The organism is Streptomyces sp. NPDC005533, from assembly GCF_042871845.1.
In the GTDB taxonomy this organism is placed as follows: domain Bacteria; phylum Actinomycetota; class Actinomycetes; order Streptomycetales; family Streptomycetaceae; genus Streptomyces.
The window spans coordinates 1-56,030 of the sequence record NZ_JBIAJH010000021.1 but is presented as its reverse complement, the minus strand read 5'-3'; the positions used below and the strand labels follow the sequence as shown (position 1 = coordinate 56,030).

The window sequence follows — 56,030 nt, the reverse complement described above, 5'->3', positions numbered from 1 at the left end:
CCCATGAAGGTGCCCTCTTGGCTCGGGGTGACCTCGAAGACGTTGGTGTGGCCCGGGATGACGTCCTGCTTGAACAGGAAGGGGACCACCCAGAAGGAGTGGATGACGTCGTTGGACGACAGGATGAAGCGGACCTTCTCGCCCTTGGGCAGGACGAGGGTCGGGCCCGGGTTGCCCGTCTGGGGGTTCCGGTCGCCCGGGACGCCCTTCTCGTAGACGCCCTCGGCGCCCGCCGGGAAGTCCTTCGTGAAGCGGTCCGGGATCGTGGCGAGCTCCTTGGGAACCTCGCCCGCCTTCGGGCTCGCCGGGTCGCCGTCGACGTTCTCGACGTAGTTGAAGCCCCAGCTCCACTGGAAGCCGATCACGTTGATCGTGTGCGCCGGCTTGGAGAGGGCGAGCAGCTTCGACTCGTCACGCGCGGTGAAGTAGAAGAGCACCGAGACGATGATGAGCGGGACCACGGTGTACAGCGCCTCGATGGGCATGTTGTACCGGGTCTGCGGGGGGACCTCCACCTTCGTCCGGCTGCGCCGGTGGAAGATGACGCTCCAGATGATCAGGCCCCAGACCAGGATGCCCGTGACGAGCGCGGCCGCCCAGGATCCCTGCCACAGGGAGAGGATGCGCGGCGCCTCCTCGGTTACCGGAGTCGGCATTCCGAGGCGGGGGAAGTCTTTCCATGTATACGAGCAACCAGTGGCGGTCGCCAGGACCACGCCCGCAGTCAGCGCCTGCAGCAGCTTCCGCCGCATCGGGCGCCGCGGCGAGCGGTCGGAGCCGTAGGGACTCACGTAGCGCCTTCCCGAGAGTCTCGGCCCGCGCGGCCGGCCGCGGCCGTGTTCGGGTCGGTCGCCGGCCCTGACGCAGGCAGGGGTTTGGATGTTTATGCGGACCAAACCCTACTGGACGCTATTTGGGGTCGCGCGGGGAGGGTGCCCAACGCGCCGCTACAGCCCCCGAAGGGATGGATCCGCCGTCCGGGGGACGGTGCGAATGGCCCTGAATGGCGGGCTCCGGGGCACAACTGACGCCCCCTGACCTCGAACGCTCCCGGAGTCACCACCTTGCCTTACGGTGGCCGGATGCCGTACTTCGACAGCGCGTCCGCCGCCCCCCTGCACCCCGTGGCCCGGCAGGCGTTGCAGGCCTCCCTGGACGAGGGCTGGGCCGATCCGGCCAGGCTGTACCGGGAGGGCAGGCGCGCCCGGCTGTTGCTGGACGCGGCGCGGGAGGCCGCGGCGGAGGCGGTGGGATGTCGCCCCGACGAGCTCGTGTTCACTCCTTCGGGAACGCACGCGGTTCACACGGGAGTGGCGGGGGCCCTCGCGGGGCGCCGGCGCGTCGGGGGCCATCTGGTCGTGTCGGCGGTCGAACACAGTTCTGTCCTGCACGCGGCGGCGGCGCACGAGGCGCACGGCGGGACGCTGACCGAGGTCCCGGTGGACCGGTACGGCGCGGTGACCGCGGCCGGCTACGCGGACGCGCTCCTCCCGACGACCGCCCTCGCCTGCCTCCAGTCGGCCAATCACGAGGTGGGCACGGTCCAGCCGGTGGCGGAGGTGGCCGAGGTCTGCGCGGCGGCCGGGGTGCCGCTGCTGGTGGACGCGGCGCAGTCGCTGGGCTGGGGCCCGGTGGAGGGTGGCTGGTCGGTGCTGGCCGCGAGCGCCCACAAATGGGGCGGCCCGCCCGGGGTCGGCCTGCTGGCGGTCCGCAAGGGGGTCCGGTTCGCCCCCCAACACCCCTCGGACGAGCGGGAGTCGGGGCGCTCCCCCGGGTACGCGAACCTCCCCGCGATCGTGGCGGCGGCGGCGTCGCTGCGGGCCGTACGGGCCGAAGCCGACGCGGAGGCGGCCCGGCTGCGGATCCTGGTGGACCGCGTCCGGCGGCGGGTGGTGCGGCTGGTCCCGGACGTGGAGGTGGTCGGCGACGCGGAGCGGAGGCTGCCGCACCTGGTCACCTTCTCCTGCCTGTACGTCGACGGGGAGAGCCTGCTGCACGAGCTGGACCGGGCGGGCTTCTCCGTGTCCTCGGGCTCCTCGTGCACGAGCTCCACGCTGACCCCCAGTCACGTGCTGCGGGCGATGGGCGTGCTCTCGGAGGGGAACGTACGGGTGTCCCTGCCGCCGGGGACCACGGCGGAGGAGGTCAACGCGTTCCTGGAGGTGCTGCCGGGTGCGGTGGCGGGCGTACGGGAGCGGCTCGGCGTCTCGCACCCCCCGGCGGTGGAGCCGGAGGCGGACACCCTGGAGCTCGACGCGCTCGGCCTGCGGTGCCCGCAGCCGGTGATCGAACTGGCCCGGGCCATTTTCCGGGTACCGGTGGGCGGCACGGTCACGGTCGTCTCCGACGACGAGGTGGCCCGGCTGGACATCCCGGCGTGGTGCGCGATGCGGGGCCACGCCTACCTGGGCGAGGCCCCCCGCCCCACCGGCACGGCCTACACGGTCCGCCGCCTGACCTGACCCGGGCTCCGCCCGGACCCGCGCATCGAGCGCCGACGAGGCCGTGGGGCGGCGGCGGAGCCCCGGCAGCGGCGCCGCGCACGGGCTCGGCGCCGCCGGGCGGGTCAGGCCAGGTGGGCGGGTCAGGCCAGGTGGGCGCGGACCTCGGTCGCGGCCTCTTCGCCGTAGGCCTTCGTGAAGCGCTCCATGAAGTGGGCGCGGGCCAGCGTGTACTCCTGGGTGCCGAGCGTCTCGATGACGAGGGTCGCGAGCATGCAGCCGACCTGCGCCGCCCGCTCCAGGCCCACGCCCCAGGCCAGCCCCGTCAGGAACCCGGCGCGGAACGCGTCTCCGACACCCGTCGGGTCGACCTTCGCGGTCTCCTCCGGGCAGCCGACCACGATCGGGGCCTCGCCGACCCGCTCGATCCTGACTCCGTTGGAGCCGAGCGTGGTGACGCGCGTGCCGACCTTGGCGAGGATCTCCGCGTCCGTCCAGCCCGACTTCGACTCGATGAGGCCCTTCTCGTACTCGTTCGAGAAGAGGAAGGTCGCGCCCTCCATCAGGGTGCGGATGTTGTCGCCGTCCATGCGGGCGATCTGCTGCGAGAAGTCGGCGGCGAAGGGGATCCCCCGCGTCCGGCACTCCTCCGTGTGGCGCAGCATCGCCTCGGGGTCGTCGGCGCCGATGAGGACCAGGTCCAGTCCGCCGACCCGGTCGGCCACGGACTTCAGCTCGATCAGGCGGGCCTCGCTCATCGCGCCCGTGTAGAAGGAGCCGATCTGGTTGTGGTCGGAGTCCGTGGTGCACACGAAGCGCGCGGTGTGCAGCACCTCGGAGATCCGGACGGACTCGGTGTCGACGCCGTGCCGGTCCAGCCAGGCGCGGTACTCGTCGAAGTCGGATCCGGCGGCTCCGACGAGGATCGGGCGGCTGCCGAGCTGCCCCATGCCGAAGCAGATGTTCGGGCCGACACCGCCCCGGCGCACGTCGAGGTTGTCGACGAGGAAGGAGAGGGAGACCGTGTGCAGCTGGTCGGCGACCAGCTGGTCGGCGAATCGGCCGGGGAAGGTCATGAGGTGGTCGGTGGCGATGGAGCCGGTGACTGCAATGCGCACGGCGTGGACGCTCCTGCTGAGGACGGCGGGGACAGTCAAAACTACCCGGTGAGCGACCCCAGGCCGAACCCCAGAAACTACCCCTTAGTAGCTCTTTCTTCGCGAGAGCCCCGATGTCTACGGTGCCTTCATGACCTATACCGATGGTTTCGGCTACGGCGAGTACAACGCGGACAAGCGCGGCACGGAAGCCCCCCGGCAGCCCGGCCTCACCCGGCTGCTCGGCGACTGCGCCCGGATGGCCCCGCACTGGGCGGTCCCGGCGGACCCCCGGCCGGCCCGGGTGGCCCCCTCGCAGATCCACGGGATCAGCGTCCCGCCGGCCTCGGCGCGGCTGATCGCCTCCACCGCGGCGTACGGGGACCAGTAGGGGGACGGGAACCGGTTTCGCCCCTGTTCCGTCACACCCGCATCAGACACTGCGGGACCGGAGAAGGAGCGATGCGGTGACCAGCGAAGAACCCGACACATCACGCGGCACACGACGGCGGCCGGCCTGGGCCGTCGGCTCGATCGCGGCCGCGGTCCTGCTCGCGGGAGGCGGCACCGCGTACTGGGCGTCCAGCGCCCACGGCGACGGCGGGCCGGGCCACCGTACGGGTGACAGCGCGGCGGCCGCGCCGCGCGACGCGGGAGATCCCTCGGGCCCGGGCATCGCGCCGGGCGAGCCCGATCCGTCCGGCGAGGGGGTCGTCTACCGAACCGACGTGCGACTCCCGGAGGGCCCGGCCTCCGCGCCGGCCTTCGCCGCCTCGGGCGAGGTCACCTCGGCGGAGGTGGCCCGGCTAGCCGCGGCCCTCGGCATCGCGGGCGAGCCGCGGCTCGCCGGGGACGTCTGGCTGTCCGGGGAGGCCGCCGACGGGTCCGGCCCCCGGCTCACGGTCAGCCGTACGGCCCCGGGGACGTGGAACTTCTCCCGCTTCCAGGCGCCGACCAACGGCACCGGGGACGACTGCGCCCGCGGCAAGGACACCTGCGGTCCGGCAGCCGTCCCGCGGGACGGCGCCGGCACGGTCCCGGGAGCGGGCCGACCCGAGGCGACGGCCAAGCCGGTGTCCGAGGAGGCCGCCAAGGCCGCCGCGGCCCCCGTACTGGCCGCCGCGGGGCAGGACGGGGCGAAGCTCGACGCCCGGCTCACCCAGGGTTCCGTGCGGGTGGTGAGCGCCGATCCGGTGGTCGGCGGGCTGCCCACGCAGGGCTGGTCCACGAAGGTCAGCGTGGCCGGCGACGGCACGGTCGCGGGCGGCAGCGGCGAGCTGAAGGCGCCGGTGCGGGCGGCCGAGCAGCCGGTGGTGGGGGCCGTGGAGGCGCTGGCCCGGCTGAACGCGAAGTCGGGCGGCCGGGAGGGCGCCGCCCCCGACCCCAGCGGCTGCGCCAGCGCGGTCCCGCTGGCACCGGACGCCCCGGTGGCGGCCACCGACACGGTGCCGTGCAACCCGGAGCCGCGGCCGATGAAGCCGCCGCGGACGGAGACGGTGCAGGGCGCGGTGCTCGGGCTGGCCCCGGGCACGGTGAACGGCGCGCGGGGCCTGGTCCCGGCCTGGCTCTTCGAGGTGGCGGGCCGCGGCGGCGCGCCCGCCCACACGGTGGCCCAGCCGGCCGGCGCCGAGCAGAGCACGCCCGCTCCGAAGGACGGTCGTACGGTGCCCGGGTTCTCGTACGCGCAGGCCGACCGGAAGCTGACCGTGAACTTCTGGGGCAGCGTGTGCAGCACCTACGCCCTGGAGGCGCGCGAGTCGGCCGAGTCGGTCCTGGTGAAGATCACGGACACCCCGAACAAGCCGGGTCAGGCGTGCATCATGCTCGCGCAGGAGATGTCCCTGACGGCCACGCTGGAGCAGCCGCTGGGTGACCGGAAGGTGCTCGACGCGACCACGGGCAAGCCGCTCCCCCGGCAATAGCCGTCAGGTCTGCGGGGCCACGGCGCTTCGGGCATACGGCGAGGGCCCGCCTCCGGTCGATGTGACCGGAGGCGGGCCCTCGTCGGACGTGCGGGGTTCAGGCTTAGCTGAACGAGTCGCCGCAGGCGCAGGAACCCGTGGCGTTCGGGTTGTCGATCGTGAAGCCCTGCTTCTCGATGGTGTCGACGAAGTCGATGGACGCGCCGTGGAGGTACGGAGAGCTCATCCGGTCCGTGACGACCTTCACACCGTCGAAGTCCTTCACGACGTCGCCGTCGAGGGAGCGCTCGTCGAAGAAGAGCTGGTAGCGCAGGCCGGAGCAGCCGCCGGGCTGGACGGCGACGCGGAGCGCCAGGTCATCGCGGCCTTCCTGCTCCAGGAGGGTCCTGACCTTTTCGGCGGCGGCGTCGGACAGGAGGATGCCGTCGCTCACGGTGGTCTTGTCGTCCTGTACGGACATCTGCATTCACTCCCGAAGTGGGCGGCTCCCCGCCGGAGACGGGGAAACGTCGGACTCTTGCCGTCGGTGGCAACGAGCGGGACCGCGGATTCATTCCGGGACCCGACGCTTGTTTCAGATATTCCATGCTCGCACACCGCGCGCGGGGCCGGGTCCGACGAATCGAGGGCTGATGCGTCACATTGACACTATCGGCATCGTCAAACTGACGTGAAGCGGTTATGATAGATAACGTCAAGTAGACGAGAAGTCGAAGCGATGATCCAGAAGTCCCTTGTCGCAGAACAGAAAGGGTGCGTGTCGTGACCACCGCCCAGCCGTTGGACGTCCAGCCGACGCCCCTTGCCCTGCTGCTGCTCGGCCGTGAGGCCGACCCCAAGAGCGAGCGCGGGGTGGAGTGCCCCGGCGACCTGCCCTCGCCCTCGGACCCGAACCTCGTGGAACGGGCCCGCGCGGCCAAGGAGAAGCTCGGGGACAAGGTCTTCATCCTCGGCCACCACTACCAGCGTGACGAGGTCATCGAGTTCGCGGACGTCACCGGCGACTCCTTCAAGCTGGCCAAGGACGCGGCCGCCAAGCCGGAGGCCGAGTACATCGTCTTCTGCGGCGTGCACTTCATGGCCGAGTCCGCGGACATCCTCACCTCGGACGACCAGAAGGTGGTCCTGCCGGACCTGGCCGCCGGCTGCTCGATGGCCGACATGGCCACCGCCGAGCAGGTCGCGGAGTGCTGGGACGTGCTGACCGAGGCCGGCGTCGCCGGTACGACGGTGCCCGTCTCGTACATGAACTCCTCCGCCGACATCAAGGCCTTCACGGGCAAGCACGGCGGCACGATCTGTACCTCGTCCAACGCGAAGAAGGCCCTGGAGTGGGCCTTCGAGCAGGGCGAGAAGGTGCTCTTCCTGCCGGACCAGCACCTGGGCCGCAACACCGCCGTCCGCGACATGGGCATGTCCCTGGACGACTGCGTGCTGTACAACCCGCACAAGCCGAACGGCGGCCTGACCGCCGAGCAGCTGCGCAACGCCAAGATGATCCTGTGGCGCGGGCACTGCTCGGTGCACGGGCGGTTCTCGGTCGACTCGGTCAACGATGTCCGCGCCCGCATCCCCGGCGTGAATGTCCTGGTCCACCCCGAGTGCAAGCACGAGGTCGTGGCGGCCGCGGACTACGTCGGCTCGACGGAGTACATCATCAAGGCGCTGGAGGCGGCCCCGGCCGGCTCCAAGTGGGCCATCGGCACCGAGCTGAACCTGGTCCGCCGCCTGGCGAATCGATTCGCCGCGGAGGACAAGGAGGTCGTCTTCCTCGACAAGACGGTCTGCTTCTGCTCGACGATGAACCGCATCGACCTCCCGCACCTGGTGTGGACCCTGGAGTCGCTGGCCGAGGGGACCCTCGTCAACCAGATCCAGGTCGACAAGGAGACGGAGAGCTTCGCGAAGCTCGCGCTGGAGCGGATGCTCGCGCTCCCGTAGCCGTCGCGCCGGAACGCCGAAGGGGCGCCCCCAGCCGGGGGCGCCCCTTCCGCGTTCCGTTCGGCGACCAGGCCGGCGACCAGGCGCGGGCCCCGGAGGGCCCGCGCCCGCCGTCAGACCTTCGCGGGCTCGCCGTCCGTCTCGTCCGCGGACTCCTGCGGGGTCGGGACCGCCGTCAGGCGCGCACGCTTCTTCTCGCGGCGGCGCTCCTTGCGGAGCTCGACCATCGTGTAGAGGGTCGGCACCAGGAGCAGGGTGAGCAGGGTCGAGCTGACCAGGCCGCCGATCACCACGACCGCGAGCGGCTGCGAGATGAAGCCGCCCTCGCCGGTGACGCCCAGCGCCATCGGGAGCAGCGCGAAGATCGTCGCCAGGGCCGTCATCAGGATCGGGCGCAGGCGGTGCCGGCCGCCCTCGACGACCGCCTCGACGACGCCCAGGCCCTGGGCGCGGTACTGGTTGACCAGGTCGATGAGGACGATCGCGTTGGTCACCACGATGCCGATGAGCATCAGCATGCCGATCATCGCCGGGACGCCCATCGGGGTGCCGGTGACGAGCAGCAGGCCGAGCGCGCCGGTCGCCGCGAACGGGATGGAGACCAGCAGGATCAGCGGCTGGACCAGCGAGCGGAAGGTCGCGACCAGCAGCATGAACACGATCGCGATGGCCGCGAGCATGGCCAGGGCGAGCGAGCCGAAGGCCTCGTCCTGGTCCTCGGAGACACCGCCGATGGAGGCGGTGGCGCCCTCCGGGAGGTCCAGGGCCTTGAGCTTCGTCTGGAGCTCGGCGCTGACCGCGCCCGTGTTGTCGCCCTGCGGCCTCGCGGTGATGGTCGCGGCGCGGGCGCCGTCGATCCGGGTCATCGCGACCGGGCCGGCGACCTCCTTGACCTCGGCGATGTCACCGAGCTTGAGGGGGCCGACGGGGAGCGCCTGCAGTTCGGCCAGGGTGGTGGCCGGCTGCGCGGACTTGATGACGATGTCCCGCTCGGTGTCGTCCAGTACGGCCTTGCCCGCCGGGTTGCCCCGTACGGCCTGCCCGACGAGTGCGCCGAGCGCGGCCTGGTTCAGGCCGGCTTCCGCCGCCTTGGGGGTGGCGGTCACGGAGATCCGGGGCACGGACTGGGACAGGTCGCTCTGCACGTCGGTGACGTCGTCCAGCTTCGCCACCTCGGCGCGGACCTGCTCGGCGGCCTTGGCGAGGACCTCGCCGTCACCGGCCTTGACGACCACGCTGAGGTTCTGGCTGCCGAAGGCGTCGCCCGCCGAGATGCGGGTGTCGCCGATGCCGTCGAGCGCGGCGAGCCGGTCCTCGATCTGCTTCTTCACGGCCTCCCCGTCACCCGCGTCCTTCAGCGAGACCTGGTACGAGGCCTGGTTGGAGCCCGTGCCGCCGCCGAAGGCCGCGAGGAAGCCGGAGGAGCCGACGGTGACCTGGTAGCTCCTGACGCCCTCGACCGAGGCCAGCACCTTCTCGATCTTGCGGCTCGCCTCGTCGGAGGCGGCCAGCGAGGTGCCGGGGGCGAGCTCCTGCTTGACCGTCAGGACGTCCTGCTCGCCCTGGTCGAAGAAGTTGGTCTTCAGCATCGGGGTCATCCCGAAGGTGCCGAGGAGGACGACCACGGCGATGGCCACACTGGTCAGGCGGCGCCGGGTGGCGAAGCCGAGGACCCGTACGTAGAACTTCTGCAGGCGGCTGCGCGCCTCCTTCTCCTCGGCCTCGCGCCGGGCCTCGGCCGCGCTCTCGGCGTCCCCCGCGGTGACGCCCTCGGGCGCGCTGAGGAACCAGTACGAGAGCACCGGCACGACCGTCAGGGAGACGAGCAGCGAGGCCAGCAGGGCCGCGGTGACGGTGAGCGAGAAGGAGCCGAAGAGCTCGCCGATCATGCCGCCGACGAGGCCGATCGGCAGGAAGACGGCGACGGTGGTGAGCGTGGAGGAGGTGACCGCGCCGGCGACCTCCTTGACTGCGGTGATGATGGCGGCCTCGCGCTCCTCGCCGTAGCCGAGGTGGCGCTTGATGTTCTCCAGGACCACGATCGAGTCGTCGACGACGCGGCCGATGGCGATGGTGAGGGCGCCCAGGGTCAGCATGTTGAGCGACAGGTCGCGGGTCCACAGCACGATGAGCGCGAGGACCACGGACAGCGGGATGGAGACCGCGGTGACCAGCGTCGAGCGCAGCGAGGCCAGGAACACCAGGATCACGATCACCGCGAAGAGCAGGCCGAGCAGGCCCTCGGTGGTGAGGCTGGAGATGGACTTGGCGACGGCCGGGCCCTGGTCGCTGACGACGGTCAGGTCCGCGCCGGCGCCGAGGGTGGAACGCAGCTCGGGGAGCTTGTCCTTGACGGCGTCGGAGATGGCGACGGCGCTGCCGTCCTTGTCCATGGTGAGGACGAGGGCGAGGCTCGGCTTGCCGTTGGTCCGGGTGAGGGAGTCGGCCTTGGCCGCCTCCTGCTTCACGGTGGCGACGTCGCCGAGGCGGACGGCGGGCTTGCCGGGGCCGGGGCTCAGGCGCAGCTCCTCCACCTGGGCGAGGGAGGTGTAGCCGGCGCCGACCCGGACGGTGCGGTTCTTGCCCGCCTCGTCGAAGGAGCCGGCGGGTACGGCCGCGCCGCCCGCCTGGAGGCCCTGCGCGAGCGCGGCGCCGTCGAGGCCGGCGGCCGCGAGCCGGGCCTCGTCGGGGGTGACGGTGACCTGGAGGTCCTGGACGCCGTCGACGGTGACCTGGCCGACGCCCTCGATGTCCGACAGGACGGGGACGACGGAACGTTCCAGCTGGTCGGCGAGCGCCTGCTGGTCCTTGTCGGAGGTGACGGCGAGGATGACGGTCGGGATGTCGTCGGTGGAACCGGCCACCACCTGGGGGTCCACCTCGGCGGGCAGCCGGACGCGGGCCCGGTTGACGGCCTGCTGGACGTCGGCGACGAGCTGCTTGGTGCCGCTGTCGCCGTAGTCGAAGGTGGCCATGATGAGGGCGTTGCCCTCGCTGGCGGTGGAGGTGATGCCGGTGATCCCGTCGACGCCCTTGAGCATGGCTTCGATCGGTTCGACGACCTGCTTCTCCACCACGTCGGGCGAGGCGCCCTGGTACGGCGCGAGCACGGACACCATCGGCAGTTCGATGGACGGCAGCAGCTGCTGCTTGAGCTGCGGGATGGCTATGGCGCCGAAGAGGAGCGCGACGATCGACACGAGGCCGACCAACGCCCTTTGGGCAAGGCTGAAGCGGGACAGCCACGACATGGTTGTGGGATCTCTCTGCAGTGACGAACGCGAGGGCACTCCCACCCTGTTCCATCCTCCGGGTGCGTTTCGTCGCTCGCAGGTGCCGTCCTTATGTGCGGCATACCGCGTCCGTAGTACGCCGCACTACTGCCGACTGCTCCCGCCCTCCTCCGCGCGGGGCCGGACCAGTCCCGATTCGTAGGCAATGACCACCAATTGCGCCCGATCGCGCGCGCCGAGCTTGGCCATGGCCCGGTTCACGTGGGTCTTGACGGTGAGCGGGCTGACCTCCAGCCGGCCGGCGATCCCGTCGTTGGACAGCCCCGCCGCGACGTGTACGAGGACCTCGCGCTCCCGGACGGTCAGCGCGGCGAGCCGCTGCGCGTGCATCCCGGCCGAGGCCCCGGCGGCGGCCGGGTCGGCGCCGCCGCCCTGGGCGAGGAAGGTGGCGATGAGCCCCTTGGTGGCGGCCGGGGACAGCAGCGCCTCACCGGCGGCGGCGATGCGGATGGCGCTCAGCAGTTCCTCGGGCTCGGCGCCCTTGCCGAGGAAGCCGGAGGCGCCGGCCCGCAGCGCGGAGACCACGTACTCGTCGACCTCGAAGGTCGTCAGCATCACCACGCGCACGGCGGCGAGTTCCGGGTCCGCGCTGATCATGCGGGTGGCGGCGAGGCCGTCGGTGCCGGGCATCCGGATGTCCATGAGGACGACGTCGGCGCGGGTGCGGCGGGCCAGTTCGAAGGCCTGCGCCCCGTCGGAGGCCTCGCCGACGACCTCCATGTCGGGTTCGGAGTCGACGAGCACCTTGAAGGCGCTGCGCAGCAGCGCCTGGTCGTCGGCGAGCAGCACCCGGATGGGCGCGGCGGCGGGCAGTTCCGTCGGCGTGTCGTCCACGGGGCGAGCGTACGCGGGCCGGCCCGGGCCGGGCGCACGGGTCCCGTCGGACCGGACGGCCGCCGGTGCCCGGCGCCGGCTCAGCCCAGGGCGAGGACGATCAGGGCGGTGGTCGCCGCGACCTCGGCCAGGGCGCCGAAGACGTCGCCGGTGACCCCGTCGAAGCGGCGTACGCAGCGGCGGAGCAGGAGCTGCGCGGCGAGCAGGGCCAGCAGGACCGCCGCCGCGTACCGGGCGGCGGCGGGCAGGCCCAGCGGAAGGGCGGCCGCCCCGGCCGCGGCGACGGCGAGGGCGGCGACCACGGCGGCGACGGGGCGCGGGACCACTTCGGCGACGGCGGCGCCGAGCCCGCCGGGGCGGGCGCCCGGGACGCCTTCGCGGCAGGCCAGGGTCATGGCGACGCGGGCCGTCACGGCGGCGACCACGGCGGCGAGGCCGCCGCGGATCCAGCTGTCGGCGTACGCCTCGGACAGGGCCGCCACCTGCACCAGCATCACGATGACCAGGGCCACGACGCCGAAGGGGCCGATGTCGGACTGCTTCATGATGCGCAGGGCCTCGTCGGCCGGTTTGGCGCTGCCCAGGCCGTCCGCCGTGTCGGCGAGCCCGTCGAGGTGCAGCCCCCGGGTCAGCGCGGCCGGTACGGCGACGGTGACGGCCGCGGCGAGCAGCGGGCCCCCGCCGAGGACCAGCAGGAGCACTCCGGGGACGGCCGCGAGCACGCCCACGACCAGCCCGGCGAGCGGGGCGCAGGCCATTCCGGTGCGGGCGGCGGGACGGTCCCAGCGGGTGATGCGGGCGGGCAGCACGGTGAGCGTGCCGAAGGCGAAGCGGAGGCCGTCGGGGAACGAGGCGCGTTCCGGGGGCGGCGTCAGGGGCGGGCCATCGAACGAATCTGTCATCGGCGGGAACGCTACCGCCTCGGCGCGAGCGGTAAATTACCCATTACGTGCCAAATAGGGAGTCCGTGGGATGGGTCACTGGTGGTATCGGAACATCGTCGAACCGGGGAAGCTCCCCCTCCTCCTCGCCCTGCTCTCCTTCGTGATGTCGTTCCTGGTCACCCGTGTGATCACCCGGATGATCCGGGCCGGCCGCGGCCCCTTCAAGAACGTCACCCCGGGCGGTCTGCACATCCACCACGTCGTCCCCGGCGTGATCCTTGTGATCATCGGCGGTTTCGGCGCGGTCGGCGCCGGCCGGTACGGCTTCGGCGGGGCGCTCTCGGCCGTGATCTTCGGGCTGGGTGCGGGCCTGGTCCTGGACGAGTTCGCGCTGATCCTGCACCTCGACGACGTCTACTGGAGCGAGCAGGGCCGCAAGAGCGTGGAGATCGTGGTCGTGACGGCGGCGGTGGTCGCCCTCGTGCTGGGCGGGTTCGTGCCCTTCGGGGTCAACGACCTGACCCCCGAGGAGCGTCAGAGCCGCGGGCTGGTCGCCATGAACGCGGCCTTCAACTTCTTCCTGGCCCTGATCGCCCTGTGGAAGGGCAAGGCGCGCACCGCGCTCTTCGGGGTGATCGTGCCCTTCGTGGCGCTGGTCGGGGCGATCCGGCTGGCCCGGCCCGGGTCCCCGTACGCGAAGAGGTTCTACGCGAACCGCCCGCGCGCCCGTGCCAAGGCCGGGCTGCGCGCCTTCCACCACGACCGGCGCTGGGCGCGGCCGCGCCGCAGGTTCGAGAACTTCATCGGCGGCACCCCCGACCCCGAGCGCAATGCCGTCTCCCTGGAGAAGCCGCCGCAGTGAGGGCGAACCCGCGACGGGCCCTCCCCCCGAGGGGAAGGGCCCGTCGTGACGTCCGGTGTCGGTGGGTGCGTGCGTCCGGCTGCCGTGCGGACTCAGCCCGGGATCAGGCCGTTGTCGCTGAGCATCTCCCTGACCTCGTCGAGGCTCGCGTCGGCGCCGGGCAGGATCAGCTCGGACGGCTCCAGCGCGTCGTCCGGGAGCGGCCGGCCCAGCCGCCGTACCGCTTCGAGCAGGGCGTCCAGCGTGCGCCGGAAGCCCTCCGAGTCGCCGCTCTCCATCTCCGCGAGCAGTTCGTCGTCCAGCTTGTTGAGCTCGGCGAAGTGGCTGTCGGCCAGCTCCACCTGACCTTCCCCCATGATGCGGACAATCATGACGGGCCCCGTCCTACTGCTTGTCGAACCGGTGCTGGGTCTGGGGGGACTGCTGGGCGCCGCCCTGGGCACCGCCCTCGATGGCCTGCTGCTGCGCGGACGGGCCGCCCGCCAGCTCGGCCTTCATGCGCTGGAGCTCCAGCTCCACGTCCGTACCGCCCGACAGGCGGTCCAGCTCGGCCTGGATGTCGTCCTTGGAGCCCAGCCCGCTCTGGTCGTCGAGCGCGCCGGAGGCCAGCAGCTCGTCGATCGCGCCGGCCCGGGCCTGCAGCTGGGCGGTCTTGTCCTCGGCCCGCTGGATGGCCAGGCCGACGTCGCTCATCTCCTCGGAGATGCCGGAGAAGGACTCGGCGATCCGGGTCTGCGCCTGGGCCGCGGTGTAGGTGGCCTTGATGGTCTCCTTCTTCGTCCGGAAGGCGTCCACCTTGGCCTGGAGCCGCTGGGCGGCGAGGGTCAGCTTCTCCTCCTCGCCCTGCAGGGTCTGGTGCTGCACCTCCAGGTCGCTGACCTGCTGCTGGAGCGAGGCGCGGCGGGACAGGGCCTCGCGGGCCAGGTCCTCGCGGCCGAGGGCGAGCGCCTTGCGGCCCTGGTCCTCCAGCTTGGCGGACTGCCCCTGGAGCTGGTTCAGCTGCAGCTCCAGGCGCTTGCGGGAGGTCGCCACGTCGGCGACTCCGCGGCGCACCTTCTGCAGCAGCTCCAGCTGCTTCTGGTACGAGTAGTCGAGGGTTTCGCGCGGGTCCTCGGCCCGGTCAAGGGCCTTGTTCGCCTTCGCGCGGAAGATCATCCCCATACGCTTCATGACACCGCTCATGGGCTTCGCGCGCCCCCTTCTAGACGGACTGTGCTCCAGGTCACCGACAGGTCCCACAGTACGGGCCCTGTCTCCATTACCGCACTGTTCGAGTACGGATGCGCTCCTCCTCCAGGACGACTACAGCCACGCCGTATCAGGCGTAAGGAGTAGGTGATCCCAGGAGAGGCGGACACCGCACACACCGTGCAAGGGGGAAGACGCCCGCCGTTGCCGGATCGTTCCCCGCCGGGGTGGGGCCCGTGCCCACGACCACGTAGGCTTGGGTTTTGTGTTTGGTAGCCGCTCCTCCAAGGAAGAGAAGGCCGCCGCCACCGACAAGGTGAGCGCCGACCTCTCGCAGCCCCGTGATCCGCAGGCCCCGAAGGGCCGCCCTACGCCGAAGCGTGCTGTGGCCCAGTCGCAGCGCAAGGCCGTGGTGGCCTCGACCGGCAACCGCAAGGAGGATGCCAAGCGAGCCCGTGAGCGCCGCCGCGCCGAGATGTCCCGGCAGCGCGAGGCGCTGGCCAGCGGCGACGAGCGTTACCTGCCCGCCCGGGACAAGGGTCCCGTCCGCAGGTACGTCCGCGACTTCGTGGACTCCCGCTTCTCCGTCGCCGAGATGTTCCTGCCCCTGGCCGTGGTCATCCTGGTGCTCAGCATGATCCGGCAGCCGACGATCCAGAACGTCGCCCTGCTGCTGTGGCTCGGCGTGATCGTCCTGATCATCGTCGACTCCATCGGCCTGCTGTTCCGCCTGCGCAAGGCGCTGAACGAGCGCTTCCCGGACGAGCCGCGCCGCGGCGCCGTCGCGTACGGCCTCATGCGCACCCTCCAGATGCGCCGGCTGCGCCTGCCGAAGCCGCAGGTCAAGCGCGGGGAACGGCCCTGAGCGGATTCTCCGAGGGCGCGCGGATCTGGCTCGAGGGCCTGGGCGGACTGCGTAACGCCGTCCGGCAGGAACTGGTGGGCCGGCAGGTCGACGAGCAGATCGCGCAGCGCTTCCCGGTCGGGCAGCGCCTGCGCGTCCTCGACGTGGGGATGGGCCAGGGCACCCAGGCGTTGCGGCTGGCCCGGGCCGGGCACAAGGTGACGGGTCTGGAGCAGGACCCCGGCATGCTGGCGGTCGCCCGTGCGGCACTGGCCGAGGAGCCCGCCGGGATCCGCGACCGGGTGCAGCTCATGGAGGGGGACGGGCGCGAGACCGGCGCCCACTTCCTGCCGGGCAGCTTCGACGTGGTGCTGTGCCACGGGGTGCTGATGTACGTGCCCGAGCCGGACGCCATGCTCGCCGGGCTGGCCCGGATGCTGGCCCCGGGCGGTCTGCTGTCCCTGCTGGTGCGCAACGGCGACGCGCTCGCCATGCGGCCCGGGCTGGACGGCGACTGGAAGGGCGCGCTGGACGCCTTCGACAGCACGGAGTACACGAACCGGCTGGGCCTGGACGTGCGCGCCGACAGGCTGGCCGGGCTGACGGCCACGCTGGCCGGGATCGGTGCTCCGCTGGGCGCCTGGTACGGCGTACGCGTCTTCACCGACGGCACCGAGGCGGGCGAGGTGCTGCCGCCGGACGAGGAACTGGAGCGGCTGCTCACCGCCGAGGACCGCGCGGGGCGGACCGACCCCTACCGCGGCGTGGCCGCGCTGCTGCACTTGTGCGGCGTGCGGGGCTGACCCCCGGCTGCGCGGGGTCACGGGGGCTGCGCCCCCGCGCCCCGCGCCTCAACCGTCGGCGAGGCTGAGGACCGCTACGCCTCCAGGGCCGAGCGCAGGCTCATCGTGTAGAGCTCGGTCCCGTTGTCGTCGGACAGCTTCACCTGCTCGGTGCCGCCGTCCAGCAGGTCCTTCCAGTACTCACCGATCCAGGACTCCGCGTCCCCCTGCGTGGTGAACTCCTCCGGTACCACCGACGGGCTCGTCTCGGTGCCGTCGGCCGTCTCGAACCGCCACGTCCACGCCATGTCCGCCTCCGTTGCTCGCACGCTTCCTGCCCTGAGTCTGCCCGCAGAGTAACCGGGCGCGCAGCAGTCTCGGGGACGCGGGAGGATCATCCTGTGGAACTCACTCTGCTCGGCACCGGCACCCCCGAGGGCCTGCCCCGTCCCGACTGCCCCTGTGCGGCCTGCGCGGTCTCCGTCGGCGCCTGGTCGCGCGCCGCCACGGCCGTACTGGTCGACGGGGCGCTCCTCCTCGACCTGACGCCCGGTGCCGTGCTGGCCGGCGCCCGGGCCGGACATCCGCTGGCCGGCGTACGGCAGGTCCTGCTGACCCACCCGCACGACGGACCCGCCGTGGAGCTGCCGCCCGGGCTGCCGGCCGCGGGGCGGGTCCCGGACGGGCGCGAGCTCGCGGTGATCTCCGGACACCGGGTGCGGGCGGTGCCGATGGACGCGCCGGGCACCGGGTACGAGGTGACGGGCCCGGACGGCGGCCGGCTGCTGTACCTGCCGCCCGGCGGGGCCCCGGCCGGGACGAACGACGTGACCGGGCAGCGCCCGTACGACGTGGTGCTCGCCGATGTGCCGGGGCGGCCCGAGGCCCTCGCCCGGCTGCGGGCGAGCGGGGCCGTCGGCCCGGCCACGGACGTGATCGCCGTCCACCTGGACCACGACGTCGCGCCGGGCCGGGAGCTGGAGCGCCGGTTGGCGGCGGCCGGGGCCCGGGCCGTGCCGGACGGGACGACCGTGACCGTCGGGGAGTACCGCCCGGTGCCGGACCTGCCGCGCCGGACCCTGGTGGTGGGTGGGGCCCGCTCGGGCAAGTCCGTGGAGGCGGAGCGGCGGCTGGAGTCCTTCCCCGAGGTGGTCTACGTGGCCACCGGCGGCACCCGGAACGGGGACGTGGAATGGGCGCAGCGGATCGGCCTGCACCGGGAGCGCCGGCCGGGCAGCTGGCGGACGGTGGAGACCTGCGAGCTGGTCCCGCTGCTGGCCGAGGAGGGGCCGCCGCTGCTGATCGACTGCCTGGCGCTGTGGCTGACGGACGCGATGGACCGGGCGGGCGCCTGGGACGACGCCGTCTGGGCCGAGAGCGGGCAGCGCAAGCTCGGCGAGCGCACCGCCGGGCTGGTGGCCGCGGTGCGCGCGACCCGGCGCCGCGTGGTGCTGGTCAGCAACGAGGTCGGCTCGGGCGTCGTCCCCGCGACCGCCTCGGGCCGCCGCTTCCGGGACGAGCTGGGCCGGCTGAACGCGCGGGTCGCCGGCGAGTGCGAGCACGTGCTGCTGGTCGTCGCGGGGCAGGCGAGCCTGCTCAAGGAACCACCGGGGTGACCGCGCGGAGCGGGCCGTGGACGGGCCCCGGAACCGGGCCGGCGGCCGGGCCGCGGGAGGCCGCCGGGAACGTGAACTCGGGGGCTTCGCCCAAGGCCTGAGGGTGCGCCTCACCGGCTGTACTCTCTGGCAGATGAGCACGCTGAATCTCGACGACTTCTCCGATCTGATCGAGCGCCCCGACGGGGGCGTCCGGCGTGATGCCGAGGAACGCCGTGAGCGCCTCGCCGTGCCACCCGGCGCGTTGGGCCGGCTGGACGAGCTCGCCGAGTGGCTCGCCGCCGCGCAGGGGCAGGTGCCGGTCAAGCCGATCGAGCGCCCCCGCGTGGTGCTGTTCGCCGCCGACCACGGGGTCGCCTCCGCGGGCGTCTCCGCGCGGGCCGCGTCCACCGGCCACGAGCTGGTGCGGGCCGTCCTGGACGGGGCCAGCCCCGTCGCCGTCCTCGCCGGCCGGCTCGGCGCCACGATACGGATCGTCGACGCCGGCCTGGACTGCGATCCCGGGCTGCTCCCCGCGGACGTGACCGGGCACCGGGTGCGGCGCGGCAGCGGCCGCATCGACGTGGAGGACGCGCTGACGGCCGAGGAGGCCGAGGCTGCGGTCCGGCTCGGGATGCGCATCGCCGACGAGGAGGCCGACTCCGGCACGGACCTGGTCGTCCTCGGTGACCTCAGCGTCGGCGGGACCACCGTCGCCGCGACCCTCGTCGCCGCACTGTGCGGCACCGACGCCTCGGTGGTCACCGGCCGCGGCGGGCTGCCCATCGACGACCTGACCTGGATGCGCAAGTGCGCGGCGATCCGCGACGCGCTGCGCCGGGCCCGCCCGGTGCTGGGCGACCAGGTCGCGCTGCTGGCCGCGGTGGGCGGCGCGGACGTGGCCGCCATCACCGGTTTCCTGCTCCAGTGCGCGGTGCGCCGTACGCCGGTCATCCTCGACGGCGTGGTCTCGGCGGCCTGCGGGCTGGTGGCCCAGCGGGCCGCGTTCCGGGCGCCGGACTGGTGGCTGGCCGGTCAGGCCAGCGGCGAACCCGGCCAGGCGAAGGCACTGGATCGGATGGCGCTCAACCCTGTGCTCGACCACGGCGTCACAGTGGGCGAAGGTACCGGGGCATTGCTGGCTCTCCCCCTCGTCCAGGCGGCCGCCGCACTCGCGGCGGAACTCCCTGAGCGGGCGGCGGCGGAGCCGACGGAATGAGCCACCGGGGCCCGCGGTCCTGACCAGGCCGTGGTCCCGGACCGCCCAACCACGGACAGCGGCGCCCCATATGATCGCTTTTTATGGGAGAGGTCCGTTTGACCAGCGCAGAGACCGACCGCACCGCCTCACCGGCGACCGGTCCGTCATCCGGCAGGAAAGAGACCGGCGGCAACCCCGCCGGCAAGTCGGCAGGGGGAGGCCGGGAGGCCGGCAGGGAACCGGGCCGGGAGGCCGGACGAGAACCGGCCCGGGGGTCCGCCCGCTCACGGCGCGGCGCCGCGTTCGCGGTCTGGTACCTGCGCGCCGTCACCTTCGTCAACTTCCTCAGCGCGGTGTGGGTTTCCCTCGGGCAGGACCTGCGGCGCCACAACGTCGAGGACTTCTACACCCCGTACATGCTCACGGCGGGCTTCGCCTCCGGGCTGTTCACGCTGCTGCTCGCCGTCACCCTCGGCCGCCGCAAGCGCGCCTCCTGGATCCTCAACCTCGTCCTCAGCGGCCTCCTGGCCCTGCTCCTCGCCTACGCGCTCTTCGCGTACGAGGAGATCCGCGAGCATCCGCAGAACTGGGTCTCCCTGGCCCTGACGGCCGCCTTCACCGGCGCCCTGCTGCTGGGCCGCCGCGAGTTCTACGCCAAGGGCGACCGCTCCAACCCGGCGCTGGCCACCGCCGTCGCCGCCGTCGGCCTGCTCGTCACCTCGCTCGTCGCGGCCCTGCTCGTCGGCGCCGCCAACACCGCCCCGCACAGCTCCGAGGCCACCTTCCTGGCGCGCTGGAAGTACGGCGTGATGCGGCTGATCACCCTCGCCCCGGACGACCGGGCCTACGAGGCGATCACCACGCCCGCCTGGGTGGACGTCGTCATCAACGTCATGTCGATGCTGCTGCTGCTCGCCGTCCTCTTCGCCGCCTTCCGCTCGCGCCGCGCCGTCGACCCGATCAGCGAGGAGGACGAGGAGCGGCTGCGGGCGCTGCTGGCCCGCCAGGGCGACCGCGACTCGCTCGGCTACTTCGCGCTGCGCCGGGAGAAGTCCGTCATCTGGTCCCCCACCGGCAAGGCCGCCGTCACCTACCGCGTCGTCGGCGGTGTCTCGCTGGCCTCCGGCGACCCCATCGGCGACCCCGAGGCCTGGCCCGGCGCCATCGACCCGTGGCTGGCCGAGGCCCGCGAACACGGCTGGGTGCCGGCCGTCATGGGCGCGAGCGAGGAAGCCGGGCAGATCTACGCCCGGCACGGCCTGGACGCCCTCGAACTGGGCGACGAGGCGATCGTCGAGACCGCCGAGTTCACCCTGGAGGGCCGCGCCATGCGGACCGTCCGGCAGGCGTTCAACCGCGTCAAGCGCGCCGGGTACACGGTCCGCATCCGTCGCCACGCCGACATCCCGGCCGACGAGATGGCCGAGCTGGTGCGCCGCGCCGACGACTGGCGCGACGGCGCCACCGAGCGCGGCTTCTCCATGGCGCTGGGCCGGCTGGGTGATCCCGCCGACGGCCAGTGCGTGATGCTGGAATGCACCGACGGCAACGGCGAACTGCGCGCCGTGCTGTCCTTCGTACCGTGGGGGCCCAAGGGCCTGTCGCTCGACCTGATGCGCCGCGACCGGGACTCCGAGAACGGCCTGATGGAGTTCATGGTCATCGAACTCCTCGAACGCTCCAAGGAGATCGGGGTCACCCAGGTCTCGCTGAACTTCGCGATGTTCCGGTCCGTCTTCGAGCGCGGGTCCAAGCTCGGCGCGGGTCCGGTGCTGCGGATGTGGCGCTCGCTGCTCAGCTTCTTCTCCCGCTGGTGGCAGATCGAGTCCCTCTACCGGGCCAACGCCAAATACCGGCCGATCTGGGAACCGCGGTTCATGCTCTTCGAGAAGAGTTCGGACCTGCTGCGGATCGGTGTCGCGGCCGGCCGGGCCGAAGGCTTCCTGGAGGCCCCCGGCCTTCCGAAGTGGCTGCACCGCAGACACCTGGAGACCCGCCGTTGACAGCGTGGCACACCTCCCCACTCCGGCGGTTCGCCCGCCGTGAGTGGGGGCCCCTGTTCCGGACCGTCCGGAACGCGCTCGTCCGCGACAGGTGGCGGGCGGTCCCGATGACCATCGGCGCGGTCTGTCTGACGTCCGTCTTCCAGATCGTGCAGAACACCCCCTGGGGCTTCCAGCCGGTCCAGGACCTCGGATCGGTCAAGGCCGCCGACCCCCTCTGGCTGGCCCTGCTGCGCACCCCCCTGTCGCTGTTCGTCCCCGCCCTGGACCTGCCGGTGTGGGGGGCGCTCGCGCAGATCCTGCTCGTCTTCGGGATCTCCGAGATCTGCATCGGCTGGTGGCGCACCCTGCTGATCGGCTACGTCGCCACCCTCGCCGGGACCACGTACGCGCGGATCGGGCTCGCGCTGGGCCACGACCATCCCTTCGGCCTGCCCGTGTCCGACCGGATCGTCAACGACACGGGACCGTCGGCGGCCGTGGTGGGGCTCGCCATCTACGTCTGCTGGCGCTACCGGGCGTACCTGACCGGCGCCGTCGTGATCCTGGCGATGATCGGCGAGGTGCTCGTCAAGGACAACCTGGCGGGCAAGGAGCACCTGGCGGCGATCGCGGCGGTGATGGCGGTGTGCGTGGTGCGGGCGCAGTGGCACCCGGTGCGCTCCCGTGCCGCCGTGGGACAGCCACCGCCCTAGGGGGTGCCGGGCAGGCCGTACCGTATCGGGGTGACGACAGACCTCGGGCGGTTCGCCCCCACCCGGCAGTGGATGCGGGCCCATCCGCTCGCGACCGACGCCGTGCTGGCGTTCGGGGCGTTCACCGCCATGGTCGTCGGCTCCTTCGCCGATCCGCACGGACCGCACGGGCCCACCTTCGGGACGCGCACCCCCGAGCCCCTCTCACTGCTGCTGATGCTGCTCGGCGCGGCCGCCCTGGTGTTCCGACGCCGGCAGCCGCGCGCCGTACTGGCCGTGACCTGCGGGCTCTCGCTGGTGGAGCTGACCACCGGGGAGCCGCGGGCGCCCGTCGTGATGTCCGCGGTGATCGCCCTGTACACGGTGGCCGCCCGCACCGACCGGCCCACGACCTGGCGGATCGGGCTGCTCACCATGGCCGGGCTGACGGGCGTGGCGATGCTCGCCGGACCGCTGCCCTGGTACGGGCAGGAGAACATCGGGATCTTCGCCTGGACGGGCATGGCCGCGGCCGCCGGCGACGCCGTGCGCAGTCGGCGGGCCTTCGTCGACGCCATCCGGGAGCGGGCCGAGCGCGCCGAGCGGACCCGGGACGAGGAGGCCCGGCGGCGGGTCGCCGAGGAGCGGTTGCGGATCGCCCGGGACCTCCACGACGTGGTGGCCCACCACATCGCGCTGGTCAACGTGCAGGCGGGAGTGGCGGCGCACGTCATGGACAAGCGGCCGGACCAGGCAAAGGAGGCGCTGGCCCACGTACGGGACGCCAGCCGGTCGGCGCTCAACGAGCTGCGGGCCACGGTGGGGCTGCTGCGGCAGTCCGGTGACCCGGAGGCGCCGACGGAGCCCGCGCCGGGGCTGGGCGTCCTGGAGGAGCTGGTGGACACCTTCCGGCACGCCGGGCTGCCGGTGAAGGTGATCGTCCAGCTGGACCGCGAGGCGGGGGCGCTGCCGGCGGCGGTGGACCTGGCGGCGTACCGGGTGATCCAGGAGGCGCTGACCAACGTGCGCAAGCACGCGGGGCCCGGGGCCCGGGCCGAGGTCAGCGTGGTCCGGGTCGGGCCGTCGGTGGAGGTGACCGTGCTGGACGACGGGGGCGCGGAGCCGTCCGCCGCGGAGCCGGGGGGCGGGCACGGACTGCTCGGCATGCGGGAGCGGGCCGGCGCCCTCGGCGGCTCCTGCTTCGCGGGCCCCCGCTTCGGCGGCGGCTACCGCGTCCACGCCATCCTCCCCGTCTGAAGCCCGCCCGGCCTCAGCGCCCGGCCTCAGCGGCAGGGCCGGCGCCACGCGTCCAGGTCGTAGTGCTTCTGCAAGGAGCTCAGCTTCAGTTCGCGCGAGCGGGCGCAGAAGCGGCCGGGCGGCAGTTCGTACTCCACGTGGAACACGGCCTTGCCCGCCGCGATGAACGGCTTCAGCAGCTCGCACTCGTCGTACTGCGCGCACTGCTCGTTCACCGCGAAGTCGAACGCGTCGACGAGCTGCGGGATCTGGTCCAGGTCGTTCTTCAGGCCGACGGCCAGCCCCCGGTCGTGGGCCAGCTTCGCGATCAGCCGGTTGTACCGCAGCTGGTCCTCCGCCGTCAGCGGGAAGCCGGTCGTGTTGCGGTAGCCGTCCATGTTGTCCGGCTCGACGGCGTCGAAGCCCTTGTCCCGGCACATGTCGAACCGTTTGGCCATCAGCGGTTCCAGTTCGGCCACCCGCCGGACGTCCAGCCAGCGTTCCCCCTCCCAGCCGTTGCCCCGGCCGATCAGGTCCTTCGGGAAGGCGTCCGCGTCGGGGCGGAAGTCCTCCCAGGCTCCGGTGGAGAGGTAGCAGATGGTCTTGCGCCCGGCCTTCTTCAGCTCGGCGACCTGTTCCTCGGTGGTGGTGAAACCGTCGACGTCGTACACGGGCACCTTCACCGAGGTGTCGAGCTTCCCGGTGAGCTGCCACTGCCAGCCGACGCCCGGCGGGGGTCGCCAGATCTCGCCCGGCGCCTGCTCGGGCCACGCGTGCGGCGCGTCCTCGTCCTCGCCGTCGTCCGGCGGCCCCGCGGTACAGGCGGCGAGCAGTGCGGCGAGGAGCAGCAGCGGCAGGAGCAGCAGCGGTCCGAGGCGTTTCATCCCGCCGCCTCCAGGGCGTACGGGAGGGTCCCCCACGGGTGTGCGCCGGACCCGGGGACCGCGCAGTGCACGCCGGCCCGCCGTTCCTCGGCGAGTTGGGCGGCGGGCGCGCCCGGGGGCACCGCGTACACGAGGTGGCAGAACCGCTGGGCGGGATGGTCCGCGGTCCAGGGCGGTACCGCGGCCTCCCGGTAGGCGTCCCAGGGGCCCTCGAAGGTGACGAGCAGGTCCGCGAGTTCGGCGTAGCCGGGGTGCGGGTGGACCCCGTGGTTGAGGACGAGGGTGCGGGCGCCCGCGGCGCGCGCCGCGACCGCGAGCCGCCCGTAGTGCGGGAGGAGTTCCGGGTCGGCGCAGGCCTGGTCGAGGAAGGCCCCGTCGGTGGCGTACCAGTCGCGGTGGCGCAGCAGGTCCTGCACCACCGCGGCGTGCGGGCGCCGCCCGTAGTCGGTGTCGGCGTATCCGAGGACGGGTACGCCGGCGGCGCGCAGCCGCTCGGCGACGACGGCGAACCGTTCGTCGGGGGCGGAGCCCGGCCCGTTGTCGGGGTTGAGCACCACGGAGTGCAGCCGGCCGGCGGCGCGGATGAGCCGCTCCCAGTCCTCGGGCCGGTCGGCGGGGTGCTCGTAGAGGGGCACCAGCAGCATGGGGTCCTTCTTCTCCTGCGTCTCGTACGTCTCGTACGTCTTCTCGTACGTCATCGGTGGGCGGTGGCGCGGCCGAGGAGCAGGCAGACCAGGGCGGCCAGGACGGCGGCGGCGGTGCCCGCCACCACCAGCTGGACCGCGCGGGGCTGGCCCAGCCCGGTCAGCAGGGCCAGGCTCTGGGCGACGGCGGCCGAGGCGCAGACGGCGGCGGCGGGGCGGACCGCGCCGAAGGACTGCAGGAGCAGCCCGGTCCACATCACCGCGCCGAGCAGCAGCAGCGTGGCGACCCGGACCGTGGTGAGGCCGGGGGCGCCGGGCCACAGGAGGGTGCCGGTCAGGCCCAGGAGCAGCAGCACCGCCAGGTAGACGGCGAGGCACCGGGCCAGTGTGCCGAGCATCCGCTGCCGGAACGCGGCGGGCGAGCGGGCTCCCTGGAGCCCGGAGAGGCTGCCGCTGCGGAACCGGTGGAGCAGCCATTCGGCGGGGCCCATGCTGAGGGTGAGGGCCACCGCCGAGGGCGCGGCGACCGCTTCGGCGGGGCCGCCGGCGAGCACCTCCCCGAGGGCGGCGTACAGCACGAGCAGGCCGGTGCCGAGGCCGAAGACCCCGTACGGCACCGAGTCCCCGAGGCGCGGCCCGCGGGCCGCGAGCTGCTCCTCGGCGCCGCGCAGCATCCGCCAGCGCACGGGGCCCTTGCCGGGCCGGCGCGCCGCCCAGCCGCGGATGCGCACCACGGCGGCGCGCGTCCCGTCGGCCAGCGGGAGTTCCCGTACGGCCAGGACGCAGGCCGCCGCGAGGGACACCACGAGCAGGGTCACCCGTACCGGCACGGGCAGGTCGACGAAGAGCGCGAGCAGCGCCCCCACGGCCATCGGGCCGAGTGCGGCGAGCAGCACCCGCTCCCGGCCGAGGACCAGCAGGACGGTGGCGGCCCCGACGTAGAGGGCCTGTCCGGCGGCGAAGGCGTAGGAGAAGGGCGGCCCGCCGGGCACGGCCAGCGCGGCGGCGGTGCCCAGCAGGGCGCCGGCGGGGGCGCCGACGAGCAGGGTCCGGCCGGCGGCGGCCCGGTCGCCCGTGCCGAGCCAGGAGTAGGCCCGGTGGGACAGGGTCTGGTCCCAGACCCAGCCGATGAGCGCCCCGGCGAGCAGGGTGAGCGTTCCCGCGGGCAGGCCGAGCCGGTCCTGGGGCCCTTCGAGGAGGGGTGCGCCGAGGAGGTAGGCCAGACCGGGCAGGGCGAAGATCACCCCGCGCAGCAGGCAGGCGGTGAGGGAGACCTTCCAGGGGTCGGGGGCGGCGCCCGGGTCCGGGAAGGAGCGCGGGACCCGGGCGTAGAGCTCCTCGGCGAGGCCGAAGGAGTCGTGCCGGCCGTAGGTGAGCCGGATGTACTCGTCCGTCATGCCGTCGGATTCGAGGATGGCGGCGATCTCGTCGGGGTGGACGGCGGCGGAGATGAACCCGTCGAGGCGTGCGGCGAGTTCGTCCATCGGGTCGGCGGCCGGGCCGGGGCCCTCGCGGCGGGGCCGCGGGATGGCCGGGAGGGTGTCGGCGCCGTTGCCGGCGCCGGGCGGCTTGAGCCAGAGGGATCCGCTCACCACAGGCCTCCTTCGGCGGAGTCGGGCCGGGGACGTCCCAGGGCGGCGAGTTCGCGGTACCAGGGATCGGCGAGCCGCTGGGTCCAGCTGTCGCCGGCGTGGACGGGCAGCACGGGCTGGCCGGCCAGTTCCCGGTAGATGTGCCGGAAGCCGTCGACGGACTGGTGGAGGGTGAACTTCTCCACCACCCGCTTGCGGGCCAGCCGGCCGAGCTCGGCGCGGCGTTCGTCGTCGCGGAGCAGGGCGAGGGTGGCGCGGGCCATGGTCTCGGGCTCGCGCGGCGGGACGACCAGGCCGGTGTCGCCGACGGCCTCGCGGACCCCGCCGACGTCGGTGGAGACGGTGGTGCGGCCGCAGGACATGGCTTCGATGATGCTGAAGGGGAAGCCCTCGCTGATGCTGGAGAGCATCACGACGTGGCCGGCGGCGTAGGCCCGGGCCACCTGCTCGATGCGGCCCTCGTACGTGATCCCGTCGCCCACCCCGAGTTCGGCGGCGAGTTCCTCCAGGCGGAGCCGGTACGCCTCGCAGCCGGCCGGGACCGGTCCGAAGAGGCGCAGCCGCAGGGCGGGCAGCTCCTCGCGCATGAAGGCGTAGGCCCGGATGAGGGTTTCGAGGTCCTTGATCGGGTCGATGCGTCCGCACCAGCTGAGGGTGGGCACCTCCGGTTCGGGGCCGGCTTCGGGGAAGGCGTGCGGGTCGACGCCGTTGTAGACGGTGCGGATGCGCTCGGAGTCGGCGCCTCCGCGCTCCTCCCAGCGGCGGTTGTACTGGTTGCAGGGCGTGATCAGGTCGGCCTGCCGGTAGCCCTCGGTGTTGAGCTCGCGGTAGAAGCCGAGCATGAGCGCCTTGACGGGCCAGCGCTGGCCGGCGCTGCGGTAGCCGAGGTAGCGCTCGCGCAGGTAGATGCCGTGCTCGGTGAGCAGGAAGGGGACCCCGTCGAGGTGTTTGGCGGCGAGGGCGGGGAGGGTGGCGAGGCCGCTGCTGACGGCGTGGGCGACGCTGTCGGGCGGGATCCGTACGCCGAGCGGGCGCAGCGCGTGTTCCAGCAGGTCGGTGGCGGTGAGCGCGTCGTGGATGGTGGGCGCGGCCGCGGCGGTGGTGAGGCCGGGGCGGGTCCATACGGTCATCAGCAGCCGCAGAACCGATTCGGAGCGCAGGGCCGGGGCGAGTTTTCCGGCCCTGGCGAGGACGGCCAGTTCGCGCAGGGCGGCGGAGAACCCGTGCCGGGCGGTATCTCCCGCGGGGTCGAGCAGGGAGAGCAGGAAGGCCTCGTAGACCTCGGTGAAGCGGCGGTGGGCCTTGCCGCGCAGGGCCGAACGGCGGCCGCGTCCGGGGGGCGGACCCCAGAGCGGGACGGCGGTGTGCCGGTAGACGTTGCGCGGCAGTTCCCAGGTGACCGGCTCGCGTCCGGAGCCGGTCAGGGCTATGACGTTGAAGTCGACTTCCGGCATACCGCGTACCAGTTGGTCGCACCAGGTGCTGACGCCCCCGTGGACGTGCGGGTAAGTGCCTTCGGTGAGCATGGTGACGTGACGCCCATGGCTCATACGGTGTGTCCCCCCAGGACGGAAAAGGGGCCGGCGCCCATGGGTGTGCGGAGCGCCGGCGCTGGGTGTTGCTCGTGACGGCTTGCGGGACGGACGGTCGGCCGGACGGCGTGAGCGTGACGGACGGTCAGCCGGCCGGCGTGGACGTGAGGGAAGGTCAGCTGGGCAGCTTGAGCGTGACGGCGCTCTGCATCAGCTCCGGTGCGGTCCAGGTGGAGCGGGTGCCCGCGTACGCGGTGCCGAAGTCGCTGGTGCCGAGCAGCATCTGCTTCTTCGTCCCGGTGGGGGCGGTGACCGGGGCGACGACTCCGGAGGGCGCCTTCACGGTGACGGTGGTGCCGATGCGGTACGCGGTGACCTTGCCGTCCGCGAGCGCCTTGTCCCAGGCGGCGCGGCGCTGGAACTCGACGCCGGTGTCCTTCATGGTCTGGTTGACGATCGGCGCGCTGGGCGCGTACAGGGTGCGGTAGGTGTCGAGGACCTGGTCGAGCACGGGGTAGAGGGTCCGGTCCTCGGCCAGGTTGGCCTGGTGGACGTAGTGCGGGCGGGGGTCGTTGGCCAGGACGTGGCGCAGGGCGGTCCGGGCCTCCTGCGGGACGATGTACTGGAGGTAGCCGGTGTTGACGTCGAGCGCGGCCGGGAGGCAGGTGGAGGTCCCCGGGTTGTCCTCGCAGGCGCCGCTGCCGCCGGCGGCGCGGCTGGTGTAGATCCAGTTGTACTCGTCGGCCATCTCGGCGTTGGTGCCCGTGTTGTAGTACACGTTCATCGGGTGCCGGGGGACGGTGAGGGCCGCGCCGACCGCCCGCTGGGCGGGCTCGCGGGAGTTGTCGCTGCCGGCCCACTTGACCCCGGTGTCGGCGAGGGCGCCGGCCAGGTTGGGGTTGTCCACGGGCTGCTGCGGCGCGGTCTTGAGGCCGGAGTGCTCGCCGGTGACGAGCTCGGTCCGGTCGGTGGTGATGCCCTTGGAGGCGGCCCAGTTGTTGTTGTCGCGGATCTGGGCGGCGATGTCCGCGCGGCTCATGTACTGGACGGCGCCCTGGGCGTTCTTCGTGCAGGTCCAGGGGACGACGGCGGTGTTCTGGACGCAGCCGAGGAACGGGTGGGTGTAGGTGTGGTTCATCCAGCGGTACTTGGCGCGGTCGGCGACGAGCTGGGCGGTCAGGGCGTCGACCCCGCCGTTCGCGGCCTTCCACTCCTCGCCGGCGCCCCCGTTGAAGAGCATGTCGAGCTTGAAGTTCTTGGACGTCTGCCACTGCGCCGCGTACACGGCGTCGGCGGCGGTCATCCGGATGGTGCTCTCCTTGCCCTCGCCGCCCGCGCAGGCGTAGTCGCCCGGCGTGCAGTTCAGGTCCTTGTTCCAGCGGGCGTCGGGGGCGAAGACGTCGTCGACGTGGACCGCGAAGTAGTTGCGGCTCTGGCCGAGGTGGACCCCCTGGGTGAGCCAGTCGACGATGCCGCGGGCGAGCAGCCGGAACTGCTGCTGGTACTGGTTGTAGCCGAAGGTGACGACCAGTTCGCTGCGCCCGTCGTGGGCGTACTCGCCGACGAGCGAGGCCCGGCCCGCGCCGACGGGGGCGTCGAGGTAGCTGGTGTAGCCGGGGCGCGGCTTGCCCATGAACCCGAAGCTCTCGGGGACGAGGGCGGAGTTGTCCTCGAAGGTGACCTGTCCGCCGAGGTAGGCGAAGGGGCCCGCCTTGCCGGCCGGGGTGACGGCGGCCTGGGTGCCGTCGAGCTGGCCGCTGTAGCCGCCGTTGTCGGTGTACTCCAGCCCGACGCCCGGGTGCGCCCAGGTGTAGGCGTCGACCTGGCGGATCCCGTACGTCGTCTCGTACGCGGCGAGCGCGGCCATCTCGGCCGAGCCCTCGCCGAAGGGGTTCTCGTTCGGCAGGACGACGCCCTGGTACTTGGCGCGCGGCCGGCCGTCGAGGGTGTCGCTGAGGAACGCCGCGTTGATGACCGGGCGGCTCGCGCTGCCCAGCTCGACGCGGGTGTACGGGACTCCGGTGTCCCGGAGTTCCGCGGTGACCGCCTGGACCGAGCTGCCGCCGTCGTCGACGACGAGCACCTTCAGGTCGATCCGCGGTGCCTCGGCCGCCTGGGCGGACGCGGCGGGTACTGCCACGGACACCAGGGCTGCTGCGGCCATGACGGCGGCAAGCCTGTTCATCCGGTTCTTGTTGACCATTTCGGCCTTTCCCCCCGCAGGCATCCCTCGACACGGCCCATGGCGGACGGCCGGGCCGGGGAGGCTCTGTGGAAATCATGCAAAGGAACCCCGCGTCCCCTTGCGAGAGTGGACCGAGTCTCTCGGACCTCGTCAGGTCTACGAGGCAAACCTGGAGCAGAGTCCACGGATGGGTGAACCTGGCGGCCTCTTGATCGAACAACTTGCCAAACCTTCGAGTGGCGTGCGGGCGAGCCCGTGCGCGTAGGCTCATTTCTGGCGGCCGTCGGGCCCGAATACGATCGCTACGGATGGCCGTCCACCCACTCGGCCCACACACACAAACGGAAGCGAGACTTCACCACCGTGACTGCTCTGACTCTCAGCACTGCCGGCGCGGCGACGCTGCGCGCCGACGCCCTCGTCGTCGGCGTCGCGAAGGGCCCCAAGGGCCCGCTGGTCGCCGCGGGCGCCGAGGCCGTGGACAAGGCGTACGACGGTAAGCTCGCCGGCATCCTCGAAGCGCTCGGCGCCTCGGGTGGCGAAGGCGAGATCACCAAGCTGCCGGCTCCGGCAGGCCTCAAGGTCCCGGTCGTGCTGGCGGTGGGGCTCGGCTCCGTCCCGGAGAAGGACGAGTCGTTCGACGAGGAGGTGCTGCGCCGCGCCGCCGGCGCCGCCGCCCGCGCGCTGCACGGCACCAAGAAGGCCGCCTTCGCCCTCCCGCTGGAGGACGCCTCGGCCGTCACCGCCGTCGCCGAGGGCGCGCTGCTGGGCGCGTACGCGTTCACCGCGTACCAGGGCGGCGAGAGGAAGGCCGGCAACGGCAAGGACTCCGGTCCGAAGCAGCCGCTCGCCGAGGTGGCCCTGCTGGGCGCCAAGCCCCGCGACAAGGAGCACAAGGCCGCCGCCGAGCGCGCCGCGGTCGTCGCGGCCGAGGTCAACGTCGCCCGTGACCTGGTGAACACCCCGCCGAACGACCTGACCCCCGAGGCCTTCGCCGCGGTCGCCTCGGCGGCCGCGAAGGAGAACGGTGTCAAGGTCCAGGTGCTGGACGAGAAGGCCCTGGTCAAGGGCGGCTACGGCGGCATCATGGGCGTCGGCAAGGGCTCCGAGAACCCGCCGCGCCTGGTGAAGCTCAGCTACACCCACCCGAAGGCGGAGAAGACCCTGGCCTTCGTCGGCAAGGGCATCACCTACGACTCGGGCGGCATCTCCCTGAAGCCGGCCGGCCACAACGAGACGATGAAGTGCGACATGGCCGGCGCCGCCGCCGTCTTCGCCTCCGTCGTCGCGGCCGCGAAGCTGGGCCTGAAGGTCAACGTCACCGGCTGGCTCGCGCTCGCCGAGAACATGCCCTCCGGCTCCGCCACCAAGCCCGGTGACGTGCTGCGCATGTACAGCGGCAAGACCGTCGAGGTCCTCAACACGGACGCCGAGGGCCGACTGGTCCTCGGTGACGCGCTGACCAGGGCCTCCGAGGAGAACCCGGACGCGATCGTCGACGTCGCCACGCTGACCGGCGCCATGGTGCTCGCCCTCGGCGACCGCACCTTCGGGATCATGGCGAACGACGACGCCTTCCGCACGTCGATCCACGAGATCGCCGAGGAGGTCGGCGAGTCCTCCTGGCCGATGCCGCTCCCCGCGGAGCTGCGCAAGACCATGGACTCCCCCACCGCCGACATCGCGAACATGGGTGTCCGGATGGGCGGCGGCCTGGTGGCCGGCCTCTTCCTGCAGGAGTTCGTCGGCGAGGGCATCACCTGGGCCCACCTCGACATCGCCGGCCCGGCCTTCCACGAGGGCGCGCCGCACGGCTACACCCCCAAGGGCGGCACCGGCTCGGCCGTGCGCACCCTGGTGCGGCTGGCCGAGCGCACGGCCACCGGCGACCTGGGCTGACGACCCGGATGTGAGACGTGACGCACCCCGGGCCCGGGTCGGGGCCCGGGGTGCGTTCGGCTTATGGCGAAACATCGGGGAACCGTACGTTTCTACGCATCGGTAACCCTCGCCTCGGACGGAAGCTCCGCCGACAGTGCGGGCCCGGCGTCCCGCGTTCCCCCGACAAATGCGAAGATGGGTTCTCGGCAGGACAGGGCCCCCACCACAGGGCCGAAGAAACAAGCGGCCGATGACCAGCCGCCGCCCGGTCACAGAGGACCGGTGCCCGGCGCACATGCATGGAGGACGTGACGTGGCGAACGACGCCAGCACCGTTTTCGACCTAGTGATCCTCGGCGGTGGCAGTGGCGGTTACGCCGCGGCGCTGCGCGCATCCCAGCTGGGTCTGGACGTTGCCCTGATCGAGAAGAACAAGCTCGGCGGCACCTGCCTGCACAACGGCTGCATCCCCACGAAGGCTCTGCTGCACGCGGGCGAGATCGCGGACCAGGCTCGCGAAGCCGCCCAGTTCGGTGTCAAGGCCTCTTTCGAGGGCATCGACATCGCGGGGGTCCACAAGTACAAGGACGAGGTCATCTCGGGCCTGTACAAGGGCCTGCAGGGCCTGGTCGCCTCCCGCAAGGTGACCTACATCGAGGGAGAGGGCCGCCTCTCCTCCCCGACTTCCGTCGACGTGAACGGCCGGCGCATCCAGGGCCGCCACATCCTGCTGGCGACCGGCTCCGTGCCGAAGTCGCTGCCGGGCCTGAACATCGACGGCAACCGCATCATCTCCTCGGACCACGCGCTGGTCCTGGACCGCGTGCCCGAGTCGGCGATCGTCCTGGGCGGCGGCGTCATCGGCGTCGAGTTCGCCTCGGCGTGGAAGTCCTTCGGCTCCGACATCACCGTCATCGAGGGCCTCAAGCACCTCGTGCCGGTCGAGGACGAGAACAGCTCCAAGCTGCTGGAGCGCGCGTTCCGCAAGCGCGGCATCAAGTTCAACCTCGGCACCTTCTTCGACAAGGCCGAGTACACGGAGAACGGCGTCCGCGTGACGCTGGTCGACGGCAAGACCTTCGAGGCCGAGGTGCTCCTGGTCGCGGTCGGCCGCGGTCCGGTCTCGCAGGGCCTGGGCTACGAGGAGCAGGGCGTCGCGATGGACCGCGGCTACGTCCTGGTCGACGAGTACATGCAGACCAACGTGCCGACCATCTCGGCCGTCGGTGACCTCGTCCCCACCCTCCAGCTCGCGCACGTCGGCTTCGCCGAGGGCATCCTGGTGGCGGAGCGTCTGGCCGGCCTCAAGGCCGTCCCGATCGACTACGACGGCGTTCCGCGCGTCACGTACTGCCACCCCGAGGTCGCTTCCGTCGGCATCACCGAGGCCAAGGCCAAGGAGATCTACGGTGCGGACAAGGTCGTGGCCCTGAAGTACAACCTTGCGGGCAACGGCAAGAGCAAGATCCTGAAGACCGCGGGCGAGATCAAGCTCGTCCAGGTCAAGGACGGTGCCGTGGTCGGCGTCCACATGGTCGGTGACCGGATGGGCGAGCAGGTCGGCGAGGCCCAGCTGATCTACAACTGGGAGGCCCTGCCGGCCGAGGTCGCGCAGCTCATCCACGCGCACCCGACCCAGAACGAAGCGATGGGCGAGGCCCACCTGGCCCTCGCCGGCAAGCCGCTTCACTCCCACGACTAATCGTCACGGGCGCGACGACCACTTCCGCACTTTCGTTAGGAGCAACTGAAACCATGTCGGTTTCCGTAACCCTTCCGGCGCTCGGTGAGAGCGTCACCGAGGGCACTGTCACCCGCTGGCTGAAGGCCGAGGGCGAGCGCGTCGAGGCCGACGAGCCGCTGCTCGAGGTGTCGACCGACAAGGTCGACACCGAGATCCCGTCGCCCGTCTCCGGCATCCTGGCCTCCATCAAGGTCGCCGAGGACGAGACCGTCGAGGTCGGCGCCGAGCTGGCCGTCATCGACGACGGCTCCGGGGCCCCGGCCGCCGAGGCGGCTCCGGCCGCCGAGCAGGCCGCCGCCCCTGCCGCCGAGGCCCCTGCCGCCGAGGCCCCCGCCGCTGCGGCCCCCGCCGCCGAGGCCCCCGCGGCCCCGGCTCCGGCCGCCGAGGCCCCCGCCGCCGCGCCGGCCGCGTCCGGCACCGATGTCGTGCTCCCCGCCCTGGGCGAGTCCGTCACCGAGGGCACCGTCACCCGCTGGCTGAAGCAGGTCGGCGAGTCCGTCGAGGCCGACGAGCCGCTGCTCGAGGTCTCCACGGACAAGGTCGACACCGAGATCCCCGCGCCGGTCTCCGGCACGCTGCTGGAGATCCGGATCGGCGAGGACGAGACGGCCGAGGTCGGCGCCGTCCTGGCCGTCATCGGCGCCGCCGGTGCCGCCCCCGCGGCCGCCCCGGCCGCCGCCGCCCCGGCTCCGGCCCAGGCTGCCGCTCCGGCCGCCGCCCCGGCTCCGGCCCAGGCCGCTCCCGCCGCTGCCGCCCCGGCTCCCGTGGCCGCTCCGGCCCCGGCCGCCGCTCCGGCCCAGGCTCCGGCTCCGGCCGCTCCCGCCGCTGCCGCTCCGGCCCCCGTGGCCGCTCCGGCTCCGGTGGCCGCTCCGGCTCCCGCCGCCCCGGTCTCCGCCGGTGACGAGGGCGCGTACGTGACCCCGCTGGTGCGCAAGCTCGCCTCGGAGTCCGGCGTCAACCTGTCCACGGTCTCGGGCACCGGTGTCGGTGGCCGCATCCGCAAGCAGGACGTCCTGGCCGCCGCCGAGGCCGCCAAGGCCGCTGCCGCCGCTCCGGCGCCGGCTGCCGCTCCCGCCGCCAAGGCTCCGGCCGCCGCGGTGTCCGAGCTGCGCGGTCAGACGGTCAAGATGACCCGCATGCGCAAGGTCATCGGCGACAACATGATGAAGGCCCTGCACTCGCAGGCTCAGCTCAGCTCCGTGGTCGAGGTGGACATCACCAAGATCATGAAGCTGCGCGAGAAGGCCAAGGACGCGTTCCTGGCCCGTGAGGGCGTCAAGCTCTCGCCGATGCCGTTCTTCGTCAAGGCCGCTGCCCAGGCGCTGAAGGCCCACGCGGTCGTCAACGCCCGGATCAACGAGGACGAGGGCACCATCACCTACTTCGACTCGGAGAACATCGGCATCGCCGTGGACTCCGAGAAGGGCCTGATGACCCCGGTCATCAAGGGTGCCGGTGACCTCAACCTGGCGGGCATCTCCAAGGCGACCGCCGACCTGGCCGCCAAGGTCCGCGGCAACAAGATCACGCCGGACGAGCTGTCGGGCGCGACCTTCACCATCAGCAACACCGGTTCGCGCGGTGCGCTGTTCGACACGGTCATCGTGCCCCCGAACCAGGTCGCCATCCTGGGCATCGGTGCCACGGTGAAGCGCCCGGTGGTCATCGAGACCGCCGAGGGCACCAACATCGGCATCCGCGACATGACGTACCTGACCCTGTCCTACGACCACCGCCTGGTGGACGGCGCGGACGCGGCCCGGTACCTCTCGGCCGTCAAGGCGATCCTCGAGGCCGGCGAGTTCGAGGTCGAGCTCGGCCTCTGAGCCGAACGGCTTGTAACCAGCCTCACTGTCGGCGCCCCCGCCCGGGATACTTCCGGGCGGGGGCGCCGCCGTATTGTCTACGCATCAGGCCCCGCATGACCCTGCACACCCACCAGGAGATGAAGCCCCGATGATCACCCCACCCGTCGTGCACTCGCTGCGCGAGCAGATCCGCGAGCACATCGTGGAGGGGATCGTCAGCGGGCGCTGGAAGCCCGGTGAGCGGATCGTCGAGCGCCGGATCGCCGTGGAGCTGGAGGTCAGCCAGACCCCCGTACGGGAGGCCCTGCGCGAGCTGGAGACCCTGCGGCTGATCGAGTCGGCGCCGAACAAGGGCGTGCGCGTACGGAACCTCTCCGCGGCCGACCTGGAGGAGATCTACCCCGTCCGGGCCGGCCTGGAGCAGATCGCGGCCGAGCTGGCCGCGCCGCGGCTGGCGGCCGACTGCAGCGCCCTGGAGCCGCACGTGGCGGCCCTGTGGGAGGCCGACCGCGTCGAGGACGGCACGGCGCAGGTGCGGCACACGGTGGGCTTCCACCGGGAGATGGTGCGGGCGGCCGGGAACAGCGTGCTGCTGCACACGTGGGAGAGCCTGGGCATCGAGGTGTTCACGGCCCTGTCCATCCGGTGGCTGGGAACCGTCCAGAAGTCCTACGCCGAGGAGCACGCGGCCCTGGTCGAGGCGTTCCGCAGCCAGGACCCGGACATCGGTGTGCTCGTGAAGCGGCACGTCCTGGGGTGCGCTCCGAGGGCGTGAGCCGCCTGCATTGCCCCCATTTGACCGGCACCGCGTGCCTTTCTTCCTGGCACGCGGTGCCGACTTTCGTCAGATGGACGTTTCTTCGTCACTTTTATTTGATCGATCATCGATCAGCGATTTACAGTCGTCGCGGACCTCAACCAGGTCCACCGACCCTGTCCTGCCCGTCAGGGATTTTTTCACCACCTCTCCATTACCCGGAAGGCGGCGCACAGCGATGTCCGACCCCGTAGGAAAGCTTCCGAGCGAGCTCGACCAGCTCCCGGACCGCGACACCGAGGAGACCGCCGAGTGGGCGGCCTCCCTCGACGCCGTCGCCAAGGCCGCCGGTACGCGCCGGGCCGAATACCTGCTGCGTCGCACCCTCCAGCACGCCGAGGCCGCCGGCCTCGCCCTGCCCAAGCTGCTGGAGACGGACTACGTCAACACCATCCCCACCGCCGCGGAGCCCGAGTTCCCCGGTGACGAGGAGATGGAAGCCAAGATCACCGCGTGGAACCGCTGGAACGCGGCCGCCATGGTGACCCGCGGCTCCAAGTACGGCGTCGGCGGCCACATCGCCACCTTCGCCTCCGCCGCGTGGCTGTACGAGACCGGCTTCCAGCACTTCTTCCGCGGGAAGGAGGCCGACGGATCGGGCGACCAGCTCTACATCCAGGGCCACGCCTCCCCCGGCATCTACGCCCGCGCCTTCCTCGACGGCCGGATCTCCGAGCAGCAGCTCGACAACTTCCGGCAGGAGTCCGGCGGCAACGGCCTGCCGTCCTACCCGCACCCGCGGCGCCTGCCGTGGCTGTGGGAGTTCCCGACGGTGTCCATGGGCCTCGGCCCGCTGTCCGCGATCTACCAGGCGCGCTTCAACCGCTACCTGCAGAACCGCAGCATCAAGGACACCGCCAACTCGCACGTCTGGGCCTTCCTGGGCGACGGCGAGATGGACGAGCCCGAGTCGACCGCCGCCCTGGCCCTCGCCTCCCGCGAGCAGCTCGACAACCTGACCTTCGTCATCAACTGCAACCTGCAGCGCCTCGACGGTCCGGTTCGCGCCAACTTCCGCGTGGTCCAGGAGCTGGAGGCGCAGTTCCGCGGCGCCGGCTGGAACGTCATCAAGTCGCTGTGGGGCTCCGCCTGGGACGAGCTGTTCCAGCTCGACACCACGGGCGCCCTGGTACGCCGCCTGCGCGAGGTACCGGACGCGCAGTTCCAGACGTACGCGACCCGCGACGTGGCCTACATCCGCCAGCACTTCTTCGGCGCCAACGCCGAGCTCGTGCAGCTGGCCGGCGTGCTGTCCGACGCGAAGATCGCGGAGTGCTTCCACAGCTCCCGCGGCGGCCACGAGCCCCGCAAGGTCTACGCCGCGTACAAGGCCGCCCTGGAGCACAAGGGCGCGCCGACGGTCATCCTCGCGCAGACCGTCAAGGGCTACACGCTGGGTGCCGGGTTCGAGTCGAAGAACGCGAACCACCAGATGAAGAAGCTGACGATCGACGAGTTCAAGGACATGCGTGACCTCCTTGGCCTGCCGATCCCGGACAGCGCCTTCGCCGACGGCCAGGTCCCGTACGGCCACCCGGGCGCCGACAGCCCCGAGGTCCGGTACCTGAACGAGCGCCGCGCGGCGCTCGGCGGCCCGGCCCCGGCCCGCAAGGTCAGGCAGGTCGCCCTGCCGGCTCCGGCCGACCGTTCCTTCGCCCCGCTGCTCAAGGGTTCCGGCAAGCAGGAGATGGCCACCACCATGGCCTTCGTCCGCCTCGTCAAGGACCTGATGCGGGACAAGGAGACCGGCAAGCGCTGGGTGCCGATCGTCCCCGACGAGGCCCGCACCTTCGGCATGGAGTCGCTCTTCCCGTCGGCCGGCATCTACTCGCCGCTGGGCCAGACGTACGAGCCGGTCGACCGCGACCAGCTGATGTACTACAAGGAAGCCAAGGACGGCCAGATCCTCAACGAGGGGATCACCGAGGCCGGCGCCATGGCCGACTTCATCGCCGCCTGCACGTCGTACGCGACGCACGGCGAGCCGATGATCCCGTTCTACATCTTCTACTCGATGTTCGGCTGGCAGCGCACCGCCGACCAGATGTGGCAGCTCGCCGACCAGCTCGGCAAGGGCTTCATCGTCGGCGCCACCGCCGGCCGCACCACGCTGACCGGTGAGGGCCTCCAGCACGCGGACGGCCACTCGCACCTGATCGCGTCCACGAACCCGGCGTCGCTGAACTACGACCCGGCCTTCGCGTACGAGATCGCGGTGATCGTCAAGGACGGTCTGCGCCGGATGTACGGCGAGCAGCCCGAGGACGTCTTCTACTACCTGACGGTCTACAACGAGCCGAAGGTCCAGCCGGCCATGCCGGAGGGCGTGGAAGAGGGCATCCTCAAGGGTCTGTACCGCTTCAACACGGCGGCCGACCTGGCGGAGGCGGCCCCGGCGGCCGACGCGCCCAAGGTCCAGCTGATGGCCTCCGGTACGGCGATCCACTGGATCCTGGAGGCGCAGAAGCTGCTCGCCGCCGACTGGAACGTGTCGGCCGACGTCTGGTCCGCCACCTCCTGGGGCGAGCTGCGCCGCGACGCGCTGGAGTGCGACGAGGCGCTGCTGCGCGGCGAGGTGCGCACCCCGTACGTCACCCGCGCGCTGGAAGGCGCCCAGGGCCCGGTCCTCGCCGTCTCCGACTGGATGCGTCAGGTCCCGGACCAGATCAGCCAGTGGGTGGAGCAGGACTACACCTCGCTGGGCACGGACGGCTTCGGTCTGTCCGACACCCGCGAGGGCGCCCGCCGCCACTTCGGTGTCGACGCCCAGTCGATCGTGGTGGCCGCGCTGGCCCAGCTCGCCCGCCGCGGCGAGGTGCCGGCGTCCGCCGTCAAGGAGGCCCGGGAGCGCTACGGCCTCTGAGCCGTACGACTCCGACCGACCGCCGAAAGGCCGGTGTCCGACCCCCGCGGGGGTCGGACACCGGCCTTTCGCCGTATGCGCGGTGGCGGCGCGGGGGCGCACCCGTGATGCTGGAGCGGTGATGGACGAGACGGAGTTCTGGGAGATCGTGGACCGTACCCGCGAGGCCGCCGACGGCGACCCCGAGGAACACGCCGAGCTGCTCGTGGAGCGGCTGGCCCAGCTCGACCCGGACTCCGTCCTCGACTTCGCCCGGCATTTCGAGTCGCGCTACAACCGGGCGTACACCTGGGACCTGTGGGGCGCGGCGTGGGTGCTGCTCGACGGGGCGAGCGACGACGCCTTCGACTACTTCCGCTGCTGGCTGATCGGGCAGGGGCGGGAGGTCTTCGAGGGCGGGGTGCACGATCCGGACCATCTCGCGGAGCTCCTGGGCGAGTTCGACGAAGAGATCGACGGGGACGGCGAGGAGCTGGGGTACGCGGCCGACGAGGCGTACGAGCAGCTGACCGGGGCGGTGGCACCGGACCTGGGGGTCCCGCTGCAGGCGGCGGAGCCGGAGGGCACCCCGCTGGACTTCGAGAACGAAGCCGTGCTCGCGGAGCGCTTCCCCCGGCTGTGGGACCGGTTCCGCGCCTGATCAGTGGTGGGTGCCGCCGTCGATGCGGATCTCCGTACCGGTGATGAAGGCGCCGTCCTCGGAGCCCAGCATCGCGACGACGCCGGCCACGGTCTCGGGGCCGGCGAAGCCCTGGCCGAGGGCCGGGGCGAGCTTGGCGAAGAGGCTCCAGTCGGTGTCCTCGGGCAGGCCGGGGCCGTTGCCGGTGGTCATGCCGGACTCGATGGAGCCGGGCGCGACGCAGGTGAAGCGCAGGCCCTGCTTGCTGTATTCGGCGGCCAGCGCGTGGGTCATGGACTGGATGCCGCCCTTGCTGGCCGCGTAGGCGGACATGTAGGGGTGCGCGAAGGACGCCGAGGTGGAGCTGAAGTTCACGACGGCCGGGCGGTCGCCCGCGAGCAGGGCCGGGAGGGACTCGCGGATCATCAGGAAGGTGCCGGTCAGGTTGACGCCGACGACCTGGTTCCACAGGTCGAGGGTGGTCTGGTGGGTGTGCGCGGAGCGCAGGATGCCCGCGGCGTTGACGAGCACGTCGATCCCGCCGAGGGCGAGGGTCGCGGCGGCCACGCCCTCCTTGACGGCGTTCTCGTCGGATATGTCGAGGACGGCGGTGGTGAGCCGGTCCCGGTGGCCCTCGGCGGCCGCCTGATCGGCGGTGGCCTTCAGGCCGGCCTCGCTGACGTCCACGGCGTGGACCAGGCCGCCCTCGGCGAGGATGCGGTGGACGGTGGCGCGGCCGATGCCGGAGCCGCCGCCGGTGATGAGGACGCGACGTCCTTCGTAACGGTTCATGGCGCGAGCGTACCGAAGCGATGGCACGTTTTGCCATGATGTCACGGAATGACATTTACCTGGGCCGGGGGAGGTTACGCTTCACCCCGTGAGATCCCCTCGTCCGTACTCTCCCCAGGCCGGCCCCGGAGCCCAGTCGCTGACCGAGCGCCGCAAGGCCGCCACCCAGCTCGACATCGCCCGCGCCGCCTGCGAACTGTTCGCCGAACACGGCCCCGACGGCACCACCGCCGAGGACATCGCCCACCGCGCGGGGGTGGCGCTGCGCACCTTCTACCGCTACTTCCGCAACAAGCAGGAGGCGGTGGCCCCGCTGCTGGCGGGCGGCGGCGACGCCTGGCGCGCGCTGCTGGCGGAGGAGACCCCCGGTACGCCCCTCGCCGAGGCGCTGGAACGCGCCGTCACCCGGTCCCTGAGCGACCTGCAGGCGGTCGAGGAGGGCCTGGAGGTGACCCGCGGCCTGCTGCGCGCGGCGGCGGGCGACCAGGCCCTGCGGGCGGTCTGGTACCGCGTGAACCAGGACTCCGAGGAGCACCTGGTCCCGGTGATCGCCCGGCTCGCCGGACCGGAGGCCGATCCGCTGGAGGTCCGGCTGCTCGCCGCGGCGGCCACGGACGCGATCCGCGTCGCGCTGGAACTCTGGTCGACCACGGACGCGCCCGTCGCGGGCACCGGCTCCCCGGCCGAACTCGCGGTCCGCTGCCTGCGCGACCTCACGGGCGCGATGCCCCTGCTGCGCTGACTTCGGCGCAGCAGGGGCATCGCCCCGGGCCCACGACCCTATGTGTCGTACGTGTCGGACGTGTCGTACGCGTCCCGGTCGGCGCCGGTCTCAGTGACCGCCCCAGCCGCTTCCGCCGCCGTTGCCACCGTCGCCGCCGTGACCGCCGCTCCAGCCGCCGCCCCCGCCGTCGCCGCCGTTGCCGCCGTCGCCACCGCGGACGCCGCCCCACCCGCCGTCGCCGCCGTTGCCGCCGTCACCGCCGCCCCAGTTGCCCCAGTCGCCGTTGCCGCCGCGGCCGGAGTCGTTCCAGTTCGAGTCACGCCAGTTCGAGTCGTTCCAGTTGTTGTTCCAGTGGTGGCGTCCGCTGTTGCCGCCGACCCGGCCGTCGTCCCAGCACCAGCTCGGACGGTCACGCCAGTCGCGGTTGCAGCATTCGTCCCAGCGCCAGTGGCGCGAGCTGTTGTCGGAACACCTCCAGTGGCCGCCCCCGGTGGGAGCGGTGCTCGCCGACGCGGTGGCCACGGGCATCAGGCCGATCGTGATCCCGGCGGCCCCCGCCAGGCACGCTGCAACGATCCTTCGGCGCATCTTCATGCACCTCCGTACGTGTCTCGCTTATACGGCATTTAGGTGATTCCACCCTCGCCCTCCCGCGCTGCGCTGTCAAAGCGAAAGGCCCCCCGCCCCTCTCCGTGGAGAGTGGCGGGGGGCCTCCCATCAGGCATGACGCTCGTTCCTGAGCGTTCGCGACCTAGAGGTCGAAGTACAGCTCGAACTCGTGCGGGTGCGGACGCTGCGCGATCGGGGCGATCTCGTGCGTGCGCTTGTAGTCGATCCAGGTCTCGATGAGGTCGGGGGTGAAGACACCGCCGGCCAGGAGGTACTCGTGGTCCGCCTCCAGGGCCTTGAGGACGTCCTCGAGGCTGGTCGGGACCTGCGGGACGCTCGCGTGCTCGTCGGGCGAGAGCTCGTAGAGGTCCTTGTCGATCGGCTCCATCGGCTCGATCTTGTTCTTGATGCCGTCGAGGCCCGCGAGGAGCAGCGCCGAGAAGGCGAGGTACGGGTTCGAGGACGGGTCCGGCGCGCGGAACTCGACGCGCTTGGCCTTCGGGTTCGAGCCCGTGATCGGGATGCGCATGGCGGCGGAGCGGTTGCGCTGCGAGTACACCATGTTGACCGGCGCCTCGAAGCCCGGCACCAGGCGGTGGTAGGAGTTCACCGTCGGGTTGGTGAACGCCAGCAGCGACGGGGCGTGCTTGAGGATGCCGCCGATGTAGTAGCGGGCGGTGTCCGACAGGCCCGCGTAGCCGGCCTCGTCGTAGAACAGCGGGTCGCCGTTGGCCCACAGCGACTGGTGCACGTGCATGCCCGAGCCGTTGTCACCGAAGATCGGCTTCGGCATGAAGGTCGCGGTCTTGCCGTTGCGCCAGGCGACGTTCTTCACGATGTACTTGAAGAGCATCAGGTCGTCGGCCGCGGCCAGCAGCGTGTTGAACTTGTAGTTGATCTCGGCCTGGCCGCCGGTGCCGACCTCGTGGTGCTGGCGCTCGACCTGGAGGCCCTGGGCGTCCAGCTCCAGGGAGATCTCGGCGCGCAGGTCGGCGAAGTGGTCGACCGGGGCTACGGGGAAGTAACCACCCTTGTAGCGGACCTTGTAACCACGGTTGTTCTCCTCGGAGCCCGTGTTCCACGCGCCGGCCTCGGAGTCGATGTGGTAGAAGCCCTCGTTCGCGGAGGTCGCGAAGCGCACGCTGTCGAACACGTAGAACTCGGCCTCGGGGCCGAAGAACGCGGTGTCGGCGATGCCGGTGGAGGCGAGGTACGCCTCGGCCTTCTTCGCGATGTTGCGCGGGTCGCGGCTGTAGGCCTCGCCCGTGATCGGGTCGTGGATGAAGAAGTTGATGTTCAGCGTCTTGTCACGGCGGAACGGGTCCAGACGCGCGGTCGTGATGTCGGCGCGCAGGGCCATGTCCGACTCGTGGATCGCCTGGAAGCCGCGGATCGAGGAGCCGTCGAAGGCGAGCTCCTCCGCCGGGTCGAATGCCCGAGCCGGGATGGTGAAGTGCTGCATCACACCAGGCAGGTCGCAGAAGCGGACGTCGACGAACTTGACGTCGTTCTCCTCGATGTACTGCTTCACTTCGTCGGCGTTCTGGAACATCCAACTCCTCCTACTCCCGGCCCCGGGGCAGGGCGGGCTTTACGGCTCGTGGTGCGTCAGTGCGGTGCCGCACGCTGACCCGACCATAAGCACAAGGGATTTCTCAAGCATGACCCATTTGTTTCGCACAAGTTAACCAGGGTCCCGCCGGAGTGCGGTGAGGCACCACCGGTACCGTGGTCGGGTGGACAACAGACAGGCAATCGGATCCTGGCTCTCCGGCCCCCGCGCGGCCGCCGAGGAGATGGGCGTCGACTTCGGCTATCCGGGTCAGCGGCTCGGCCTGCCCCAACAGGGACCCGGCTCGGTGGCGCGTTTCGGGCGCCGGCTCGGCGCCGTCGCGATCGACTGGATCGGCTGCCAGCTCATCGCGTACGGGCTGATCACGGGCGGCGACGTGGCCGCGGCGGGCAACTGGACGCTGTGGCTCTTCCTGACTCTGAGCGTCCTGACGATCGGCACCGTGGGCTTCACCCCCGGCAAGCGGATCCTTGGCCTCCGGGTGATCTCGGAGAACGGCGGCCGCCTCGGCGTCGGCCGGGTGCTCCTGCGCACGCTGCTGCTGGCCCTGGTCATCCCGGCGCTGATCTGGGACCGGGACGGCCGCGGCCTGCACGACAGGCTGGCCCGCGCCGTCCAGGTCCGCATCTAGCCCGCGCCCGGGTTCGCGTCCGGGTCCACGTCCGGGTCCGCGTACGTGACACAGGGGCGCCCCCCGAGCCGGTCGGCTCGGGGGGCGCCCCTGTGTCGTATACGAAAATCAGCTCAGCGGGTCAGCGCATCTTCCCGCCGCGCGGCATCTTCATGCCCTTCGGCATGGGGCCCTTCGGCAGCGGCATGTTGCTCATGAGGTCACCCATGGCGCGCAGCTTGTCGTTGATCTCGGTGATCTGCGGGCCGGCCAGCACGCGCGGCAGCTTGAGCAGGGTGGTGCGCACCTTCTTGAGCGGCACCTCGCCCTCCCCGGTGCCCACGATGAAGGCGTGCACGGGCACGTCCGGCATGATCCGGGCCAGCTTCTTCTTCTCGTTCGCGAGCAGCGGCTTGACCCGGTTGGGGTTGCCCTCCGCGATCAGCACGACGCCGGCCTTGCCGACGGCCCGGTGGACGATGTCCTGCTGCCGGGTCATCGCGACGGCCGGAGTCGTCGTCCAGCCCCGGCCGACGTTGTCCAGTACGGCCGCGGCCGCGCCCGGCTGTCCCTCCATCTGCCCGAAGGCAGCCCGCTCGGCCCGTCGTCCGAAGACGATCGCCATCGCGAGGAACGCCACGAGGAGGCCCAGGATGCCCAGGTAGAGCTCGTGCCCGGTCAGGAAGCCGATCGCAAGAAGGACACCGAAGGTGACAATTCCCACGCCCGCGACGATCAGACCGACCTTCGGGTCGGCCTTGCGCGTCATCTTGTACGTGAGGGCGATCTGCTTCAGTCGCCCGGGGTTCGCAGCAGTCTCTGCGTTTGACTTCCTCGCCATACAGCGAAGTTTACGTGGCCTGCGGGGTTCGGGTAGCCGCGGCCTCAAGTACGTGTTCGGTTTCGACCCGGTCCTTGGCCCTGCGGCGGTCTTCGAGCACCGCCGTCCAGGCGTTCCGGCGGGCGCCGCTCATCAGCAGGGACTCGACGCCCCGGAAGGCGTCGGAGAGGGACGGGATGGCGATGGCGCGTACGGGCGCGGCCTGCATGATGTCGATCCCCTTCACGGAACTCGCGTCGGCAGTGCTTGTAGCGTGCGTGCGTACTGCGGTACCTGCGCACCGCGGTGTGTGCGGTGCGTGGACCCAGCGTCACTGATTGGTGTTACCAGCGCATGACCTCGCGGTCAAACGTGACGAAACATCGACGCGGCCCGCCGGGCTCTTCCTCGAAAGAGCCTAGGGGCCGCGTCGCTGCGGTGTTACCGACTAGTAAGCTTTTGTGCGCGAGTTCACACGCCTGCGGCGCGCTTCTCCATCGCCTGGTTGTAGAGACGCCCCGCCCGGTACGAGGAGCGGACCAGCGGGCCCGACATCACGCCGGAGAAGCCGATCTCCTCGGCCTCCTTCGCCAGCTCCACGAACTCGGCCGGCTTCACCCAGCGCTCGACGGGGTGGTGCCGCGGCGAGGGCCGCAGGTACTGGGTGATGGTGATGAGCTCGCAGCCGGCCTCGTGCAGCTCCTTCAGCGCCTCCGAGACCTCCTCGCGCTCCTCGCCCATGCCCAGGATCAGGTTGGACTTGGTGACCAGGCCGTAGGCGCGGGCCTGCCGGATCACGTCGAGCGAGCGCTCGTAGCGGAAGCCGGGGCGGATCCGCTTGAAGATGCGGGGCACGGTCTCGACGTTGTGCGCGAAGACCTCGGGGCGGGAGGCGAAGACCTCCTCCAGCAGCTCCGGGACCGCGTTGAAGTCGGGGGCCAGCAGCTCGACCTTGGTGTGCCCGCTCTCGCGGCCCGCCGTCTGCTGGTGGATCTGGCGCACGGTCTCCGCGTACAGCCAGGCGCCGCCGTCGGCCAGGTCGTCGCGCGCGACGCCGGTGATGGTGGCGTACTTCAGGTCCATGGTGACCACGGACTCGCCGACACGGCGCGGCTCGTCCCGGTCCAGGGCCTCGGGCTTGCCCGTGTCGATCTGGCAGAAGTCACAGCGCCGGGTGCACTGGTCGCCACCGATGAGGAAGGTGGCCTCCCTGTCCTCCCAGCACTCGTAGATGTTGGGACAGCCGGCTTCCTGGCACACCGTGTGCAGTCCTTCGCCCTTCACCAGGGCCTGCATCTTGGTGTACTCGGGACCCATCTTCGCCCGGGTCTTGATCCACTCGGGCTTGCGCTCGATGGGCGTCTGGGCGTTACGGACCTCCAGGCGCAGCATCTTGCGTCCGTCGGGTGCGACTGCGGACACGACCGGCTCCCTGTGACTTCGATTGTTCGGGCGCCCACCAGGGTACGCCCGTAATTTCGTACGCTCTTACGTCGGCCAACCTGCGAGGGGGCGGCCGCATTCCCGGGGCGTCAGACGCCCGCGGCGGGCTCCGTCTCGCGGGGCCGCAGCTCCGCGTGCTCCAGTACGTCCTTCAGGTGGCGTTCGACGACCGGCAGCACCTCGGCGATGGTGATCTCGCGGCCCAGTTCGTAGGAGAGCGAGGTCACACCGGCGTCCCGGATGCCGCAGGGCACGATCCGGTCGAACCAGGTGTTGTCCGGGTTCACGTTGATCGCGAAGCCGTGCATCGTGACGCCCTTGGCGACCCGGATGCCGATCGCGGCGAGCTTGCGGTCCTCGCGGCGCTGGCCGGCGTTGGACGGCGCGTACTCGGGGCCGTTGAGCCGGGCGTCGAACTCCTCGTCGTGCAGCCGCGGGTCGAGGTCCAGCGAGAGTCCGCCGATCGCGGGGCGGTCCTCGACGGGGTCGCCGAGCACCCAGACGCCGCTGCGGCCCTCGACCCGGGTGGTCTCCAGGCCGAACTCGGCGGCGGTGCGGATCAGCGCCTCCTCCAGCCGGCGGACGTGCGCGACCACGTCCACGGGACGGGGCAGCTTCATGATCGGGTAGCCGACCAGCTGGCCCGGGCCGTGCCAGGTGATCTTGCCGCCGCGGTCCACGTCGACCACGGGCGTGCCGTCGAGCGGACGCTCGCTGGGGTCGGTGCGCCGGCCCGCCGTGTAGACCGGCAGGTGCTCCAGCAGCAGGCAGGTGTCCTCGACCTCGTCCGCGAAGCGGGCCGCGTGCACCCTGCGCTGCTCTTCCCAGGCGACGGTGTACTCGACGGATTCCGGCCCGAAGCCCAGATGGACAAACCCAAGCTCAGCCACCGCAGCGCCTCCTCGTTGAACCTGCTGTGTGCACGTACTTCACTGAGCAAGGGTACGGCGACCCGTTCGAGCCCCCTCAGGGCCCCGTCAGGACCCCGTCAGGACCCCGGCGGGAGCTCCGGACCGGGCTCCGGACCGGGCTCCGCGGCGGGCCCCGTGGCGGGCGTCGGCGCCGGTGCCACCGGGGGCCACGGCAGCTGCTTCGGGCGGCGCCGGCCCTTCGGCGGCCGGTCCGGGTCCTCGTCCGCGCGCGGCAGCCGCCGGTGGCCCTCGGAGTGGTCGTTGACCCAACCGCAGACCCCGCACGCGTACCGCCCGTCCAGCCCCGCGATGTAGGTGCCGCAGCGCCGGCACTCCGCCTCGGTCAGTTCGGGCGGGGGCAGCGGGGCGGTGGATTCGGTTCGCTCCTCGGGGAGGTGCGCCCCGTGGGGCCGAGGGGTCATGGTCCGCAGCCTATGTGGGCGGAAGGGGTCGGTCCGTAAAGGGCCCTCCGCATTCTGCACACGATCGGATGAATGTGGGGCAGAGAGGGCGGCATGAGCGAAGTTCGCCGCTACATTCACGCCGTTCACAGGGCCGGGACTCCGGTCCGTCACGTCAGGAGACCGTGGAGCCGATGACGGAACGACCTGCCCAGCGCGTCCCCAACCGGCAGCTCGCGGCGCTGATCGCGGAAGCCGGGTTCTCCAACGCCGGGCTCGCCCGCCGCGTCGATCAGCTCGGCCTGGAACACGGTCTCGATCTCCGGTACGACAAGACCTCCGTGACCCGCTGGCTGCGCGGGCAGCAGCCGCGCGGGACCACCCCCGCGCTGATCGCCGAGGTGTTCACCAGGCGTCTGGGGCGGCGGCTCTCCGCTCAGGACCTGGGGCTGGACGCCTGCGCACCGGTGTACGCGGGCCTGGAGTTCGCGGCCACACCGGAGGAGGCCGTGGACATCGCGAGCGGGCTGTGGCGCAAGGACTCCGGCTCGCACGCCGAGCTCCGGAAGATCGCCTTCACCCCGGCCGGGCTGGTCGTGCCGAGCCGGGACTGGCTGATCGGGCGGCCCGACGAGCGGGTGGGCCGGGGCGCGGATCCGGCGGCGGCCCGCGTCCCTCTCCAGGGCCGGGTCACGGTGCCCCGGCAGCGGCAGATCGACCGGGGGCCCGGGCAGCGGGTGACCGGCGGGGACATCGCCGCGCTGAGATCGGTGAGCGAGCTGTTCCGCACCCTGGACCAGGCCTACGGCGGCGGCCACGCCCGGCAGGCGCTGGTGCGGTACCTGGAGCACGAGGCGGAGCCGATGCTCCGCGGCACCTACGGGGAGACCACCGGGCGCCGGCTGTTCTCGGCCGCCGCCGATCTGACCCGGCTCGCGGGCTGGACCTCGTACGACATCGCGGCGCACGGGCTCGCCCAGCGGTACTTCGTGCAGGCCCTGCGGCTGGCGCAGGCGGCCGCCGACCGCCCCTACGGCTCGTACGTGCTGGTCACCATGAGCCGGCAGGCGGTCTACCTCGGCCACGGCCGGGAGGCGGTGCAGCTGGCCCGGGTGGCCCAGCAGGGCGTGGGCTCCGGCCCGCCGCCGGTGGTGCAGGCGCTGCTGCACTCGGCGGAGGCGCGGGGGCACGCGGTGCTCGGCGAGGTCCGGGCGTCGACGGCCTCACTGGTGCGGGCCGAGCGGGCGCTGGGCGCGGCCCGGCCGGGGGACGACGTTCCGCACTGGGCCCGGTTCTACGACGAGGCGCAGCTCGCGGACGAGTTCGGGCACTGCCACCGGGACCTCCAGCAGTACCGGGCCTCGGCCCAGCACGCGGAGCGGTCGCTGCAGCTCAGGGGGCCGGGGTACGCGCGGTCCCGGCTGTTCTGCCGGGTGGTGCTGGCCACGGCCCGGCTGGGGCTGGGCGAGCTGGACCAGGCGTGCGCGCTGGGCGCGGAGGCGGCGCAGCAGGCGTCGGAGATGCGGTCGGTGCGGGCGGTGGAGTACGTACGGGACTTCGAGCGGCGGCTGGAGCCGTACCGGGACGCGTCCGCGGTGCGGACCTACCGGGACCGGGTGGCGGCGTTGTCGTGACCTCGTGCGGACCCGGCCCCCATGGGGGACCGGGCCCGGGCCGAGTGGTTCTCAGGCCGCCACCGGCAGGGCGGGCTCCGGGGTGGCCGGGAGCGGGATGCCGAAGTCGCGCAGGAGGGCGCGGGCGGCCCGCCGGGCGGAGTGCAGGGCTCCCTGGACGGTGTTGGTGTCGCGGTGGTCGCCGCACACGTACAGCCCGGCCAGCACCCGTACCGGGCGCCGCAGGTCGTGGGGCGGCGGCATGGCGGGGACGGCCTCCGGGGTGTGGTGGACGGCCAGCAGCTCCCAGTCCCGGGTGGGGGTGTCGTAGAGCCGGGCGAGGCGCGAGGCGACCGTCCGTACGGGTGGCGGGGGTCCGAGCACGGTCGTGGTGACCAGGCTGCGGCCGGCCGGGGCCCGCGTCGGGTCGACCGCGCTCATCACGGCGGTGTGCGAGACGGGCCACGCGGGGTCCGCGTCCAGGAGCAGCGAGCCGTCCCGGGACAGGGGCGTGGCGGTGGCGTGGTGCAGGACGGTGACCTCGTGGAAGGCGGGCACGCGCAGGCCGGGCAGCAGCTCGGCGGCGGCGCGGGCGCCGGTGGCGAGGAGGACGGAGCGGCAGCTGAAGTCGCCGTGCTCCTCGGTGGTGACCAGGTTCGTCGCCACCGAGCGGACCCGGACGCCGGTCCGGACGGTGCCGGGCGGCAGGGCGGCGGCGAGCAGGTCGGGCAGGGCCGCGGCGCCGCCCTCGGGCACGGCGAGCCGGCCGCGGGCGAAGGTCCGCAGGGCGAGGTCCGCGACCCGGCTGGAGGTGGTGAGCTCCGGATCGCGGAGCAGGGCGGCGAGCAGTGGCCGGAGCACCCCGTTGAGGGTGCGCGGCGGCAGTCCGCGGGAGCGCAGGGCGGCGTGCGCGGTGCGTTCGGGACGCGCGAGCAGCCTGTCCTCGGGCAGGGCGGCGAGCCGGCCGAGGGCGGCGCTGAGCCGGGCCTGGTCGAGGGAGCCGCTGGCCAGGGCCCGGGCCGGGGTGAGGGCCCCGGCCCGCAGCTGTTTGCCGTCGGTGTGGACCAGGACCCCGGGCACGAAGGGGCGCAGGGTCAGACCCCGCAGGCCCGGGGTGCGTTCGAGCTCCGTGTACGAGGTGTTGAGCAGCTGGCCGATCCGGTCCAGCCGGAACCCGTCGGCCGACTCCGTGGCCATCCGGCCGCCGGGGTCGTCCGCGGCCTCCAGGACGGTGACCGTGACTCCCGCTGCGATCAGGTGCTGCGCGGCCGCGAGTCCTGAGACTCCGGCTCCTACGATGACGACGTCCGCATGGTGCGCGGCATGGTGTGCGCTGCTGAGCACGTGCCCCTCCCCGAGGTCGGCGCGGCTGTGTGGGGATCCTCCTTCCCCCAACCGGCTCCACGGGAACCCGAGTTCGGCGTGGTATTACGGTCAACTCCGGTCGCACGGCGGTCGCATCCGGGTCACGAACGGTCGCACGGCGGTCGCACGCGTCCCGGTCCTCCCGGCCCGGGACGGCCGGGAAGGCCCTCCCGGCCCGGTTCCGCGGCCGGCTCTGCCAGGCCGTCCCGCGCGCGGCACTCGGGTCGGGCCGGCCGTTCAGAGGGCGGCGCGGATGGCCTGCTCGATGCCGGGGTCGCGGAAGACGAAGCCGGACTCCAGCAGCCGGGCGGGGCGGGCCCGCTGACTGCCCAGCACGTCCCGGGAGAGCTCCCCGAGCGCGATGCGCAGCGCGGGCGCCGGTACCGACAGCAGCGTGGGCCGGTTCAGCACCCGGCCCATGGCCTCGGTGACCTGGCGGTTGGTCAGCGGCTCGGGGGCGGTGAGGTTGACGGGGCCTTCGATGCCGGGGGTGTCGATGATGTGGCGCAGGGCCGCGACCTCGTCCCGGAGGGAGATGAACGACCAGTACTGGCGGCCGTTGCCGAGCCGGCCGCCGAGACCGGCACGGAAGAGCGGGAACATCCGGCCCCAGGCCCCGCCCTCACGGGCGACGACCAGTCCGGTACGGGCGTACGCGGTCCGGATCCCGGCGTTCCGGGCGGGCGCGGCGGCGGCCTCCCACTCCACGCAGACCGCGGGCAGGAAGCCCTGCCCGGCGGGGGCTCCCTCGTCCACGATCCGGTCGCCCGTGTCCCCGTAGTAGCCGACGGCGGAACCGCTGACGAGCACGGCGGGCGGCTCGTCGAGCGCGGCCAAGGCCCGGGCGATCGCGGTGGTCCCGAGCACCCGGCTGTCCCGGATCTCCTTCTTGTACGCCTCCGTCCACCGGTGGTCCCCGATCCCGGCCCCGGCCAGGTGCACGACGGCCCCGCAGCCGGCCAGCCCCGCGGGGTCGACGTACCCGCGCGCGGGATCCCACCGCGCCTCGTCCCCGCCCGTCGGCTCCCGCCGCACGAACCTCACCACCTCGTGCCCGTCTGCCCGCAGGGACCGCACGAGTGCACTTCCGATGAGCCCGGTCGACCCGGTGACTGCGATACGCATGCCGTCATTCTCCCCGCCGCCGCTCGCCGCGCGGCGAGCGGCGCCGCGCCCGGGGCGCCGGCGGGGCCGAACGGGTCAGGTGGTGGTGCCCAGCCAGGTGCCCACCGCATAGGTGACGGCCATCGCCAACGCGCCGCCGCCCACGTTCCGCACCACCGCGCGGAGCGCCGGCGCCCCGCCCAGCCGCGCGCTGAGCACCCCGCACAGGGTGAGGGCGGCGACGACGGCCACCACCGTCACCGGCACCCGCGCGGACGGCCCCGGCAGGAGGATCGCCAGCAGCGGCAGCAGCGCCCCGACCGTGAAGGCGACGAGACTGGCGAAGGCCGCGTGCCACGGGTTGGCCAGCTCGTCGGGGTTGATGCCGAGCTCCACCCGGGCGTGCGCCCGCAGCGCGTCCTGTCGCGTCAGCTGTTCGGCCGCCTCCCGGGCCACCTCCCGGCTCAGCCCCCGCTCGGCGAGCAGGTCGGTGAGTTCGTCGAGCTCCGCTTCCGGCTCCTCGGCCAGCTCCCGCCTCTCCAGGTCCAGCGCGGCCCGTTCGGAGTCCCGCTGCGAGCTGACGGAGACGTACTCCCCCGCCGCCATCGACAGCGAGCCCGCGAGCAGCCCGGCGACCCCCGCCGCCAGGATCGCGGACCGGGAGGTGGTGGCCCCGGCGACGCCGACGACCAGGCCGGCGGTGGAGATGATCCCGTCGTTGGCTCCGAGCACTCCCGCGCGCAGCCAGTTGAGCCGGGTGCTGATCTCGGCGCTCTGGGCGCCGTCGCCCGTGCCGTGCGCTTCGACGTGCGCCCGGCTGGGCGCCTTCTCCGTGCCCTCGTTTCCCGTCACGCCACCACTTTCGCGGCAGGGGCCGTACGAGGCCACCCGGCGGCCCGGTCCGGGGTGCGCGGGTCGGGCCCGCGTACCAGGGTGGAAGGGTGAGACGCGGACGCGAGGAGCCGGGCAGGCTGCGCGGGGAGCCGCCGCCGCGCTGGGCCCGGATCGCGCCCGCGGTGGCGCTGGTGGCGCTCGTGCTCGCGCAGGCGCTCACCCCGGGCGATGTGGAGCTCGGGTTCTTCCTGGCGGGCCTGCCCCCGGTGGCGGCCTTCGCGTACGGGGCGGCCGGGACCGCGGTGTTCGCCGCCGTCGTCCTCCTGCTGCTGGGGCTGCCGAGCCTCGGCGTCGGTCATGCCCGCGGCACGGACCTGGCCACGGTGGCCGTCGTCGGGGTGCTGAGCGTGGTGATCGCCCTGGTCCGTCAGCGCCGGGACGCCCAGCTGGTCAGCGTACGGACGGTGGCCGAGGCGGCCCAGCTGGCGGTGCTCCCGCCGGTGCCGGAGCGGGTGGGCGCGGTGCGCTGCTCGGGGCTCTACCGGGCGGCGCAGCGCGGCACCCTGGTCGGCGGCGACCTGTACGACGTGCGGGCCGGGCCGCACGGCGTGCGGGCGCTGGTCGGGGACGTGCAGGGGCACGGCCTGGCGGCGGTGGGCACGGTGGCGGCGCTGCTCGGGGCCTTCCGCGAGGGCGTGATCGACGACTGTGGGCTGGCGGCGGTGGCGGGCCGGCTGGACCGGCGGCTGGTGACGGACTCGAAGGCCGCTTCCGTGGAGCACCCGGAGCTGTTCGCGACGGCGGTGCTGCTGGAGTTCCCGCCGGGGCTGGACCTCGTCCGGATCGTGTCGTGCGGGCATCCGCCCGCGCTGCGGCTGCGCGGGGCGGCGGTGGAGGAACTGGTGGTGGAGCCGGGCCCGCCGCTGGGCCTGGGGCTCGCGGGACCGCCGCCGGCGGTGGCGGAGCTGCCGCTGCGGCCCGGGGACCAGCTGCTGCTGCACACCGACGGCGTGACCGAGGCCCGGGACGCGGCCGGGCACTTCTACCCCCTGGCCGCCCGGGTTCCCGTACTGGCACGGGACCCGGGGGGCCTGGTCCGGGCGGTGTGGCAGGACCTCGCGGCCTTCACGGACGGTGGTCCGCACGACGACGTGGCCCTGCTGCTGCTCTCCGTGGACGGATCGGGGTGAGCGTCGGTCGACCGGGCGGCCCGGGCTCCCGCTCCGGCTCCGGCAGCGGCTCCGGGTTACGACTCCTTGATGAACGCGCGCACCATTTTGCAGGTGACGTTCGACGGCCGGTGGATGCCCGTCCGGACGGCCATCGTCCGGATCTTCCGGTTGGTGGCGCGCCGAGGGTCGTACGTCCCCGAGTCGAGCAGGGATATCGCCAACCGCATCGCCTTCAGGCGGCGGTTGTGGCTCTCGTACCACTCGCGGGGCAGGCCCGCCGGCAGCGGCTTCTTCTTGACGGGCCGGACGGTGGTGGCAGTGGCCATCTACAGCCTCCCAAACGGTAGTTGGCGTCCTGTCGTTCTTCCTCGATTTTAGCGGGGGGCACTGACAAAAGCCCCTGGCCAGACCGGCCCCGGCTAGGGTTGGCCGCATGGAGATCTGGATCAATCCCGCCTGTTCCAAGTGCCGCAGCGCACTGACCCTGCTGGACGCCGAGGGCGCCGAGTACACCGTGCGGCGGTACCTGGAGGACGTGCCCTCCGAGGACGAGATCCGCGAGGTGCTCGGCCGGCTCGGGCTGGAGCCGTGGGACATCACGCGCACCTCGGACCCGCTGGCCGGGGAGACCGGCGTACGGGAGCTGCCGCGCGAGGAGAGCGACGCGGCGCGCGGACGGTGGATCGCCCATCTGGCCGCGCACCCGAAGCTGATCCAGCGCCCGATCATCACCGCCGAGGACGGCTCGGCCGTGGTCGCCCGCTCCGAGGAAGCCGTCCGCGAGGCCCTCTCCCGCAAGGGCTAGGTCGTAATCCGCGTCGCCGAGATCCGACCGGACGCTGCGGAAGAGCCGTCAGCCGGCCTGGAGTCCGAGCATCTCCGTCATGGGCGACCGCGGCGGGATCAGGCCCGGCAGGAGCCAGGGCTGGAAGAGGCTCAGGACGGCGAGGACGAGGAAGGCGGCCCCGACGACCTGCGAGAAGACGGGGCCCAGCCGCCGGAGCTTCTCCACGAAGATCACCACGGCCACCGCGGCCATCGCCAGGACGTTCATGACGCCCAGCGGGACGAGCACGACCATCAGCCCCCAGCAGCAGCCCACGCAGTACGCGCCGTGGTGCGCCCCGACGCGCAGATCGCGGGCCCGCGGCCGGAAGCCCGCGTAGCGCACGAGCTGGCCCATCGGGCTCCGGCAGTGCCGCAGGCAGAGGTTCTTCCACGGACCGAACTGGTACAGCCCGGCGACCAGGAACGCGCCGGCGCCGATCCAGCGCCCGGCGCCCGGATGCTCGTCCACCAGGGCGCCGGTCCCGGCGAGGAGCCCGTAGGCGATCAGGCCGAAGGCCGTCCAGGCCAGCAGGTAGCCGGCGACGAACTGGGCGGTACGAGCCACCCGTACGGCTCGCGTGGGCGACTGGCGCCCGATGGTCCGCGCCCAGGTGAGGGCCACCGGGGCCACCGACGGGAACATCATGGCGATCATCATGACCAGCCACAGCAGCAGGAACAGCGGGACGTCCATGCCCATGGTTCCCGGCTCGACCCCCATGTCACGGGCCTGGTCGACCACCAGCACCCAGGCGAGGAGGGCGATCGACGCCATCACCGCCCAGGCGAACGCGAGCTGCCGGGCCGACAGCAGATTGGCCGGACGCAGAGGGGGTGACAGGGCCTTCGGGTCGAGGCGCACACCTCCAGCACATCACGGCGGACCTGCGCGTGCGCGCGGGAACGCGTGTATGGGGAAGGCATCTCCTCCGGGCGGCCCCTGCGGTGGGACAATCGGGGTGGATATCCGTACGACCCGGGCGTGGGCCGGCGATGGTTCCCGGGGGCTCCGCCGTCCTCCCGAGACCGACGTCCCGGCACGGTCACGAGGAGGCAGGGAGATGTCCGAGACGACGGCGACCGTTCCCCGGTGGCACGCGGCGGGTGACTGGTTCGACACCTGCAAGTGCGACGTACCCTGCCCTTGCTCCTTCGCCCAGCTGCCCACCCACGGCGACTGCGACGGCATCCTGGCCTGGCACATCCGCGAGGGCCGTTACGGCGACGTGGGGCTGGACGGCCTGAACGTCCTGATGCTGGCCTCGTTCGTCGGCAACATCTGGGCCGAGCACACGGACACGTACGCCGCGATCTTCGTCGACGAGCGCGCCGACGACTCCCAGCGCGAGGCGCTTCAGATGATCTTCGGTGGGCAGGCGGGCGGCTGGCCCGCCGAGATGGTGACCATGATGGCCGGCGAGATCCGCGGCATGGAGTTCGCGCCCATCGAGATCGAGGTCGCCGACGACCTCGCGAGCTGGCGGGCCGTGGTGCCGGGCCGGGTCGAGGCGAGCGCGGCCGCGCTCACGGGACCCACGACCCCGGAGGGTGCGCGCGTCCAGTCGACGAACCTGCCGGGCGCGGAGACCGGACCGGGCCAGGTCGCGACCTGGGGCCGCTCTACGGCGGACCGCGCCGATGCCCACGGCTTCCGCTGGAGCCGCGAAGGCCGCTCCAGCAAGCACATCACCTTCGACTGGGCGGGGCCGGACTAGCGCATTGGCTGCCGGTTGGCTGCGCCGCTTGGGCGGGGTCGGTGGTGGGCCGGTTGGGGTGGGGGCGGGCGCCCTTTGGCTGCGCCGCTTGGGCCGGTTGGGGTGGGGGCGGGCGCGCGCCGGGGCGTCTCCTCGGGCGCCGAACGTGAC

51 protein-coding genes (1 of these 51 running past the window's edge) are annotated in these 56,030 nt (G+C 72.5%); 24 read left to right on the top strand and 27 right to left on the bottom strand.

The genetic code is table 11. The features are described from left to right. Positions 1-791, bottom strand: the 5' portion of a protein-coding gene (gene coxB, locus ACFYP3_RS21810) for a cytochrome c oxidase subunit II (RefSeq protein ID WP_388834940.1). The gene continues 181 nt to the left of window position 1, outside the view; the window shows 791 of its 972 coding nt (coding positions 1-791); the start codon lies at positions 789-791; the stop codon falls past the left edge of the window. A 291-nt stretch (positions 792-1,082) separates the two neighbouring features. On the opposite strand from coxB, the gene ACFYP3_RS21805 reads away from it, so the two are divergent. Further along, complete coding sequence (locus ACFYP3_RS21805) at positions 1,083-2,462, top strand: cysteine desulfurase/sulfurtransferase TusA family protein (protein ID WP_388834937.1); 1,380 nt, start codon at positions 1,083-1,085, stop codon at positions 2,460-2,462. Between the two features lie 122 nt (positions 2,463-2,584). Here ACFYP3_RS21805 and ACFYP3_RS21800 read toward each other — a convergent pair whose 3' ends face one another. Further along, positions 2,585-3,559, bottom strand: coding sequence for a carbohydrate kinase family protein (locus ACFYP3_RS21800; RefSeq protein WP_388834934.1), 975 nt, complete (start codon positions 3,557-3,559; stop codon positions 2,585-2,587). 130 nt (positions 3,560-3,689) lie between these two features. Between ACFYP3_RS21800 and ACFYP3_RS21795 the strand changes: the two genes are divergently transcribed. Both ACFYP3_RS21795 and ACFYP3_RS21790 read left to right on the top strand, forming a co-directional pair. Continuing rightward, positions 3,690-3,929: a hypothetical protein gene (locus tag ACFYP3_RS21795; RefSeq protein ID WP_388834931.1), complete on the top strand. Its 240-nt coding sequence runs from the start codon at positions 3,690-3,692 to the stop codon at positions 3,927-3,929. Positions 3,930-4,005: 76 nt separating this feature from the next. Then, entirely contained in the window at positions 4,006-5,460 is a 1,455-nt protein-coding gene (locus ACFYP3_RS21790; RefSeq protein WP_388834928.1) for a hypothetical protein, read from the top strand. Positions 5,461-5,563: 103 nt separating this feature from the next. On the opposite strand, the gene erpA is transcribed toward ACFYP3_RS21790, so the two are convergent. Next, a complete protein-coding gene (gene erpA, locus ACFYP3_RS21785) occupies positions 5,564-5,920 on the bottom strand; it encodes an iron-sulfur cluster insertion protein ErpA (RefSeq protein ID WP_030010511.1) in 357 nt (118 codons plus the stop codon). A 293-nt stretch (positions 5,921-6,213) separates the two neighbouring features. Between erpA and nadA the strand changes: the two genes are divergently transcribed. Beyond that, positions 6,214-7,401, top strand: coding sequence for a quinolinate synthase NadA (gene nadA / locus ACFYP3_RS21780; RefSeq protein ID WP_388834923.1), 1,188 nt, complete (start codon positions 6,214-6,216; stop codon positions 7,399-7,401). A 113-nt stretch (positions 7,402-7,514) separates the two neighbouring features. Here nadA and ACFYP3_RS21775 read toward each other — a convergent pair whose 3' ends face one another. The 3 genes from ACFYP3_RS21775 to cobS form a co-directional block, all read right to left on the bottom strand. Then, positions 7,515-10,652 (bottom strand): efflux RND transporter permease subunit, encoded by a 3,138-nt coding sequence (locus ACFYP3_RS21775; protein WP_388834920.1) that lies wholly within the window; start codon positions 10,650-10,652, stop codon positions 7,515-7,517. Between the two features lie 126 nt (positions 10,653-10,778). Beyond that, entirely contained in the window at positions 10,779-11,528 is a 750-nt protein-coding gene (locus ACFYP3_RS21770; RefSeq protein ID WP_388834917.1) for a response regulator, read from the bottom strand. Positions 11,529-11,608: 80 nt separating this feature from the next. After that, the gene (cobS, locus tag ACFYP3_RS21765; RefSeq protein WP_388834914.1) at positions 11,609-12,430 is read right to left on the bottom strand and encodes an adenosylcobinamide-GDP ribazoletransferase; all 822 of its coding nucleotides are present in this window, start codon (positions 12,428-12,430) and stop codon (positions 11,609-11,611) included. 70 nt (positions 12,431-12,500) lie between these two features. Here cobS and ACFYP3_RS21760 point away from each other — a divergent pair, with 70 nt between their 5' ends. Continuing rightward, positions 12,501-13,274 carry a hypothetical protein gene (locus ACFYP3_RS21760; protein ID WP_362857469.1) on the top strand — a complete coding sequence of 258 codons (774 nt, stop codon included), beginning with the start codon at positions 12,501-12,503 and terminating at the stop codon, positions 13,272-13,274. Positions 13,275-13,366: 92 nt separating this feature from the next. Here ACFYP3_RS21760 and ACFYP3_RS21755 read toward each other — a convergent pair whose 3' ends face one another. Both ACFYP3_RS21755 and ACFYP3_RS21750 read right to left on the bottom strand, forming a co-directional pair. Then, positions 13,367-13,645 carry a hypothetical protein gene (locus tag ACFYP3_RS21755; protein ID WP_388834911.1) on the bottom strand — a complete coding sequence of 93 codons (279 nt, stop codon included), beginning with the start codon at positions 13,643-13,645 and terminating at the stop codon, positions 13,367-13,369. A gap of 13 nt (positions 13,646-13,658) precedes the next feature. Next, positions 13,659-14,456 carry a PspA/IM30 family protein gene (locus ACFYP3_RS21750; protein WP_382994115.1) on the bottom strand — a complete coding sequence of 266 codons (798 nt, stop codon included), beginning with the start codon at positions 14,454-14,456 and terminating at the stop codon, positions 13,659-13,661. 271 nt (positions 14,457-14,727) lie between these two features. On the opposite strand from ACFYP3_RS21750, the gene ACFYP3_RS21745 reads away from it, so the two are divergent. Beyond that, a complete protein-coding gene (locus ACFYP3_RS21745) occupies positions 14,728-15,327 on the top strand; it encodes a DUF3043 domain-containing protein (RefSeq protein ID WP_388834908.1) in 600 nt (199 codons plus the stop codon). A 74-nt stretch (positions 15,328-15,401) separates the two neighbouring features. Further along, a complete protein-coding gene (locus tag ACFYP3_RS21740; protein WP_388834905.1) occupies positions 15,402-16,109 on the top strand; it encodes a class I SAM-dependent methyltransferase in 708 nt (235 codons plus the stop codon). 74 nt (positions 16,110-16,183) lie between these two features. Here the strand turns inward: ACFYP3_RS21740 and ACFYP3_RS21735 are convergent, their stop codons facing one another. Beyond that, a complete protein-coding gene (locus ACFYP3_RS21735; protein ID WP_388834902.1) occupies positions 16,184-16,396 on the bottom strand; it encodes a hypothetical protein in 213 nt (70 codons plus the stop codon). 93 nt (positions 16,397-16,489) lie between these two features. On the opposite strand from ACFYP3_RS21735, the gene ACFYP3_RS21730 reads away from it, so the two are divergent. The 5 genes from ACFYP3_RS21730 to ACFYP3_RS21710 all read left to right on the top strand — a co-directional run bounded on the left by ACFYP3_RS21730 (position 16,490) and on the right by ACFYP3_RS21710 (position 22,818). After that, positions 16,490-17,704, top strand: a complete 1,215-nt coding sequence (locus ACFYP3_RS21730; RefSeq protein ID WP_388834899.1) for a bifunctional adenosylcobinamide kinase/adenosylcobinamide-phosphate guanylyltransferase — start codon at positions 16,490-16,492, stop codon at positions 17,702-17,704. A gap of 133 nt (positions 17,705-17,837) precedes the next feature. Next, on the top strand, positions 17,838-18,902 hold the full coding sequence (gene cobT, locus ACFYP3_RS21725) for a nicotinate-nucleotide--dimethylbenzimidazole phosphoribosyltransferase (RefSeq protein ID WP_388834896.1): 1,065 nt from the start codon (positions 17,838-17,840) through the stop codon (positions 18,900-18,902). An 83-nt stretch (positions 18,903-18,985) separates the two neighbouring features. Then, positions 18,986-20,887 carry a phosphatidylglycerol lysyltransferase domain-containing protein gene (locus ACFYP3_RS21720; RefSeq protein WP_388834893.1) on the top strand — a complete coding sequence of 634 codons (1,902 nt, stop codon included), beginning with the start codon at positions 18,986-18,988 and terminating at the stop codon, positions 20,885-20,887. Between the two features lie 107 nt (positions 20,888-20,994). Next, positions 20,995-21,582: a hypothetical protein gene (locus ACFYP3_RS21715; protein WP_388834890.1), complete on the top strand. Its 588-nt coding sequence runs from the start codon at positions 20,995-20,997 to the stop codon at positions 21,580-21,582. 72 nt (positions 21,583-21,654) lie between these two features. Beyond that, positions 21,655-22,818 (top strand): sensor histidine kinase, encoded by a 1,164-nt coding sequence (locus tag ACFYP3_RS21710; protein ID WP_388835130.1) that lies wholly within the window; start codon positions 21,655-21,657, stop codon positions 22,816-22,818. Positions 22,819-22,844: 26 nt separating this feature from the next. Here ACFYP3_RS21710 and ACFYP3_RS21705 read toward each other — a convergent pair whose 3' ends face one another. The 5 genes from ACFYP3_RS21705 to ACFYP3_RS21685 all read right to left on the bottom strand — a co-directional run bounded on the left by ACFYP3_RS21705 (position 22,845) and on the right by ACFYP3_RS21685 (position 29,652). After that, positions 22,845-23,681 carry an endo alpha-1,4 polygalactosaminidase gene (locus tag ACFYP3_RS21705; RefSeq protein WP_388834887.1) on the bottom strand — a complete coding sequence of 279 codons (837 nt, stop codon included), beginning with the start codon at positions 23,679-23,681 and terminating at the stop codon, positions 22,845-22,847. Then, positions 23,678-24,379, bottom strand: a complete 702-nt coding sequence (locus ACFYP3_RS21700) for a spherulation-specific family 4 protein (protein ID WP_388834884.1) — start codon at positions 24,377-24,379, stop codon at positions 23,678-23,680. Before ACFYP3_RS21700 ends, ACFYP3_RS21705 begins: the two co-directional genes overlap by 4 nt. Further along, positions 24,376-25,917, bottom strand: coding sequence for a hypothetical protein (locus ACFYP3_RS21695; RefSeq protein ID WP_388834881.1), 1,542 nt, complete (start codon positions 25,915-25,917; stop codon positions 24,376-24,378). The genes ACFYP3_RS21700 and ACFYP3_RS21695 overlap by 4 nt, the downstream gene beginning before the upstream one ends. Next, complete coding sequence (pelF, locus tag ACFYP3_RS21690) at positions 25,914-27,467, bottom strand: GT4 family glycosyltransferase PelF (protein ID WP_388834878.1); 1,554 nt, start codon at positions 27,465-27,467, stop codon at positions 25,914-25,916. Before pelF ends, ACFYP3_RS21695 begins: the two co-directional genes overlap by 4 nt. Positions 27,468-27,624: 157 nt before the next feature. Further along, positions 27,625-29,652, bottom strand: a complete 2,028-nt coding sequence (locus ACFYP3_RS21685; RefSeq protein ID WP_388834875.1) for a hypothetical protein — start codon at positions 29,650-29,652, stop codon at positions 27,625-27,627. Positions 29,653-29,997: 345 nt separating this feature from the next. Between ACFYP3_RS21685 and ACFYP3_RS21680 the strand changes: the two genes are divergently transcribed. The 6 genes from ACFYP3_RS21680 (at position 29,998) to ACFYP3_RS21655 (ending at position 39,387) form a co-directional block, all read left to right on the top strand. After that, entirely contained in the window at positions 29,998-31,533 is a 1,536-nt protein-coding gene (locus ACFYP3_RS21680; RefSeq protein WP_388834872.1) for a leucyl aminopeptidase, read from the top strand. 295 nt (positions 31,534-31,828) lie between these two features. Then, positions 31,829-33,217: a dihydrolipoyl dehydrogenase gene (lpdA, locus tag ACFYP3_RS21675; RefSeq protein WP_388834869.1), complete on the top strand. Its 1,389-nt coding sequence runs from the start codon at positions 31,829-31,831 to the stop codon at positions 33,215-33,217. A gap of 53 nt (positions 33,218-33,270) precedes the next feature. Further along, complete coding sequence (sucB, locus tag ACFYP3_RS21670) at positions 33,271-35,085, top strand: 2-oxoglutarate dehydrogenase, E2 component, dihydrolipoamide succinyltransferase (RefSeq protein ID WP_388834866.1); 1,815 nt, start codon at positions 33,271-33,273, stop codon at positions 35,083-35,085. 133 nt (positions 35,086-35,218) lie between these two features. Continuing rightward, positions 35,219-35,842: a GntR family transcriptional regulator gene (locus ACFYP3_RS21665; protein ID WP_388835127.1), complete on the top strand. Its 624-nt coding sequence runs from the start codon at positions 35,219-35,221 to the stop codon at positions 35,840-35,842. Between the two features lie 220 nt (positions 35,843-36,062). Then, on the top strand, positions 36,063-38,747 hold the full coding sequence (aceE, locus tag ACFYP3_RS21660; protein WP_388834863.1) for a pyruvate dehydrogenase (acetyl-transferring), homodimeric type: 2,685 nt from the start codon (positions 36,063-36,065) through the stop codon (positions 38,745-38,747). Between the two features lie 121 nt (positions 38,748-38,868). Next, positions 38,869-39,387 (top strand): DUF4240 domain-containing protein, encoded by a 519-nt coding sequence (locus ACFYP3_RS21655; RefSeq protein WP_362813677.1) that lies wholly within the window; start codon positions 38,869-38,871, stop codon positions 39,385-39,387. Here ACFYP3_RS21655 and ACFYP3_RS21650 read toward each other — a convergent pair whose 3' ends face one another. Then, positions 39,388-40,158 (bottom strand): SDR family NAD(P)-dependent oxidoreductase, encoded by a 771-nt coding sequence (locus ACFYP3_RS21650; RefSeq protein ID WP_388834859.1) that lies wholly within the window; start codon positions 40,156-40,158, stop codon positions 39,388-39,390. 88 nt (positions 40,159-40,246) lie between these two features. Here ACFYP3_RS21650 and ACFYP3_RS21645 point away from each other — a divergent pair, with 88 nt between their 5' ends. After that, positions 40,247-40,900 carry a TetR/AcrR family transcriptional regulator gene (locus ACFYP3_RS21645; RefSeq protein ID WP_388834856.1) on the top strand — a complete coding sequence of 218 codons (654 nt, stop codon included), beginning with the start codon at positions 40,247-40,249 and terminating at the stop codon, positions 40,898-40,900. 90 nt (positions 40,901-40,990) lie between these two features. On the opposite strand, the gene ACFYP3_RS21640 is transcribed toward ACFYP3_RS21645, so the two are convergent. Both ACFYP3_RS21640 and glnA read right to left on the bottom strand, forming a co-directional pair. Next, a complete protein-coding gene (locus ACFYP3_RS21640) occupies positions 40,991-41,410 on the bottom strand; it encodes a hypothetical protein (protein ID WP_388834853.1) in 420 nt (139 codons plus the stop codon). A 223-nt stretch (positions 41,411-41,633) separates the two neighbouring features. Beyond that, positions 41,634-43,043, bottom strand: coding sequence for a type I glutamate--ammonia ligase (gene glnA / locus ACFYP3_RS21635; protein ID WP_376681197.1), 1,410 nt, complete (start codon positions 43,041-43,043; stop codon positions 41,634-41,636). A 184-nt stretch (positions 43,044-43,227) separates the two neighbouring features. On the opposite strand from glnA, the gene ACFYP3_RS21630 reads away from it, so the two are divergent. Then, positions 43,228-43,695 (top strand): RDD family protein, encoded by a 468-nt coding sequence (locus tag ACFYP3_RS21630; RefSeq protein WP_365478494.1) that lies wholly within the window; start codon positions 43,228-43,230, stop codon positions 43,693-43,695. 121 nt (positions 43,696-43,816) lie between these two features. On the opposite strand, the gene ACFYP3_RS21625 is transcribed toward ACFYP3_RS21630, so the two are convergent. The 5 genes from ACFYP3_RS21625 to ACFYP3_RS21605 all read right to left on the bottom strand — a co-directional run bounded on the left by ACFYP3_RS21625 (position 43,817) and on the right by ACFYP3_RS21605 (position 47,270). Then, positions 43,817-44,515: a DUF4191 domain-containing protein gene (locus tag ACFYP3_RS21625; protein WP_388834849.1), complete on the bottom strand. Its 699-nt coding sequence runs from the start codon at positions 44,513-44,515 to the stop codon at positions 43,817-43,819. 10 nt (positions 44,516-44,525) lie between these two features. Continuing rightward, a complete protein-coding gene (locus tag ACFYP3_RS21620) occupies positions 44,526-44,723 on the bottom strand; it encodes a hypothetical protein (RefSeq protein ID WP_383572333.1) in 198 nt (65 codons plus the stop codon). A gap of 242 nt (positions 44,724-44,965) precedes the next feature. Further along, positions 44,966-45,916: a lipoyl synthase gene (lipA, locus tag ACFYP3_RS21615; RefSeq protein ID WP_388834846.1), complete on the bottom strand. Its 951-nt coding sequence runs from the start codon at positions 45,914-45,916 to the stop codon at positions 44,966-44,968. A 110-nt stretch (positions 45,917-46,026) separates the two neighbouring features. Then, the gene (gene lipB, locus ACFYP3_RS21610) at positions 46,027-46,827 is read right to left on the bottom strand and encodes a lipoyl(octanoyl) transferase LipB (RefSeq protein WP_388834843.1); all 801 of its coding nucleotides are present in this window, start codon (positions 46,825-46,827) and stop codon (positions 46,027-46,029) included. A gap of 98 nt (positions 46,828-46,925) precedes the next feature. Next, positions 46,926-47,270 carry a hypothetical protein gene (locus ACFYP3_RS21605; RefSeq protein ID WP_388834840.1) on the bottom strand — a complete coding sequence of 115 codons (345 nt, stop codon included), beginning with the start codon at positions 47,268-47,270 and terminating at the stop codon, positions 46,926-46,928. A 173-nt stretch (positions 47,271-47,443) separates the two neighbouring features. On the opposite strand from ACFYP3_RS21605, the gene ACFYP3_RS21600 reads away from it, so the two are divergent. Beyond that, positions 47,444-48,883, top strand: a complete 1,440-nt coding sequence (locus tag ACFYP3_RS21600; protein WP_388834837.1) for a regulator — start codon at positions 47,444-47,446, stop codon at positions 48,881-48,883. A 51-nt stretch (positions 48,884-48,934) separates the two neighbouring features. Here ACFYP3_RS21600 and ACFYP3_RS21595 read toward each other — a convergent pair whose 3' ends face one another. The 3 genes from ACFYP3_RS21595 to ACFYP3_RS21585 all read right to left on the bottom strand — a co-directional run bounded on the left by ACFYP3_RS21595 (position 48,935) and on the right by ACFYP3_RS21585 (position 52,183). Continuing rightward, complete coding sequence (locus ACFYP3_RS21595; RefSeq protein WP_388834835.1) at positions 48,935-50,206, bottom strand: NAD(P)/FAD-dependent oxidoreductase; 1,272 nt, start codon at positions 50,204-50,206, stop codon at positions 48,935-48,937. Between the two features lie 258 nt (positions 50,207-50,464). Next, complete coding sequence (locus ACFYP3_RS21590) at positions 50,465-51,352, bottom strand: TIGR01777 family oxidoreductase (protein ID WP_388834832.1); 888 nt, start codon at positions 51,350-51,352, stop codon at positions 50,465-50,467. Between the two features lie 75 nt (positions 51,353-51,427). Next, the gene (locus ACFYP3_RS21585) at positions 51,428-52,183 is read right to left on the bottom strand and encodes a VIT family protein (protein ID WP_388834829.1); all 756 of its coding nucleotides are present in this window, start codon (positions 52,181-52,183) and stop codon (positions 51,428-51,430) included. An 89-nt stretch (positions 52,184-52,272) separates the two neighbouring features. On the opposite strand from ACFYP3_RS21585, the gene ACFYP3_RS21580 reads away from it, so the two are divergent. Beyond that, positions 52,273-53,355, top strand: a complete 1,083-nt coding sequence (locus tag ACFYP3_RS21580; RefSeq protein ID WP_388834826.1) for a PP2C family protein-serine/threonine phosphatase — start codon at positions 52,273-52,275, stop codon at positions 53,353-53,355. Positions 53,356-53,411: 56 nt separating this feature from the next. On the opposite strand, the gene ACFYP3_RS21575 is transcribed toward ACFYP3_RS21580, so the two are convergent. Next, the gene (locus ACFYP3_RS21575; RefSeq protein ID WP_319725665.1) at positions 53,412-53,663 is read right to left on the bottom strand and encodes a hypothetical protein; all 252 of its coding nucleotides are present in this window, start codon (positions 53,661-53,663) and stop codon (positions 53,412-53,414) included. Positions 53,664-53,770: 107 nt separating this feature from the next. On the opposite strand from ACFYP3_RS21575, the gene ACFYP3_RS21570 reads away from it, so the two are divergent. After that, the gene (locus ACFYP3_RS21570; protein ID WP_388834824.1) at positions 53,771-54,142 is read left to right on the top strand and encodes an ArsC/Spx/MgsR family protein; all 372 of its coding nucleotides are present in this window, start codon (positions 53,771-53,773) and stop codon (positions 54,140-54,142) included. 48 nt (positions 54,143-54,190) lie between these two features. On the opposite strand, the gene ACFYP3_RS21565 is transcribed toward ACFYP3_RS21570, so the two are convergent. After that, positions 54,191-55,027 carry a DUF2182 domain-containing protein gene (locus ACFYP3_RS21565; RefSeq protein WP_388834821.1) on the bottom strand — a complete coding sequence of 279 codons (837 nt, stop codon included), beginning with the start codon at positions 55,025-55,027 and terminating at the stop codon, positions 54,191-54,193. Positions 55,028-55,226: 199 nt separating this feature from the next. On the opposite strand from ACFYP3_RS21565, the gene ACFYP3_RS21560 reads away from it, so the two are divergent. Beyond that, entirely contained in the window at positions 55,227-55,880 is a 654-nt protein-coding gene (locus ACFYP3_RS21560; RefSeq protein ID WP_388834819.1) for a DUF1326 domain-containing protein, read from the top strand. Positions 55,881-56,030: the final 150 nt, after the last annotated feature.

Coding starts and splice junctions, on each gene's coding strand:
- ACFYP3_RS21805 (WP_388834937.1), top strand. CDS start 1,083: ATGCCGTACTTCGACAGCGCGTCCGCCGCCCCCCTGCACCCCGTGGCC.
- ACFYP3_RS21795 (WP_388834931.1), top strand. CDS start 3,690: ATGACCTATACCGATGGTTTCGGCTACGGCGAGTACAACGCGGACAAG.
- erpA (WP_030010511.1), bottom strand. CDS start 5,920: ATGTCCGTACAGGACGACAAGACCACCGTGAGCGACGGCATCCTCCTG.
- ACFYP3_RS21775 (WP_388834920.1), bottom strand. CDS start 10,652: ATGTCGTGGCTGTCCCGCTTCAGCCTTGCCCAAAGGGCGTTGGTCGGC.
- cobS (WP_388834914.1), bottom strand. CDS start 12,430: ATGACAGATTCGTTCGATGGCCCGCCCCTGACGCCGCCCCCGGAACGC.
- ACFYP3_RS21760 (WP_362857469.1), top strand. CDS start 12,501: ATGGGTCACTGGTGGTATCGGAACATCGTCGAACCGGGGAAGCTCCCC.
- ACFYP3_RS21755 (WP_388834911.1), bottom strand. CDS start 13,645: ATGATTGTCCGCATCATGGGGGAAGGTCAGGTGGAGCTGGCCGACAGC.
- ACFYP3_RS21750 (WP_382994115.1), bottom strand. CDS start 14,456: ATGAGCGGTGTCATGAAGCGTATGGGGATGATCTTCCGCGCGAAGGCG.
- ACFYP3_RS21735 (WP_388834902.1), bottom strand. CDS start 16,396: ATGGCGTGGACGTGGCGGTTCGAGACGGCCGACGGCACCGAGACGAGC.
- cobT (WP_388834896.1), top strand. CDS start 17,838: ATGAGCACGCTGAATCTCGACGACTTCTCCGATCTGATCGAGCGCCCC.
- ACFYP3_RS21720 (WP_388834893.1), top strand. CDS start 18,986: ATGGGAGAGGTCCGTTTGACCAGCGCAGAGACCGACCGCACCGCCTCA.
- ACFYP3_RS21715 (WP_388834890.1), top strand. CDS start 20,995: ATGACCATCGGCGCGGTCTGTCTGACGTCCGTCTTCCAGATCGTGCAG.
- ACFYP3_RS21710 (WP_388835130.1), top strand. CDS start 21,655: ATGCGGGCCCATCCGCTCGCGACCGACGCCGTGCTGGCGTTCGGGGCG.
- ACFYP3_RS21705 (WP_388834887.1), bottom strand. CDS start 23,681: ATGAAACGCCTCGGACCGCTGCTGCTCCTGCCGCTGCTGCTCCTCGCC.
- ACFYP3_RS21700 (WP_388834884.1), bottom strand. CDS start 24,379: ATGACGTACGAGAAGACGTACGAGACGTACGAGACGCAGGAGAAGAAG.
- pelF (WP_388834878.1), bottom strand. CDS start 27,467: ATGAGCCATGGGCGTCACGTCACCATGCTCACCGAAGGCACTTACCCG.
- ACFYP3_RS21685 (WP_388834875.1), bottom strand. CDS start 29,652: ATGGTCAACAAGAACCGGATGAACAGGCTTGCCGCCGTCATGGCCGCA.
- sucB (WP_388834866.1), top strand. CDS start 33,271: ATGTCGGTTTCCGTAACCCTTCCGGCGCTCGGTGAGAGCGTCACCGAG.
- aceE (WP_388834863.1), top strand. CDS start 36,063: ATGTCCGACCCCGTAGGAAAGCTTCCGAGCGAGCTCGACCAGCTCCCG.
- ACFYP3_RS21655 (WP_362813677.1), top strand. CDS start 38,869: ATGGACGAGACGGAGTTCTGGGAGATCGTGGACCGTACCCGCGAGGCC.
- ACFYP3_RS21650 (WP_388834859.1), bottom strand. CDS start 40,158: ATGAACCGTTACGAAGGACGTCGCGTCCTCATCACCGGCGGCGGCTCC.
- ACFYP3_RS21640 (WP_388834853.1), bottom strand. CDS start 41,410: ATGCCCGTGGCCACCGCGTCGGCGAGCACCGCTCCCACCGGGGGCGGC.
- glnA (WP_376681197.1), bottom strand. CDS start 43,043: ATGTTCCAGAACGCCGACGAAGTGAAGCAGTACATCGAGGAGAACGAC.
- ACFYP3_RS21625 (WP_388834849.1), bottom strand. CDS start 44,515: ATGGCGAGGAAGTCAAACGCAGAGACTGCTGCGAACCCCGGGCGACTG.
- ACFYP3_RS21620 (WP_383572333.1), bottom strand. CDS start 44,723: ATGCAGGCCGCGCCCGTACGCGCCATCGCCATCCCGTCCCTCTCCGAC.
- ACFYP3_RS21605 (WP_388834840.1), bottom strand. CDS start 47,270: ATGACCCCTCGGCCCCACGGGGCGCACCTCCCCGAGGAGCGAACCGAA.
- ACFYP3_RS21600 (WP_388834837.1), top strand. CDS start 47,444: ATGACGGAACGACCTGCCCAGCGCGTCCCCAACCGGCAGCTCGCGGCG.
- ACFYP3_RS21590 (WP_388834832.1), bottom strand. CDS start 51,352: ATGCGTATCGCAGTCACCGGGTCGACCGGGCTCATCGGAAGTGCACTC.
- ACFYP3_RS21575 (WP_319725665.1), bottom strand. CDS start 53,663: ATGGCCACTGCCACCACCGTCCGGCCCGTCAAGAAGAAGCCGCTGCCG.
- ACFYP3_RS21570 (WP_388834824.1), top strand. CDS start 53,771: ATGGAGATCTGGATCAATCCCGCCTGTTCCAAGTGCCGCAGCGCACTG.
- ACFYP3_RS21560 (WP_388834819.1), top strand. CDS start 55,227: ATGTCCGAGACGACGGCGACCGTTCCCCGGTGGCACGCGGCGGGTGAC.